Source organism: Hydrotalea sp. GW822-HT8A01, from assembly GCF_058798575.1.
Map to the genome: position 1 here is coordinate 288358 of NZ_CM179506.1, position 57671 is coordinate 346028.

General features: G+C 37.0%; 54 protein-coding genes (2 of these 54 only partly in view). 21 read left to right on the forward strand and 33 right to left on the reverse strand.

The features are described from left to right. Positions 1-787: the final stretch of a nitric-oxide reductase large subunit gene (locus AC3QLY_RS01280; protein WP_492990332.1), read on the forward strand. Its footprint begins 1556 nt before the window's first position; 787 of the gene's 2343 nt are visible here — the last part of the coding sequence; its start codon lies off the left edge, out of view; its stop codon occupies positions 785-787. A gap of 82 nt (positions 788-869) precedes the next feature. Continuing rightward, the gene (locus AC3QLY_RS01285; RefSeq protein WP_218330544.1) at positions 870-1241 is read left to right on the forward strand and encodes a putative zinc-binding protein; all 372 of its coding nucleotides are present in this window, start codon (positions 870-872) and stop codon (positions 1239-1241) included. A 265-nt stretch (positions 1242-1506) separates the two neighbouring features. Here the strand turns inward: AC3QLY_RS01285 and AC3QLY_RS01290 are convergent, their stop codons facing one another. From AC3QLY_RS01290 to AC3QLY_RS01325, 8 genes are all read right to left on the reverse strand, one after another. Further along, positions 1507-1809, reverse strand: a complete 303-nt coding sequence (locus AC3QLY_RS01290) for a hypothetical protein (RefSeq protein WP_218330545.1) — start codon at positions 1807-1809, stop codon at positions 1507-1509. 19 nt (positions 1810-1828) lie between these two features. After that, positions 1829-1993 carry a hypothetical protein gene (locus AC3QLY_RS01295; protein WP_179852371.1) on the reverse strand — a complete coding sequence of 55 codons (165 nt, stop codon included), beginning with the start codon at positions 1991-1993 and terminating at the stop codon, positions 1829-1831. Between the two features lie 272 nt (positions 1994-2265). Next, positions 2266-3843, reverse strand: a complete 1578-nt coding sequence (gene atpA, locus AC3QLY_RS01300) for a F0F1 ATP synthase subunit alpha (RefSeq protein WP_074420360.1) — start codon at positions 3841-3843, stop codon at positions 2266-2268. A gap of 47 nt (positions 3844-3890) precedes the next feature. Continuing rightward, positions 3891-4454, reverse strand: coding sequence for an ATP synthase F1 subunit delta (atpH, locus tag AC3QLY_RS01305; RefSeq protein WP_074420359.1), 564 nt, complete (start codon positions 4452-4454; stop codon positions 3891-3893). A 31-nt stretch (positions 4455-4485) separates the two neighbouring features. Next, positions 4486-4980: a F0F1 ATP synthase subunit B gene (atpF, locus tag AC3QLY_RS01310; protein WP_074420368.1), complete on the reverse strand. Its 495-nt coding sequence runs from the start codon at positions 4978-4980 to the stop codon at positions 4486-4488. A gap of 138 nt (positions 4981-5118) precedes the next feature. Beyond that, a complete protein-coding gene (atpE, locus tag AC3QLY_RS01315; protein WP_068247515.1) occupies positions 5119-5367 on the reverse strand; it encodes an ATP synthase F0 subunit C in 249 nt (82 codons plus the stop codon). Positions 5368-5397: 30 nt separating this feature from the next. Next, positions 5398-6420, reverse strand: a complete 1023-nt coding sequence (gene atpB / locus AC3QLY_RS01320; protein WP_287100801.1) for a F0F1 ATP synthase subunit A — start codon at positions 6418-6420, stop codon at positions 5398-5400. A gap of 163 nt (positions 6421-6583) precedes the next feature. Beyond that, on the reverse strand, positions 6584-8443 hold the full coding sequence (locus tag AC3QLY_RS01325) for an ABC transporter ATP-binding protein (protein ID WP_074420561.1): 1860 nt from the start codon (positions 8441-8443) through the stop codon (positions 6584-6586). Positions 8444-8570: 127 nt separating this feature from the next. Here AC3QLY_RS01325 and AC3QLY_RS01330 point away from each other — a divergent pair, with 127 nt between their 5' ends. The 4 genes from AC3QLY_RS01330 to AC3QLY_RS01345 all read left to right on the forward strand — a co-directional run bounded on the left by AC3QLY_RS01330 (position 8571) and on the right by AC3QLY_RS01345 (position 14616). Then, positions 8571-10844: a RelA/SpoT family protein gene (locus AC3QLY_RS01330; protein WP_218330548.1), complete on the forward strand. Its 2274-nt coding sequence runs from the start codon at positions 8571-8573 to the stop codon at positions 10842-10844. A 686-nt stretch (positions 10845-11530) separates the two neighbouring features. Then, entirely contained in the window at positions 11531-12793 is a 1263-nt protein-coding gene (locus AC3QLY_RS01335) for an adenylosuccinate synthase (RefSeq protein ID WP_074420393.1), read from the forward strand. A 62-nt stretch (positions 12794-12855) separates the two neighbouring features. Beyond that, complete coding sequence (locus AC3QLY_RS01340; RefSeq protein ID WP_074419575.1) at positions 12856-13275, forward strand: hypothetical protein; 420 nt, start codon at positions 12856-12858, stop codon at positions 13273-13275. Between the two features lie 24 nt (positions 13276-13299). Then, a complete protein-coding gene (locus AC3QLY_RS01345; RefSeq protein WP_288072543.1) occupies positions 13300-14616 on the forward strand; it encodes an anthranilate synthase component I family protein in 1317 nt (438 codons plus the stop codon). On the opposite strand, the gene AC3QLY_RS01350 is transcribed toward AC3QLY_RS01345, so the two are convergent. Then, complete coding sequence (locus tag AC3QLY_RS01350) at positions 14576-15349, reverse strand: lytic transglycosylase domain-containing protein (RefSeq protein ID WP_288072544.1); 774 nt, start codon at positions 15347-15349, stop codon at positions 14576-14578. The two genes, AC3QLY_RS01345 and AC3QLY_RS01350, sit on opposite strands and share 41 nt — an antisense overlap. A 44-nt stretch (positions 15350-15393) precedes the next feature. Between AC3QLY_RS01350 and AC3QLY_RS01355 the strand changes: the two genes are divergently transcribed. Then, positions 15394-15690, forward strand: a complete 297-nt coding sequence (locus tag AC3QLY_RS01355; protein ID WP_492990339.1) for a hypothetical protein — start codon at positions 15394-15396, stop codon at positions 15688-15690. On the opposite strand, the gene gatA is transcribed toward AC3QLY_RS01355, so the two are convergent. The 7 genes from gatA to pheT all read right to left on the reverse strand — a co-directional run bounded on the left by gatA (position 15653) and on the right by pheT (position 22622). Next, positions 15653-17104, reverse strand: a complete 1452-nt coding sequence (gene gatA, locus AC3QLY_RS01360) for an Asp-tRNA(Asn)/Glu-tRNA(Gln) amidotransferase subunit GatA (protein ID WP_218330550.1) — start codon at positions 17102-17104, stop codon at positions 15653-15655. The genes AC3QLY_RS01355 and gatA overlap by 38 nt on opposite strands. Before the next feature lie 29 nt (positions 17105-17133). Then, positions 17134-17328 (reverse strand): Sec-independent protein translocase subunit TatA/TatB, encoded by a 195-nt coding sequence (locus AC3QLY_RS01365; RefSeq protein ID WP_068247538.1) that lies wholly within the window; start codon positions 17326-17328, stop codon positions 17134-17136. Positions 17329-17460: 132 nt separating this feature from the next. Then, the gene (gene rplS / locus AC3QLY_RS01370) at positions 17461-17811 is read right to left on the reverse strand and encodes a 50S ribosomal protein L19 (RefSeq protein WP_068247541.1); all 351 of its coding nucleotides are present in this window, start codon (positions 17809-17811) and stop codon (positions 17461-17463) included. Between the two features lie 69 nt (positions 17812-17880). Continuing rightward, positions 17881-19446: a ribonuclease Y gene (rny, locus tag AC3QLY_RS01375; protein ID WP_074419570.1), complete on the reverse strand. Its 1566-nt coding sequence runs from the start codon at positions 19444-19446 to the stop codon at positions 17881-17883. A gap of 122 nt (positions 19447-19568) precedes the next feature. After that, positions 19569-19898: a cell division protein ZapA gene (locus AC3QLY_RS01380; RefSeq protein WP_074419569.1), complete on the reverse strand. Its 330-nt coding sequence runs from the start codon at positions 19896-19898 to the stop codon at positions 19569-19571. A gap of 1 nt (position 19899) precedes the next feature. Beyond that, on the reverse strand, positions 19900-20190 hold the full coding sequence (locus tag AC3QLY_RS01385) for a hypothetical protein (protein WP_074420391.1): 291 nt from the start codon (positions 20188-20190) through the stop codon (positions 19900-19902). 8 nt (positions 20191-20198) lie between these two features. Further along, positions 20199-22622 (reverse strand): phenylalanine--tRNA ligase subunit beta, encoded by a 2424-nt coding sequence (pheT, locus tag AC3QLY_RS01390; RefSeq protein ID WP_492990343.1) that lies wholly within the window; start codon positions 22620-22622, stop codon positions 20199-20201. Positions 22623-23165: 543 nt separating this feature from the next. Here pheT and dnaB point away from each other — a divergent pair. Beyond that, positions 23166-24731 carry a replicative DNA helicase gene (gene dnaB / locus AC3QLY_RS01395; RefSeq protein ID WP_288072557.1) on the forward strand — a complete coding sequence of 522 codons (1566 nt, stop codon included), beginning with the start codon at positions 23166-23168 and terminating at the stop codon, positions 24729-24731. Positions 24732-24818: 87 nt separating this feature from the next. Here the strand turns inward: dnaB and AC3QLY_RS01400 are convergent, their stop codons facing one another. Continuing rightward, the gene (locus tag AC3QLY_RS01400; RefSeq protein ID WP_074421325.1) at positions 24819-25484 is read right to left on the reverse strand and encodes a porin family protein; all 666 of its coding nucleotides are present in this window, start codon (positions 25482-25484) and stop codon (positions 24819-24821) included. A gap of 263 nt (positions 25485-25747) precedes the next feature. On the opposite strand from AC3QLY_RS01400, the gene AC3QLY_RS01405 reads away from it, so the two are divergent. The 3 genes from AC3QLY_RS01405 (at position 25748) to AC3QLY_RS01415 (ending at position 28770) form a co-directional block, all read left to right on the forward strand. After that, entirely contained in the window at positions 25748-26449 is a 702-nt protein-coding gene (locus AC3QLY_RS01405) for an RsmE family RNA methyltransferase (protein ID WP_068247562.1), read from the forward strand. Between the two features lie 8 nt (positions 26450-26457). Then, a complete protein-coding gene (locus AC3QLY_RS01410; RefSeq protein ID WP_218330554.1) occupies positions 26458-28179 on the forward strand; it encodes a L,D-transpeptidase family protein in 1722 nt (573 codons plus the stop codon). A 117-nt stretch (positions 28180-28296) separates the two neighbouring features. Continuing rightward, a complete protein-coding gene (locus AC3QLY_RS01415) occupies positions 28297-28770 on the forward strand; it encodes a ribonuclease H-like YkuK family protein (RefSeq protein WP_218330555.1) in 474 nt (157 codons plus the stop codon). A gap of 88 nt (positions 28771-28858) precedes the next feature. Here the strand turns inward: AC3QLY_RS01415 and yihA are convergent, their stop codons facing one another. The 3 genes from yihA to gpmI form a co-directional block, all read right to left on the reverse strand. Next, the gene (gene yihA, locus AC3QLY_RS01420; protein ID WP_492990347.1) at positions 28859-29500 is read right to left on the reverse strand and encodes a ribosome biogenesis GTP-binding protein YihA/YsxC; all 642 of its coding nucleotides are present in this window, start codon (positions 29498-29500) and stop codon (positions 28859-28861) included. Between the two features lie 76 nt (positions 29501-29576). After that, on the reverse strand, positions 29577-30080 hold the full coding sequence (locus AC3QLY_RS01425) for a heme-binding domain-containing protein (RefSeq protein ID WP_492990349.1): 504 nt from the start codon (positions 30078-30080) through the stop codon (positions 29577-29579). A gap of 158 nt (positions 30081-30238) precedes the next feature. Further along, entirely contained in the window at positions 30239-31759 is a 1521-nt protein-coding gene (gpmI, locus tag AC3QLY_RS01430; RefSeq protein WP_492990351.1) for a 2,3-bisphosphoglycerate-independent phosphoglycerate mutase, read from the reverse strand. A gap of 112 nt (positions 31760-31871) precedes the next feature. Here gpmI and AC3QLY_RS01435 point away from each other — a divergent pair, with 112 nt between their 5' ends. The 3 genes from AC3QLY_RS01435 (at position 31872) to AC3QLY_RS01445 (ending at position 33531) form a co-directional block, all read left to right on the forward strand. Continuing rightward, positions 31872-32252: a DUF4783 domain-containing protein gene (locus tag AC3QLY_RS01435; RefSeq protein WP_492990353.1), complete on the forward strand. Its 381-nt coding sequence runs from the start codon at positions 31872-31874 to the stop codon at positions 32250-32252. A gap of 77 nt (positions 32253-32329) precedes the next feature. Next, positions 32330-33187 (forward strand): carboxylating nicotinate-nucleotide diphosphorylase, encoded by an 858-nt coding sequence (nadC, locus tag AC3QLY_RS01440; protein WP_492990355.1) that lies wholly within the window; start codon positions 32330-32332, stop codon positions 33185-33187. Beyond that, positions 33184-33531: a translation initiation factor gene (locus AC3QLY_RS01445; RefSeq protein ID WP_492990357.1), complete on the forward strand. Its 348-nt coding sequence runs from the start codon at positions 33184-33186 to the stop codon at positions 33529-33531. The genes nadC and AC3QLY_RS01445 overlap by 4 nt, the downstream gene beginning before the upstream one ends. A 236-nt stretch (positions 33532-33767) precedes the next feature. Here AC3QLY_RS01445 and AC3QLY_RS01450 read toward each other — a convergent pair whose 3' ends face one another. Then, the gene (locus AC3QLY_RS01450; protein WP_492990359.1) at positions 33768-35567 is read right to left on the reverse strand and encodes a DNA polymerase III subunit gamma/tau; all 1800 of its coding nucleotides are present in this window, start codon (positions 35565-35567) and stop codon (positions 33768-33770) included. A 161-nt stretch (positions 35568-35728) separates the two neighbouring features. Here AC3QLY_RS01450 and AC3QLY_RS01455 point away from each other — a divergent pair, with 161 nt between their 5' ends. Next, positions 35729-37618 carry a DUF1800 domain-containing protein gene (locus tag AC3QLY_RS01455; RefSeq protein WP_492990361.1) on the forward strand — a complete coding sequence of 630 codons (1890 nt, stop codon included), beginning with the start codon at positions 35729-35731 and terminating at the stop codon, positions 37616-37618. Positions 37619-37628: 10 nt separating this feature from the next. Next, positions 37629-38891, forward strand: a complete 1263-nt coding sequence (locus tag AC3QLY_RS01460) for a DUF1501 domain-containing protein (RefSeq protein WP_492990363.1) — start codon at positions 37629-37631, stop codon at positions 38889-38891. 34 nt (positions 38892-38925) lie between these two features. Here AC3QLY_RS01460 and AC3QLY_RS01465 read toward each other — a convergent pair whose 3' ends face one another. The 4 genes from AC3QLY_RS01465 to AC3QLY_RS01480 form a co-directional block, all read right to left on the reverse strand. After that, entirely contained in the window at positions 38926-40104 is a 1179-nt protein-coding gene (locus AC3QLY_RS01465; RefSeq protein ID WP_492990365.1) for a hypothetical protein, read from the reverse strand. A 68-nt stretch (positions 40105-40172) separates the two neighbouring features. After that, a complete protein-coding gene (locus AC3QLY_RS01470) occupies positions 40173-40532 on the reverse strand; it encodes a CoA-binding protein (RefSeq protein WP_074420557.1) in 360 nt (119 codons plus the stop codon). Between the two features lie 325 nt (positions 40533-40857). Then, positions 40858-41130, reverse strand: coding sequence for a hypothetical protein (locus AC3QLY_RS01475; protein ID WP_492990367.1), 273 nt, complete (start codon positions 41128-41130; stop codon positions 40858-40860). Then, positions 41078-41317: a DUF2071 domain-containing protein gene (locus AC3QLY_RS01480; protein WP_492991276.1), complete on the reverse strand. Its 240-nt coding sequence runs from the start codon at positions 41315-41317 to the stop codon at positions 41078-41080. Before AC3QLY_RS01480 ends, AC3QLY_RS01475 begins: the two co-directional genes overlap by 53 nt. Positions 41318-41742: 425 nt before the next feature. Between AC3QLY_RS01480 and AC3QLY_RS01485 the strand changes: the two genes are divergently transcribed. Together AC3QLY_RS01485 and AC3QLY_RS01490 are read left to right on the forward strand one after the other, a co-directional pair. Beyond that, positions 41743-42183 carry a hypothetical protein gene (locus AC3QLY_RS01485; RefSeq protein ID WP_492990369.1) on the forward strand — a complete coding sequence of 147 codons (441 nt, stop codon included), beginning with the start codon at positions 41743-41745 and terminating at the stop codon, positions 42181-42183. 236 nt (positions 42184-42419) lie between these two features. Beyond that, positions 42420-44834, forward strand: a complete 2415-nt coding sequence (locus tag AC3QLY_RS01490) for a zinc-dependent metalloprotease (protein ID WP_492990371.1) — start codon at positions 42420-42422, stop codon at positions 44832-44834. Between the two features lie 135 nt (positions 44835-44969). Here the strand turns inward: AC3QLY_RS01490 and AC3QLY_RS01495 are convergent, their stop codons facing one another. The 4 genes from AC3QLY_RS01495 to AC3QLY_RS01510 all read right to left on the reverse strand — a co-directional run bounded on the left by AC3QLY_RS01495 (position 44970) and on the right by AC3QLY_RS01510 (position 50469). Continuing rightward, positions 44970-45785 carry a hypothetical protein gene (locus tag AC3QLY_RS01495; RefSeq protein ID WP_492990373.1) on the reverse strand — a complete coding sequence of 272 codons (816 nt, stop codon included), beginning with the start codon at positions 45783-45785 and terminating at the stop codon, positions 44970-44972. Between the two features lie 31 nt (positions 45786-45816). Further along, entirely contained in the window at positions 45817-46992 is a 1176-nt protein-coding gene (locus AC3QLY_RS01500) for a hypothetical protein (protein WP_492990375.1), read from the reverse strand. A 238-nt stretch (positions 46993-47230) separates the two neighbouring features. Next, positions 47231-48871: a pyruvate dehydrogenase complex dihydrolipoamide acetyltransferase gene (locus AC3QLY_RS01505; protein ID WP_492990377.1), complete on the reverse strand. Its 1641-nt coding sequence runs from the start codon at positions 48869-48871 to the stop codon at positions 47231-47233. Positions 48872-49014: 143 nt separating this feature from the next. Continuing rightward, on the reverse strand, positions 49015-50469 hold the full coding sequence (locus AC3QLY_RS01510; protein WP_068245044.1) for an isocitrate/isopropylmalate family dehydrogenase: 1455 nt from the start codon (positions 50467-50469) through the stop codon (positions 49015-49017). Between the two features lie 149 nt (positions 50470-50618). Between AC3QLY_RS01510 and apaG the strand changes: the two genes are divergently transcribed. Beyond that, the gene (apaG, locus tag AC3QLY_RS01515) at positions 50619-51005 is read left to right on the forward strand and encodes a Co2+/Mg2+ efflux protein ApaG (protein WP_074420421.1); all 387 of its coding nucleotides are present in this window, start codon (positions 50619-50621) and stop codon (positions 51003-51005) included. Here apaG and gldB read toward each other — a convergent pair whose 3' ends face one another. Then, positions 51006-52022, reverse strand: a complete 1017-nt coding sequence (gene gldB, locus AC3QLY_RS01520; protein ID WP_179855959.1) for a gliding motility lipoprotein GldB — start codon at positions 52020-52022, stop codon at positions 51006-51008. 178 nt (positions 52023-52200) lie between these two features. Between gldB and AC3QLY_RS01525 the strand changes: the two genes are divergently transcribed. After that, positions 52201-53883 (forward strand): NAD+ synthase, encoded by a 1683-nt coding sequence (locus tag AC3QLY_RS01525; RefSeq protein WP_074420419.1) that lies wholly within the window; start codon positions 52201-52203, stop codon positions 53881-53883. Positions 53884-53888: 5 nt separating this feature from the next. Here the strand turns inward: AC3QLY_RS01525 and AC3QLY_RS01530 are convergent, their stop codons facing one another. After that, positions 53889-54728, reverse strand: coding sequence for a universal stress protein (locus AC3QLY_RS01530; RefSeq protein ID WP_074420418.1), 840 nt, complete (start codon positions 54726-54728; stop codon positions 53889-53891). Positions 54729-54854: 126 nt separating this feature from the next. Then, positions 54855-56048, reverse strand: coding sequence for an acetyl-CoA C-acyltransferase (locus tag AC3QLY_RS01535; protein WP_492990381.1), 1194 nt, complete (start codon positions 56046-56048; stop codon positions 54855-54857). 195 nt (positions 56049-56243) lie between these two features. Here AC3QLY_RS01535 and AC3QLY_RS01540 point away from each other — a divergent pair, with 195 nt between their 5' ends. After that, positions 56244-57299 (forward strand): quinone-dependent dihydroorotate dehydrogenase, encoded by a 1056-nt coding sequence (locus AC3QLY_RS01540; RefSeq protein WP_492990383.1) that lies wholly within the window; start codon positions 56244-56246, stop codon positions 57297-57299. Positions 57300-57312: 13 nt separating this feature from the next. On the opposite strand, the gene AC3QLY_RS01545 is transcribed toward AC3QLY_RS01540, so the two are convergent. Further along, on the reverse strand, positions 57313-57671 hold the final stretch of the coding sequence (locus AC3QLY_RS01545) for a DUF5686 family protein (protein ID WP_074420272.1). 2137 nt of this gene lie beyond the right edge of the window; 359 of the gene's 2496 nt are visible here — the last part of the coding sequence; the start codon falls outside the window, past its right edge; the stop codon is at positions 57313-57315.

Genomic DNA, 57671 nt, shown 5'->3' on the forward strand with positions numbered 1-57671 from the left:
TCGTGTTATCTATTTAGCAACCTTATTATTTCTTGGTTCTGGTTTGCTGGGTATTTCACATAATTTTTACTGGAATGCTAAGCCGGTTTTCACAATGGCTCTTGGCTCAGTGTTTTCAACATTGCAAGTAATACCTTTAGTGCTGCTCACATTAGAAGCATGGCGTTTCAGCAAACTCCCAAAACTGCTGGAAACGAATAATCGGATAAATGGAGATTTGAATAAATGTTTTGGATTTTCTGAAGTGTTCCTGTTTTTGGTAGCTGTTAATTTCTGGAATTTTTTTGGAGCAGGTGTTCTGGGGTTTATTATCAATCTTCCTATTGCCAATTATTATGAGCATGGAACTTATTTAACCGTTAATCATGGCCATGCTGCATTAATGGGTGTTTATGGCAATCTTGCAGTAGCTGCTGTTTTATTTTGTTGCCAGTTATTATTTAAGGCCGATTGGTGGAAACCAAAACTCATTAAAACAGTATTCTGGTCCATTAATATCGGTTTGTTACTAATGGTATTACTTGATTTATTTCCTGCAGGTATTTACCAGTTTAAAACAGCAACAGAACAAGGACTATGGTATGCCCGTAGCAGTGCATTTATAGAAAGCAGCGGTTTTCAAACGCTCACTTGGCTGCGTATTGTTGGTGGTTCCATTTTTACTGTAGGTGGCGTGATACCACTTGTTTGGTTTATAACCAGTAGAAGAAAAGGGTTAAAAAAAGATGAGAATAATGATACAATACAATCAAAAACTGATGAAAATATTGCAACGATATTGGCTTAATATTAAAATAATTAGTATCCGGTAATTGCATTTTTAATCGGACTTATGAAAAATTATCGCTTTAAAAAATATTTTTCGCACTATGAAAACAAGAACTGGTTATAAACCACTGTTGTATTCCTGCTCTGGCTGTTCCAGTGCTGCGCAAATGGCAAATTATATTGCTGTTCAGCTTGACAGGATGAATATTGCAGAAATGTCATGCATTGCCGGAGTTGGAGGTAACGTAAAGAATCTTGTACGTACAGCTACTTCCGGAAGAAAAATTATTGTAATAGATGGTTGCCCACTGGCATGCTCAAAAGCATGTTTGGGTAATCATTCAGTAACGCCTGATGTCCACATCGATTTGTCCTGCATGGGCGTTCCCAAAAAATTGCATGAAGATTTTGATATGAAAGATGCTAACAAAATTTTAAAACAAATTGAAATTCTCATCCATAAACAACAGTAAATTATTCTTGTGAAAAATAAATAAACAGTATCTGTTTTTTGAAATTCACTTAAAAATCAACTGCTTGTGAAAGCTGGAGTAAAATTATGAAAGAAGTAACGCTTAAAAGTAATTAGAGGAAATACTGATGATAATACCTGCCCGTAAATAGCCGAATAACCGCCGGTGCTGAATATATTACCTTGAAATAAAGAAGGTGCAAAACGCCCTCTGCCGGCAATACCCGGTGAGCTGGCATAATAGGGGTTGTTCACCACAAAACCATCTATTTTATTTGCTTGGTTTCATAGCCTTCGCCACCCCGTACAAAAAGGCCTTCCTGTTCGTCTACCTGTTGGGCAACCGGCAATATTTTAATGGCTGCCGTAACATCGGCAGTGACACCGCCCGTAGTGTACATATCCAACGCACTTAATACAGTTGCCACCCGCTTTTTATCGCCGGCAGCAAAACTACCTGCTGTAACAGAAACTGCTTTTAATTCAGAAACTTCTTCTTTCAAAACAAAAACCACAGCAAGAGCATTTTTGGCAATAACAATTTTTTCTTCTTTCAATCCATAACCCATTATTTTGGCTTGAAAAATTTTATCTTCTTTTTTGAAAGTTTGGAACGAAAATTGTCCCAGACTGCCTGTCTGTTACAACACCATCGTAGGTTTGCAATAAAGTAATGCCTACGCCATGAATGGGTTTACCTTTCACATCTTTCACCAAACCCGAAGTTTTTGTTGGGCTGTTGGTTCCTGCCATAGCCAAAAATGCTATGAAAAATGCATAATTTGTTTCATATACTCAATTTAAAAACACAAGCATAAAGTAGTTTATTTTATACACTAAACTATTTTATAAAAAGTTGATTCTATGGTTTAAAATACTCCTTTTGTATGATGGAATGAACAGGGAAGGAAGCAGATGAAATGATATAACTTATTGTGATAGAGCCGGTTGCTTGTTATTGTTTGTAGTAAAAACAAAAACCCCGGTAATAAATCCGGGGTTTTCAAAGTACTAAATATGATTGATTATTTATACTGTGGATACAAACCTGCAGCTAAATCGGTCATTTTCTTTAAACTTTCATCATTTAACTGGCCTTTTTTAAATTCTGCCAGTACATCGGGTAATTTAGTCTCCATTTCAAGCAGAAAATGCGCTTCAAATGCCTTTACTTTACTTACAGCCACATCGCGCAATAAGCCTTGTGTACCCAAATAAATAATAGCTACCTGTTTTTCAACGCTCATGGGGCTATACTGGGGTTGTTTCAATATTTCAACGTTACGGGCACCTTTATCGATTACCGATTTGGTCGCTGCATCTAAATCGCCACCAAATTTAGAGAAGGCCTCTAATTCGCGGTACAATGCCTGGTCTAACTTTAAGGTACCGGCTACTTTTTTCATCGATTTAATTTGGGCATTACCACCTACCCTACTCACTGAAATACCTACGTTAATAGCTGGACGAATACCGGCATTAAACAAGTTACCTTCCAGAAATATTTGGCCATCGGTAATTGAAATAACGTTAGTAGGAATGTAAGCAGATACATCGCCTGCTTGTGTTTCAATAATTGGTAAAGCTGTTAAACTACCCCCACCTTTTACCAAATGTTTGATAGAATCGGGAAGGTCGTTCATGTTTTTTGCCACATCATCGTTGGAAATTACTTTGGCAGCCCTTTCCAATAAACGGCTATGTAAATAGAATACATCACCGGGATATGCTTCACGGCCTGGGGGTCTGCGCAACAATAGCGATACTTCGCGGTAAGCCACTGCCTGTTTTGATAAATCATCATAAATAATTAGAGCTGGTCTTCCGGTATCGCGGAAAAATTCACCAATTGCAGCACCGGCAAATGGTGCATAGAACTGTAATGGAGCCGGATCTGAAGCAGATGCAGCCACAATAGTTGTATAAGCCATGGCGCCATTGTCTTCCAGTGTTTTCATTACACCGGCAACAGTAGAGGCTTTTTGACCAACGGCTACATAAATACAATACACCGGATTGCCGGCTTCATAAAATTCTTTTTGATTGATAATGGTATCAACAGCAATGGCGGTTTTACCGGTTTGGCGGTCACCAATAATCAATTCACGCTGGCCACGACCAATTGGAATCATGGCATCTATGGCTTTAATACCGGTTTGCAAAGGTTCTTTCACAGGTTCACGGAAAATAACGCCTGGGGCTTTACGTTCCAGTGGCATTTCATACAATTCACCTTTAATAGGGCCTTTGCCATCAATAGGTTCTCCAAGTGTATTTAATACACGGCCCACCATTCCATCGCCCACTTTAATAGAGGCAATTTGTCCGGTTCTTTTTACTTTGGCACCTTCTTTAATACCTTCGCTTTCACCCATTAATACCACCCCTACATTATCTTCTTCCAGGTTAAGTGCAATGGCTTTTACGCCATTATCAAACTCTACCAGTTCACCTGAACGCACATTGTTAAGGCCATAAACACGGGCAATACCATCACCCACTTGTAAAACAGTACCCACTTCTTCCAATTCAGCCGATACATTGAAATTACTCAACTGTTGCCTGAGTATGGCTGAAATTTCATCTGGTTTAATGTCTACCATATTGTTGATTTTATGCTATGATTATAATTGTAAAAAATTAATGCAGTTTATCGTATTTGCTGCACATATAAATTTTGCTGAAACTGTTTTTTGATATCTTTCAAATCGCGTAATACACTGGCATCTACCAAATTGTTTTGAAAACTCAATACAAAGCCGCCAATTAAACTTTCATCTACTTTCGTTTCCAACTGTACTTTATCAAATCCACGTGCTGTTTTTACTTTGGTTTCAATGGCATTTTTTAAACTGTCTGAAACGGAAACTGCTGTGGTAAGGGTTACAATATGAATGCCTTTTAATGCATTGTAATGCTCAATAAATGCATTGGCTATTTCGGGTAACACATTTTCTCTGCCTTTTTTCACTAACAGTTCAAGATACAATGCTGTTAATGCACTTACTGATTTTCCGGTAACTGCTTTAATAATGGCATTCTTTTTATCGGAAGTAACAACTGGGCTCTCCAATAGATTTACAAACTCCCTGCTGGCCTTACAAACAGCTTGAAGGTATTGCATATCAGCCATGATTTTTTCAAGCTCATTTCTTTCAATGCTAATATCAATCAGGCTTTTGGCATACCGGTTTGCTAAACGGGGATTATTCATTATCGATAATTATAATTACGTTGAAATAGAATTAATTTAATGGAACAGCATTCACCAATGTTTGAATATATTTTTCCTGTTCTGCTTTACTACTGAGTTCTCTGTGTAATATTTTTTCACTTACTTCAATTACCAAAGCGCCCACCTGATTTTTTACATCAGTTAAAGCAGCATTCTTTTGTTGCAAAATAGCCGTTTGTGCATCGGCAACAATGCGTTCATATTCCTGTTTGGCTTTCTCTTTGGCTTCGGCAATCATTTTATCTGATTGTTCTTTGGCTTCTTTTAAAATCACTGCACGCTCTTCTCTTGCTTTTGCCATTAATGCTTCATTCTCATTTTTTAACGCAGTCATTTCCGCTTTTATTTTTTCTGCAGAAGCAATAGCATCGGCAATACCGGTTTCTCTTTCTTTCAATGTAGAAAGAATGGGCTTCCAGGCATATTTACGCAGCACAATTAAAACAACAATAAAGGCAATAAATGTCCAGAATATTAAACCTAAAGCGGGTGTTAACAATTGCATATATTCAATTTTTATTTTATAACAAAAATTTTTATTTTTCAGAAAGCAATAACCATCTGTATACTGTTTTAAAATCAACTGCATTCGCAGCCCTTTGCTTTGAATGCAGTTGAGATAATGTTTCTTTTACAAGAACAATTACTTGATGAAGATGGCCAATACGGCTGCAATTACGGCAAACAGAGCCACGCCCTCTACAAAGGCAGCGGTTAAAATCATGTTTGCACGAATTTCATTTGCTGCTTCAGGCTGGCGGGCAATACTTTCTACTGCGCCTTTACCAATCTGGCCAATACCAATACCTGCACCAATTGCAGCTAAACCTGCACCAATTGCAGCACCCATGTTGGAAATGCTACCATCTAACAAAACACTCATTAAAGACATATTGTGTTGGTTTTTGTGATTAAAAAAAATTTATATCATTACTGCATCATCATGATGGCTGTGTGTATCTTCAATAGCCTGACCAATAAATACTGCGGTAAGGTTGGTAAAGATAAATGCCTGAATGAATGCAACTAATATTTCAATAAAATAAATGAAAATGGTAAATGCCAGTGAAACAGGTGCAAATCCTAAACCGGCACCAATACTTAGTTTCGAGAAAATAAAAATCATTAAAATTAAGCAGGTAATAATCATGTGCCCGGCTACCATATTGGCAAATAAACGCACAATTAATGCAAACGGCTTGGTAAATACACTTAAAATTTCAACCGGAATTAAAATAAATTTTACAAAAACAGGCACTCCCGGCGGATTAAAGATATGTGCCCAGTAGTGTTTATTAGCACTAAATAATATTACTACAAAACTGATAATGCCCAACGTAAATGTAAATGCAATATTTCCTGTTACGTTAGCCGAACCTGGTATTAACCCAAATAAAGTAGATATTAAAATGAAGAAGAAAATGGTTAACAGCAATGGCATGTATTTTTCGTACTTACTGCCCAAATAGCTTTTACCCACTTCATCTCGAATAAAAGTAATGACCGGCTCTATGGCATTTTGGAAACCTGATGGTGCTTTGGAAGCACCTTCTTTGGTATATTTTTTGGCAACATTAATCAGCACAATCACCAATACCAGCAAGCCCAACAACATTTGCACTACATTTCTGGTAAGAGATAAATCATACACTTTTACAGAAGCATCGGGTTCCCCGGATTCATTTACTGCAACAATGTTTCCTTCTTCTAATTTGTAACCTTTATAAATGGCATGCCCATGTTCAAATTTAGATGACATGAAAACAGACAATCCTCTTTGTGGAGAATACACAATAACTGGTAATGGTAAAGCGATGGGATGCCCATTCCATTCAGCAAAATGGAAATCATGATTGTCCATAATATGCTCCATAATTATCTCACCCGGATTAAAGCCTTCGCCACTTTTTTCATGCACAGTATCTGCTACAATATTTTCAGTCACCTGTGCCTTGCTTATGATGGAGATTGCACAAAAAAACAGGCTAAAAGCCGCAACCAGCAAAGATTTCAGGTATTTCAGGGCCATAAATTTGTTCAAATTTGCGGCAAAGATAGGGGGATGACTCTAAAAAAAGATTGAACCTGAATTTTTGATTAAAAAAAAGTTACAAAGAACCGGCTGAAATGGAATGATGGGCATGGGCATGTTTTTCAAATTGCATTTCATATAAACGTGCATAAAAACCTCCGTTGGCCAATAATTCCTGATGGGTGCCCATTTCTTTAATCACCCCTTTGTCTAATACAATAATTTTATGTGCCTTACGGATGGTAGACAGGCGGTGGGCTATTATAATGGAAGTTCTGCCTGAAATTAAGGTGTCAATGGCTTTTTGAATGAGTTGCTCACTCTCACTGTCTATAGAAGAAGTGGCTTCATCTAAAATTAAAATAGCCGGATTGTACAATAATGCCCGGATAAAGGAGAAAATTTGCCGTTGACCCAGGCTAAGGGTATTGCCCCTTTCCCGGACATCAAAATCATAACCACCGGGTAACCGCAAAATAAAGTCGTGCACATCCATCATTTTTGCTGCAGCAATGACCTGTTCTTTTGTTATTTCCGGATTTCGAAGGGTAATATTATCAATAATGGACCCGGAAAACAAAAACACATCCTGCAATACCACTCCAATATGTTTGCGTAAAGCATCGGTGGTATAGTCTTCAATTTTTACATCATCAATTAAAATAGTTCCTTTTTGAATATGGTACAGCCGGTTCATGAGGCTGGCAATAGAAGTTTTACCACTACCTGTATGGCCAACAATAGCCACAGTTTCGCCTGCATTAATTGAAAAATTGATATCTTTTAAAACATATTGGTCTTCCACATAAGCGAACCAAACATGGTTAAATGCAATTTTACCTTTAATGGCATCAGGTGCAAACTGACCGGCATTATTGGTAACATCGGGATTATCCAGTACTTTAAACACCCGTTCGGCAGCCACCATGCCCATTTGCAATACATTAAATTTATCTGCAATTACACGGAGTGGTCTGAAAATCTGGTTCATAAACAGAATAAAGGCCACAATTTTTCCTGAAAAATTAATGGGAGCACCACCGCCCAGTAAAATAGCCTGATTGGCAACCCACCAAATAATCAGTGCTGTACTTAATGCCAGTACAATTTCTACAATTGGGAAAAATACACTATAAGCAAAAATGGCTTTAATATTGGCATTTCGGTGTTCTCGATTGATATTCTGAAATTTTTCAAACTCTTTATCTTCCACTGCAAAAGCCTGCACCACCTGCATACCCGTAATATGCTCCTGTACAAATGCATTTAGTGCTGCCACCGCATTTCTGACCCTGATAAAACTTTTGTTAACTGCCTCTTTAAAATAATAAGTGGCAATAATTAACACCGGAAATGGAATTAAGGCAATCAGGGTAAGGCGCCAGTCAATCCAAAACATAGTGGCCAGGGTAATAATAATGGTCAACAAATCGGCTACAATTGGAATTAAGCCATCGCTAAAAATATCATTAATACTTTCAATATCGTTAATAGTGCGGGTAGTTAAGGTACCAATGGGTGTTTTATCGAACTGTGAAAGATTGAGGTGCAATATTTTATTGTATACCGTTACTCTTAAATCTTTTACCACGTGCTGGCCTAACCAGGCTGTTAAAAAAGTAAACGTAAACCGAACCAGGGTTTCAATCATTAAAAAAACAAGTTGAAAAATAGTAATGGCAATAATAAACGCTGTAACGGTTTGCAAGGCCGTATTTTCAGTAAACAGATGCACCCATTTCGGAATCGGGGGATGTTTCCCGGTTACTTCATCCACCGTTAACTGAATTAAATAGGGCCTTACCGGCGCAAAAAATGCCATTACAATGGCTAAAACAATACTGCCATAAAACACAGAACGGTAAGGCTTTACAAAATGCAAAACCCTTTGAAGCAGCGAAAAATTAATAAAACTTTTTTTAGAATCAGATGCCATGTTGCGGGCAAAAATAACAATATTCGCTCTGGTAAGCCGAATTATGGCAAAAATTAACGCTGCCGGTTGCTAAAACTGCCACACAAGCAACCCATCAGCAGTAGAATATCTTTAATTTTGTATGGTTATGGAGAATGAGCAAGTTATAGAAACATCAATAACAGAAAATCAATTGCCGGCCTACACTTTAACCGAAGAGCAGGAAAAGAAAGAAATTTTGCACCGTTACAGGGCATTGCTCAAAAGCCTACGCCCAAAATTAAAAAGAGGCGATAAAGAATTAGTAAGGCATGCTTTTGAGATGGCAGCCGAAGCACATAAAACTATGCGCCGCAAAAGCGGAGAACCTTATATTTTACACCCCATTGCTGTAGCAATGATTTGTGTGGAAGAAATTGGCCTGGGGGTAAGAAGTACCATTTGCTCATTGTTACACGATACGGTGGAAGATACCGACATTACCTTAGATGATATTGAAAGGGAATTTGGAAGTGAAATTGCCAGAATAGTAGACGGGCTTACCAAAATAGCCACGGTAATGGATGCCAACACATCGCAACAAGCCGAAAATTTTAAAAAGATTTTATTAACCCTTACCGATGACCCGAGGGTTATTTTAATTAAACTGGCCGATCGCCTGCACAACATGCGCACATTAGATAGCATGAAGCGGGATAAGCAGTTAAAAATCTCATCTGAAACCATTTGGGTTTATGCCCCATTAGCCCACAGAATGGGCCTTTACAATATTAAAACAGAAATGGAAGATCTGGCCATGAAATACATGGAACCGGAAGCCTATAAAGAAATTGCCAGAAAATTATCTGAAACCAAACGCGAACGCACCCGGTACATCAATGAATTTATTAAACCTATTAAAGAAAAACTGCAAAAATTAGGTTTCGATTTTGAAATACAGGGTCGCCCAAAAAGCATTCATTCTATCTGGAATAAAATAAAGAAAAAAGGCGTAAACTTTGAAGAGGTGTATGATTTATTCGCCATTCGTGTAATTTTAAATTCGCCCGCCGATAGAGAAAAAGAAGATTGCTGGAAAGTATATTCCATTATTACCGATGCATATACCCCATCGCCCGAACGATTAAGAGACTGGCTTAGTAACCCAAAAAGCAATGGATATGAGGCACTGCATACTACCGTAATGGGACCGCATGGCAAATGGGTAGAAGTGCAAATACGCACCAAACGTATGAACGAAATTGCCGAGAAAGGATTGGCGGCACACTACAAATACAAAGAAGAAAAAACCGACGAAGACCGTTTTGATAAATGGTTCGGACAAATCAGAGAAGTGCTGTCGCAGGAAGATACCGATGGTGTTGATTTTTTACAGGATTTCAAAACATCTTTCTTAGCTGAAGAAATTTATGTATACACACCTAAAGGCGATGTAAAAATGATGCCCACCGACAGCACGGCGCTCGATTTTGCATTTGCCATACACTCTGCAGTTGGCTCAAAATGTATTGGTGCCAAAGTGAACCACAAATTGGTACCGATTAGCCATAAACTGCACAGCGGCGATCAGGTAGAAATAATTACCAGCAATAAACAAAAACCTTCTGAAGACTGGCTGAACATGGTGGTAACTGCTAAGGCAAAAGCAAAAATTAAAGATGCCCTGAGGGAAGAAAAAAGAAAAATTGCAGATGAAGGAAAATATACCCTGCAACGCAAATTAGAAAATCTGGGTGCAGCCTATAATAGTGTCAATATTGATGAGTTGGTTCATTTTTATAAACTACCCTCATCATTAGATCTTTTATATAAAATTGCCGTAAAACAAATTGATTTAAGAGAGTTAAAAGAATTTCATGTACTGGGAGATAAATTAGAAGCTCCCAAGCCCAAAATTATTTTACCTGCCGAAACACCACATGAAATACCCCCTCAAAAAACCTATAGTAAAAAAGACAGTGAGCTGATTATTTTTGGCGAAAGCAGTGATAAAATTATGTACTCCTTAGCCAAATGCTGCAACCCCATTCCGGGCGATGATGTATTTGGATTTGTGAGCACCGGCAAAGGCTTAATTATACACCGCACCAATTGCCCCAATGCTGCGCAATTGTTGGCCAACTATGGGCACCGCGTAGTAAAAACCAAATGGGCAAAAAACAAAGAAATATCATTCCTTACCGGTTTAAAAATTGTGGGGTTAGACGATGTGGGTGTAATCAATAAAATAACCAATATTATTAGCGGCGATTTAAGGATTAATATTGCAGCACTCACCATTGAATCGGCCGAAGGTTTATTTCAGGGAACAGTAAAAGTGTTTGTGCACGATAAAGAAGAATTGGAAGAATTAGTGAAACGCTTAAAACAATTGCAGGGTATTCAAAGTATTGACCGGTTTGATACAGAAGATGCCAAATAGCTTAGCTACTCATGTTGTAAAAAATGGTTTCATTTCTTGCTGAATTATTCAGGATTAAATGTAATAATTTTCTTTACTGATATACAAATATATTTAAATAAAATACAATACAATAACATATACGGCAAGATGGCTGCTACCGTGCTCAATATTATTACTCAAATTAATTTCTCTTTTATTTAACTTCAGTACCACATATTTTTGAGGCAAGTCTTTTAAAATACAAATTGTTTGTATATTTTTTACAACTCAAATGCAATCTTATTTTCTGCATTATTTATCATAGCAATTTAGGAATTGTATGAATGAACATTGATTTAAATTTTATTGTTTTTACATATATAAATTAATTTATAATACAATATATAAAAACAATAGGAGATTTACATATAAAACCTTAAACAATAATAATCAGCTAAAAAAATTAAAAATTTGCAAATAGATAATACTTGAATTAATTGTATTTAAATGGATGCTATATGTTTTTAATATTTTTACAAAATGAAATCTGAAAACAAACTGATAGAGAAATTGCACGTAAAAAGCAGTAAGACTAATTAACCCTTTTAGGAAATTTGAAAGAAAGCCTTCCATCAGGAGTATTTCCCAAAAAATATTTAATCAACTTCTTTTTCCTATTCATAGCATCCATCACTTACATTTGCGGCATCATAAATCAGTAAAATATGGTTGACGTAATTTTAGGTTTACAATGGGGTGATGAAGGCAAAGGAAAAATTGTAGATTATTTTGCGCCACATTACGATGTGGTAGCCCGTTTTCAGGGCGGCCCAAATGCCGGCCACACTTTGTATGTAAATGGCAAAAAAGTAGTTCTACACCAAATTCCATCGGGTATTTTTCATCAAAATGCAGTGAACATCATTGGCAATGGTGTGGTTTTAGACCCCGTTATACTTAAAAAAGAATGTGATATAGTGGCCTCGTTTGGAATTGATTACAGAAAAAATTTATTTATATCGCAACGCACCAACTTAATCCTTCCTACACATCGTGCCTTAGACAAAGCCAGTGAAATGCAAAAAGGCGATAGCAAAATTGGTTCTACCTTAAAAGGCATTGGCCCTGCATATATGGATAAAACAGGAAGAAATGCCATAAGAGTGGGCGATTTATTTCACAAAAATTTTACCAGCCAATACATTAAACTGCGCCTGAAACATCAAAAACTTTTAGATAATTTTAATTTTAATGAAGACATCTCATCCTGGGAAGAAGAATTTTTTGAAGCCCTTGAATTTTTGAAAACCCTGAATATTGTAAATGGTGAATATTTTATTAATCATCAGATTGCACAAGGTAAAAAAGTACTGGCCGAAGGTGCCCAAGGCAGTATGCTGGATATTGATTTTGGCACTTTCCCATTTGTTACCTCTTCCAGCACCATTTCTGCCGGAGTTTGTACCGGATTGGGTGTAGCACCCCGCCAAATTAATGAAGTGTATGGCGTTACCAAAGCCTATTGCACAAGGGTGGGCAGTGGGCCTTTCCCCACTGAATTACAAGATGAAAATGGTGAACTGTTAAGAAAAATAGGCAACGAATTTGGCGCTACTACCGGCAGGCCACGCCGCTGCGGCTGGATTGATCTGGTTGCCCTGCGCTATGCATGCATGATTAATGGTGTTACAAAAGTGGTAATGACCAAATCAGATGTACTGGATAGTTTTACTGATTTACAAGCCTGTACTGCTTATGAAATAAATGGCAAACAAACAGATGAAGTACCTTTTCAAATGATGCAGGAACAAATTACCCCGCTGTATCGCCATTTTAAAGGTTGGAACACCGATATTACAAAAATGAAGGATGCAGCAGCTTTACCAGAAAATATGTCTACCTACATTGCGTTTATCAATCAGTATATTGGGGCACCGGTTAAATTTGTTTCAAATGGCCCTGAACGTGAACAAATTATAACTCTGTAAAAAAAAAATTTGGTTGGTATAAAATTGATTTGAAATTTTACAGCAATTAATCTTATTAGAATATGGCAGCAAGATCTGATAAGGATAAAAAATCCGAACCCAGTAAAAAATTACCAGATACAGGGAGCAAGAAAACTTCTTCTAAAAAGAAATTTGAAGAAGAGGATGATGATTTAGAAGATGATGAAGATATCATTAAACCTAAAAAATCAGCAGCCTCCACATCAAAGAAAAAAAACATTGATGAGGATGATGACGATTTAGAAGATGATGTAGAAGATGATTGGGATAAACCCGAAGAAGAAGATGATTGGGATCCCGACTTCGATGAATTTGACATTCCCAAATCTGCCGGCAAAAAAGTAGCAGGCGGCAAAAAAAAGGGTAATACAGATGAAGATGACTTTAAAATTGATGAAGATTTTAAAGAATTTGACTTATTTGATGATAAGGATGACTTTGAGGAAGATGACGATTTTTAAGGCGTCTATTCCTAAAAAGATGCTGTGAACAGAATTACAAAATACTATCGGATTAATGATCCGAAACTCATAAAACAACAAATAATACACTGGCTCAATCAGTATGCTGTTTGTTGTTTTTTTGATAATCACCAATACCAGCACGCCCAACATAATTTTGAAATGCTGGCTGCAGCCGGAATTGTTTCAGAAACCGGTAAAAATAGTGTCATTGCTGACATAGATTACTGGTTAGCAGAACGTAACGACTGGATATTTGGACATTTGAATTACAATTTAAAGAACCAACTTTTTAAAGGTTTTAATTCAGACCAAAAAGCCACTATACCTTTTCCTGAATTTTATTTTTTTCAACCTGAAGTGGTTTGTACCATACAGAATGCCACACTAAGTATCCATTCTGCCACCTCAAATCCGGATGATATTTTTAATCAGATACAATCCATGCCGGCATCTTACACAATACCGGTTCAACAAACTGCACATTTCATCCCGGGTATTTCAAAAGAAACCTATTGCAACATTATTGAACAGTTATTACAGCACATACACCGTGGCGATTGTTATGAAATTAATTATTGCCAGGAATGGATAGCTCCCAATGCACAAATAGACCCATTTGCAGCATATCGTGTATTAAGCAAGGTATCGCCTGCACCTTTTGGCGCATTTTATAAGCTACAACATTTATACCTGCTTTGCTCCAGCCCCGAGCGATATTTGTTAAAAAAAGGAAACCTGTTATTTTCATCACCCATTAAAGGCACTATTGCCAGAAATACCAATATTCCTGCAATAGATGAGGCCTTGAAACAAAACCTGCTTCAATCAGCCAAAGAACGAAGCGAGAATGTGATGATTGTTGATTTGGTAAGAAACGATTTCAGCCGTATATGCAAAGCCGGTACAGTTAGTGTTACGGAATTATTTGGCATTTATACCTATCCCCAAGTACATCAAATGATTAGTACCATTACCGGACAATTAAAAAACAACCTTACATTCACCGAAATTTTAAAGGCTACTTTCCCAATGGGTTCCATGACAGGTGCACCTAAAGAAAGGGTGATGCAGTTAACTGAACAATATGAATGTTTTAATAGAGGTTTATATGCCGGCAGTGTGGGCTATTTTACTCCTGAAAAAGATTTTGATTTTAATGTGGTAATAAGAAGTTTGCAATACGATACACAACAGCAACTACTCAGTTATGCCGTAGGCAGTGGTATTACTGCGGGTAGTGTACCCGAACAGGAATATGAAGAATGTTTATTAAAAGCATCTGCTATGGCTGCGTTGTTTAATACGCGACCGGGCTACCCAGTAACAACTGCTGAATAGATTGTTCCAGAATTTGTTGTTTCGTTGCTTCAAACAAATTTTTTTTCTCTTTAGGCAAATACATAATATATTTTTTTCCGGATGCCAGTTGCGCTGCAAATCCCGGATTCAGCTGGTTAAAATAAGCAGGTAATATTTGAAGCTGTTTACAAATTAATGCAGCATTGTACCGCCCACTTATTTCTACAGAACAAAGGGTACTATCGGCACTGGTGATTGCAGTTCGCTGTTCAGCAGGTACATTAAAATATTGCTGCACCTCTTGGGCAGTTAAGGTAGTTACTCCTCCGTTATTTTCAAATATATAATGGGTAGCAATATATTTTTTTACGTGATTACGGGTTTCTTCAGGCAAAAAATATTGTATATCCCAAAAGCTTTTGCTTTTTGCTTTTTCAATAGCCTGCTTTACTCTTCCTACCCCACCATTATAGGCAGCAACTACCAGAAGCCAATCTCCAAATTCGGCATACAACTCTTTTAATAATTTGGCAGCAACTTCAGTACTTTTAATAAAATCAGTTCGTTCATCTACATATTTATTATTTTTCAAGCCAAACCGTTGTGCTTCATAGGGCATTAACTGCCAGGGTCCTACTGCTCCGGCCCATGATACAAGATTGGGTTGTAAATGACTCTCAATTACACTCAGGTATTTCAACGTAATTGGTACTCCGTTAGCACTCAAAATATGGTCATACAAATCAAAATAGGGCTTAGCCCAAAACTTCATCAGCAGTAGTTCTTTGCTTTGCTTTTCACAGTACTCACTGTAAAATGAAACCATTTGATGAGGAAGTGGAATATTCACAAAAGCATGACCAGAAGGTATTTGCAACAGGGTTTGAAAAGTATTCACCGGTGTTACAACAGTATCGAACAAATGAGAAGGATTTGCTGCAAGTGTATTTATCGGATTACACAATATACAAAACAGTAGCAACGGGTAACAATAATGTTGCTTTATTTTCCGGATACACTGATTCATATTGCAGGATACTTAAACCAATGTTGGTGATAAAATTTATAGCAACAATTAATTCAAATGCGAAAGGTAATTACCCAATACCATAAGTTCGGTTTCTTTAAATTGGGGCATCATTACCTGCATACCAAAGGGCAAACCATTGCTGTGTTGAAACAAAGGCAAAGATACGCCGGGAATACCCACTAAATTGGCATATACAGTGTATATATCAGCCAAATACATTTCTACAGGATTGTTTCTCTTTTCACCTATCTTGAAGGCTGTACCCGGTACGGTGGGTGAAATGATAGCCTGATAATGCTCAAAAATATGGTCATTTTGTTCAACTAATAAACGTCTGAGTTGCTGTGCTTTACTAAAATAGGCATCATAATAACCGGCACTTAATACAAAAGTACCCAATAGAATACGACGTTGCACTTCTTTTCCGAAACCCTGGCTGCGTGATTTTTTATATAATGCAGTCAGGTCATCCTGTGCTGCCAAATCTGCCCGATAGCCATATTTTACCCCATCGTAACGTGATAAGTTACTGGAAGCTTCTGCAGTAGTTAAAACATAGTAAGTAGGTACCACATATTTTAGTAAAGGGAAATCAACCGGCTCTATAATGTGACCCTGTAAACGTAGCTTCTCAACATACTGGTGGAACGCCTTTGCTATTTCAGGATCTAAACCCGGATGTTCCAGCGCTTCTTTAAAATAGGCAATTTTAAAAGGTTCCTGTCGACTGCTTATACTGCTTTTTTGCAACAGATCACTGTAGGCCGGAACAGGTTCTGCAGAAACAGTACTATCGTAGGCATCTTCTCCTGCAATTACTTCAAGCACCCTTGCAGTATCTTGCAAATGTTTGGAAAAAATACCAATCTGATCAAAGGATGAAGCATAAGCAATTAACCCATGCCTTGAAATTCGGCCGTAGGTAGGTTTAAACCCAACAATCCCACACCAATCGGCCGGCTGGCGTACAGAGCCTCCGGTATCACTTCCCAGACTTACCATACACATATCTGCCTGAACGGCTACAGCAGAACCACCGGAAGAACCACCGGGTACTTTGGTAATATCTGCAGCATTTTGAACAGGGCCATAAGCTGAATTTTCATTGGTACTGCCCATGGCAAATTCATCGCAATTATTGCGACCTATAATAATGGCACCTGCTTCAATTAATCGTTCAACTGCAGTAGCGGAATATAGTGAGGAAAAATTATTTAGAATGAGTGAGCCTGCAGTAACAGTATGATTGCAGTAACAAATTACATCTTTCAATGCAACCACTACCCCATGTAAATGACTCATTGTTTTGCCTGCCATTCGTTCAGAATCTAAAAAGGAAGCGCGGTCAAGCGCTTCTTTTTCATAAACTTCTATAAATGCGTTAAGGGAAGATTTTTTGCCAATATTGTCCAAATAATGTTGAACAGCCTCCACACAAGTAGTAGTGCCATTCAATAAATCATTGTGGTATTGAGCAATAGTGGTAAATGTAAACAAAACCCGTTACAGATATTGGTGGTTAATAATTACTTTGCAGCAGTTTCAGAGTCTTTTTCTTTCATTCCTTCCTGAAGTTCTCTTTTTACATTGTCTTTTGCATCATTAAACTCACGAATACCTTTTCCCAAACCACGCATAAATTCCGGTATTTTTTTTCCACCGAATAATACCAGGATTGCAATTAAAATAATAATCAGTTCGGGCATTCCTAAATTAGCCATAAAAAATTGATTTAAGAAGGTAAAGTTAGTACAAATTATTGTACCAAACATTAAGTTATCAAATAGAGGGATTAAGACTGCATAAAAAAGCGGAAGTTTAACAACTCCCGCTTAAATATTTGAATAATTTGACTAGAAACGTTTTTCTTTAATACGGGCACTTTTACCGCTACGTTCTCTTAAATAGAACAATTTAGCTCTGCGTACTTTTCCTTTTTTGTTTAAAACAATGGAATCGATATTGGGAGAGAAGAAAGGGAACAATCTTTCCACACCTACCCCATCAGAAATTTTGCGTACAGTAAAAGTTGCAGTAGCACCTGTGCCCTGCATTTTTAACACATCACCACGAAAACTCTGAATACGCTCTTTACCACCTTCTACAATTTTATAGTTAACGGTAATATTATCACCACTTTTAAATTTGGGATATTCTTTTTTGGCAATTAACTGCTCGTGTACGAATTGAACTGCTTCGCTCATAACTTTAATTTTTGCGGACGGCAAAGGTAACAGAAAATTTTAAATTTCAAACCAGAATTTATAAATAATTTATCTGGCTACATTAATGGCCCTTTTTTCGCGGATAACGGTTACTTTTATTTGCCCGGGATACGTCATTTCGGTTTGTATTTTTTGGGCTATTTCAAAGCTTAATTTATCACTATCACCATCAGACACTTTATCGGCCTCTACAATTACCCGTAGCTCTCTTCCGGCTTGTATGGCATAAGCCTTTTCCACACCGGGATATGCCTGAGCCAGATTTTCAAGGTCTTTAATCCGCTGAATGTATTGCTGCATCATTTCGCGGCGTGCGCCCGGGCGTGCGCCACTAATAGCATCACAAGCCTGTACAATAGGAGAAATAACATACAACATTTCCATTTCATCGTGGTGGGCACCAATGGCATTCACTACTGCAGGGTTTTCGCCATATTTCTCGGCTAATTTGGCACCCAGTAATGCGTGGCTTAGTTCGGTTTCTTCGTCGGGCACTTTACCAATATCGTGTAACAACCCTGCCCGTTTTGCCAATTTGGGGTTCAGCCCTAATTCGCTGGCCATAATGGCACATAAATTGGCTGTTTCCCTGCTATGCATCAGCAGGTTTTGGCCATAGGATGAGCGAAAACGCATTTTCCCCACTATCCGAACTAATTCTTTATGCAACCCATGAATGCCTAATTCAATGACTGTCCTTTCACCAATTTCAATAATTTGCTCTTCTAACTGACGACGGGTTTTTTCAACCACTTCTTCAATACGTGCGGGGTGAATACGGCCGTCGGCAATTAGGCGTTGTAAACTTAAGCGGGCAATTTCTCTTCTTAACGGATCGTAAGATGATAATACAATTGCTTCCGGCGTATCATCAACAATTAAATCAACCCCAGTTGCAGCCTCAATAGCCCGGATATTTCTGCCTTCGCGACCAATAATCTGTCCTTTAATTTCGTCTGATTCCAAATTAAATACAGAAACTGTATTTTCAATGGTTTGCTCGGCAGCAGTGCGTTGTATGGATTGAATAACAATTTTGCGAGCTTCTTTATTGGCTTTTAAGCGAGCTTCTTCAATAATTTCCTGCTGCAAACCCAATGCCTGTGTTTGGGCTTCTGATTTCAGGCTTTCAATTAATTGTGCCTTTGCCTCTTCAGCTGATAAGGCAGCAATTTTTTCTAAACGGCGGATGTGTTCCTCCTGGTGTTTTTCCAGTTCGGTACGTTTTTGATTTACCACCTCAATCTGCCTGTTTAAATTGGCTTTAATCACTTCATTTTCTTTCAATTGCTTATCTAAAGCCTGTTCTTTTTGATTGATGGCAATTTCTTTTTGTTTGATACGTGCTTCAGCTTCGCCTAATTTTCGGTTACGCTCCAGCACGTCTTTATCGTATTCTGATTTTAGCTGAACAAATTTTTCTTTGACCTCTAATAATTTTTCTTTTTTAATATTTTCGGCTTTCAGCTCGGCTTCTTTCAAAATAGATTGTGCCTGAAAATTGGCTTCTTCTAATTTGCTTTTGGTATTTTTCGAGAATAATAACTTACCCGCAAGTACACCTGCAATTAAAGCAAGTAAACCAATTATAATGTATATAACTGTTTGGTCCATTTTGTTTGATATTTTTTAAATTAAACGCTGTCATTTTGCTTCCTCTAACTATCAAATGGATAATTTTAGTGAAGTTAATTTGCGAAGATAAATAAATTAAGTGAGTGATGGCGAACCTATAATCACTTCTTTATGAATGATTTTATAGGTTCATGAGCGCTTTGGTTTAAATACCCGTCAATCATGGCTTCTAATTGCTGTAATGATTCCATAATGGTTTGTTCTTCGGCCATGATGGGCAGGGGCATTTGGGTTTGTTCGGTTGCCAGCCACAGTAAAACCATAGCTACATAATCCTGCATATCTTTCCCTGCAAAAGCCTGTTTATATTCTTTTATTTTTTCATTAATAATTTTTACGGTCTTACGCAGCACTGCTTCATCATCGGGATGAATTTTGATTCGGTAATTCCTATCAGCAATAATAATATTTACGGTAATGAGTTGCTCCATTTCAGGCAGATTTTAATACAGCCAGCCAATGCTCAATTTCTTTGAGATAGCTGTTTACTTTGGTGGCTAATTCTTTTTTATCTGCATCATTCCAGGTATCTACTCCTATTTGCAATGCAGCTTTTGACTGTTCTAACTGTTCAATTTTTTGTGTTAATTCCATTTTAGCTGTATTGGCTTCGTGCAATTCCTGTTTTAATTGCTGGTTTTCTTTGGCTAACTTTTGTGCATACAGCCACAAATCCTGCATTTTTTGCTGTATCCGGCTTATTTGTTGGCTTAACTCCTGCATACTGGTGTTTATTTTCTGATAATAGCATTGGCCTCTGTTTCAAATGCCTGCATCAAAGACTGCATCATACTGTCAATCTCTTTATCGGTCAATGTTTTTTCTTCATCTAAAAAAGTAAAATTAATAGCCATTGATTTTTTATCTTTTCCCAATTTTTCATTTTCAAACACATCAAATAAATTCATTTGCTGCAAACGGAGCAACTTCATTTTATTTACAATGCTTTCCAATAATTGATAGGTGGTATTAACAGGAACAATCATAGCCAAATCGCGTTGTACGGCAGGGAATTTTGGTACTTCTTTATAAATAATAGCCGCATTTTTCTTTAATGCCAGTAATGCGCCAAAATCTATATCAATAAAAAGTACGGTTTGTTTTATATCAAATCGTTCGGTGAATGAAGGCGGCACCATTTCAACAATCCCAATTTGTTTTTTACCAACGCAAATTTTCAATTTGGCATGGGTGCCCTCTGTTGCTTTCCACTGTACCTCTGCAATGCCGCACCATTGCATAATAGCCCGTGCAATGCCCTTAGCTTCAAAAAAATCGGCAGGTTTGGTTTGCAGTTTCCAGTTATCCTCTAATAATTTTCCGGTTAAGTATAATGACAGATGTTCTGTTTCCACGTATTTCCCCACTCCTTCTGTAGCATAGATTTTACCAAACTCAAATAAACGAAGCCGGTTGCTTTTTCTGTTGATGTTATAGGATATAATTTCCAGGCCGGTTTCTAACATGCCGGGGCGCATTACATCTAATTCGGCACTCAGGTTATTCATCATTTGCACGGTATGCTGTAATACTTCAGCGGTAAAGTAGCGGCTATTGGTAATAGAATTGGTAACAATTTCATGGTATCCCAGCCCGGCCAAATAGTGAGCAATTTTTTCGCGAAGCTGTTCTTTTAAACCCAAAGTTTCAATAGACGGCGAAATGGTGATGGAAGTGGGAATATCTATATTATCCAACCCATCAATTCGCAACACTTCTTCTACTATATCGGCCGGCAGGCTAATATCTGGCTTATTAAATGGAACGGATATCCATAGTTCATCAATCCCCTCTTTTAACACTTCAAAACCAAGTGCTGTTAATATTCTTTTAACGGTATCTGGATGATAATTTTTACCACTTAACTTTTTTAAATAATGGTATTTAATGGTAATTTCCTTTTTTACTGCGGGTTGCGGATATACATCTACAATATCAGAACTGATGCTGCCTCCGGCTATTTCTTTTATTAACAAAGCAGCTCTTTTTAACACCTGAACAGTATTGGATATATCAATTCCTTTTTCAAAGCGGATGGCTGCATCAGTGCGTAACTGATGAGTGAGTGATGTTTTACGGATGTATGTGGCATTAAAGCAGGCACTCTCTATAAAAATATTAGTAGTTGTTTCCGAAACACCACTGGCGGCACCGCCAAATACACCGGCTATGCACATGGGTTCACCGGCTCCATTGCAAATCATTAAATCAGATGCATGCAATTTCCTCTCCTTTCCATCCAACGTAATAAAAGCGGTATTCTCCGGTAAGGTTTTTACAATAATGGCTTTACCCTGAATGGCCTTTACATCAAATGCATGTAATGGTTGTCCGGTTTCGTGTAATATAAAATTGGTAATATCTACCACATTATTAATAGAACGGATGCCAATTGACTGTAAGCTGTCTTTTAACCACTGGGGCGATGGGCCAACTTTAACACCGCTGATGGTAACACCACTATAGCGTGGACATGCTGATTCATTTTCAATGGTTACAGCAATAGGTAATGATTTTTCATCCGGCTTAAACGAATTATTGAATGGTAGTTTAACTTTTACTTCTTTTTTTTGATGGTGACTTAAATACGCACATACATCTTTTGCAACACCCAAATGGCTCATGGCATCCATGCGGTTGGGGGTTAGTCCAATTTCAAAAACAATATCACTATAAGGCTGAAAGAAATCAGCAACCGGTGCACCTGGAACGGCATCATGTGGCAATACAATAATGCCTGCGTGGCTGGTACCTATACCAATTTCATCTTCGGCACAAATCATACCCTGGCTTTCAACACCACGAATTTTAGCTACTTTCATGGTTATCGGGGTGGCATTTACAGGATAGATGGTAGTACCTACAGGAGCTATCACTACTTTTTGCCCGGCTGCTACATTTTGTGCACCACAAACAATTTGTAAAGGATGCCCGGCACCAATATTTACGGTAGTTAATTTTAATTTATCGGCATTGGGATGCTGCTCGCAGGTTAGTACCTCCCCTGTAATAATACCCTGCAATCCGCCTGGTACTGTTTCAAATTTTGAAAATTTTTCTACTTCAAGCCCTATAGAAGTTAATATTGCAGAAAGTTTTTCCGGTTCAATTGTTTTGGGTAAATACTTACTCAACCAGTTATAACTAATCGTCATATATCCTTAAATTAATTTGCTGTGTAATAAGCGCAAATATACTTGTTGCAGCCGGCAACTTAAACTTTTAAAACCGGTTTTAGCATTCTCGGTAATTAGGTTCAGCATTTTGCAGCTATTAATTTTTTTTACAAAAGCTGACTTACATTTAACAAAGACAAATGTTACCCTGCTTACACAGATATTTTTGTAGCACTACTATGTTTTTGGCAATTACAAAATAAGTAGCAATACACCAATTTTTCGGCTGTTTTTCTTTATACACAAGCCATGTTCATTTCCAGTACGGAAAAATTGTTTTTTGTGCACATACTACAAAAAACTGTGGAATAACCCCGAAATTTGTGTGTATAAGCACAATTATACTGTGAATGAAATGTGGACGAAAAAGGATAAAAATTAAAGTCTGAAAATAGGGCGGGAACGATTTTCAACCATTATATTCGCAACCCTACTTGCCCAGGTAACAATTTCTTAACATAGCTATCCTGTTTCAAGCAGGCGGAAAACAAACTGTTTTACAATTTCAAATGGCCCATTATTATGGAGATTTCTAACATTAACAGAGATAAAAAAAGAAGAAAAACCACTGCCGATTTAAGCACCATGGTATTTGGCAAAATACCCCCACAGGCCAGAGAATTAGAAGAAGCAGTGTTGGGTGCCATTATGCTGGAAAAAAGTGCTTTCGACAGTTTAATAGATACCAATCTTAAACCCGAATGTTTTTATGTAGAAGCACATCAAATCATTTTTACTGCCATGCAAGATATGCAGCAGCGTGGTGTGCCCATCGATATTTTAACGGTGGTGGAAGAATTGAAAAAGAAAGAACAATTAGAAATAGTTGGAGGCCCTTATTTCATTACTAAATTAACCAATGCAGTAGTTAGTACAGCGCATATTGACGCCCATGCCCGTATTATTTTGCAAAAATTTATTCAACGCGAATTAATTAGAATCAGTGGCGAAATTATTGGTGATGCTTATGAAGACAGCACTGATGTATTTGATTTGCTGGATGATAGTGAAACCAAAATGTTTAACATCACCAATAATTACCTCAAAAAGAATTTTGAAGATATTGGTAATGTATTAGCCAAAACCATTAACAGAATTGATGAGTTAAGAACCAGAAAAGAAGATATTTCCGGCGTACCCAGCGGCTTTAACTCATTGGATCGCATTACCTACGGTTGGCAATCAACCGATTTAATTATTCTGGCAGCCAGACCATCTGTAGGTAAAACAGCATTTGCATTAAACCTTGCCCGTAATGCCGCTTTAAACCCCATTAAACCGGTTGGGGTTGGTTTCTTTAGCCTTGAGATGAGTGCTTCACAATTGGTACAACGTATTTTAAGTGCTGAAAGTGAAATACCAATTGAAAAAATTTCCAGAGGTAAATTAGAAGACTACGAATACCAGCAATTGCATACCAAAGGTATTAAACGATTAGAGAAAGCACCATTGTTTATAGATGATACGGCAGCACTCAATATTTTTGAATTTAGAGCCAAAGCAAGACGATTAGTGAACAAACACAATGTAGGTTTAATTATTATTGACTACCTACAGTTAATGAGCGGTACTGGCGATAGAAATGGGAACCGCGAACAGGAAATCAGCACCATTTCACGTAACCTAAAAGCATTGGCCAAAGAGCTGGGCATTCCCATTATTGCCCTTTCACAGTTAAGCCGTGCCGTAGAAACCAGAAAAGAAAGCAAAATGCCACAGCTAAGCGATTTGAGAGAATCGGGTGCCATTGAGCAAGATGCAGATATGGTAATGTTTATTTACAGGCCCGAATATTATGAAATTGGCGCAAACGAAATGGGCGAAAGCACAAAAGGTGAAACGCATATCAGAATTGCCAAACATAGAAATGGTTCATTAGAAACCATTAAATTAAAAGCCCTGTTGGAAATTCAAAAATTTGAAGAAGTGGATGAGTCTGGCTTTCAACGTGGTAACTGGAAACAATTAAAACCCGGTGCTGTTCCTCCACCCGGTAGTGGTAATGATGGCGGTAAATTATATATTCAAAAAGGTAGTAAAATGAACGGGGGCGATTTTGACGAAGGTTTTGAAGAACCACCTTTCTAATCACACAGCTAAAATTGTTGACATAAAAAAAGAGGCACCCCATTTGAAGCGCCTTTTTTGTATTGACTCAACCCAAAAATTTGTCCTTTATTTCCAAGGTACCAGATAAGCCACAGTAAAACCAATTACACTATTGGCAAAGCGGGTGCTTCCTGTTGGGTATATATTGCCAAACCCATTGGTTAAGGTGGCTTTGAACTCAAATTGATGGTATGCCAAACCAACCAACACATCATACCCAAAATCAAGCGGCTTTACATAAGTTGTGCCCGATGTATAATAAGGATTATTAGAGAATTTTACTTTATTATTTACAACAGTAGTATTACCTGAAATCTCTTCATCTGTACCTTTTTCTGTACCTGAAATGCCTACTGCACCATAAAAACCAGCACCAACCAGAGCCTTCAGTGTTTTGTTGAGTGGAATACTATATTGTAAATTCAAGGGAATTTGTATATAATTAAACTTAGAGGTAGTACTGGCACCCGTAGTAGCAAAAACAGTTTTGTCTTTCCTGCCACCTTTCTGAAAGAAGATTAAACCCGAGCTGGCAGAAAAATGTTTATTCAATGTTTGTTCAGCAACAATACCAGCCTGAAATGTAGGGATTCGGGAAAGATTAAAATACTGAATATCACTTCCTTGATCAATGAATCCACTGGTATTATACCCAACTTCTACCCCTAATTTTAATTGGGCAAATGATGCGGTTGTACATAGGCAAAAGATAATTAAAAAGAATTTCCTCATAAATTTTTATTTATTAATAGAGTGCAAAAGAACATCAAAGGCTGCGAAGTTATGCGTAAAAAAATGTTAACAGTTGCCCATATTTTCAAATATTAAAAGCAAGAAGTACAACTTTTTTAAAGAAATTTGATTCGCAAAATTGCGTAACCATAAGTGCCGGCGCCTTATTTCATACCAAAAAAATCATTGATAAATGGTATTGCCTGCATCGTAAATAACATCTATTTTTATCAAAATTTAATTTTTTCTTCAACCTATATAGCATGGATTTGCCTTATTTCTTTGAGCAGGTGCTTCCAAATAAGCATCAAACTATCCGCTTAAGTGCAGAAACACATAAACACAGTGCACAGGTACTTCGCATGAAACCAGGTGATGGCTTATTACTTACCAATGGCAATGGCTTACTTTGTAAAGCCACTATATCAGAAACCGATAAAAAACAAACACTGGTTACCATTACTGAGCAGGTACAACACCCCCAACCTGAAAGAAAAATTTCAATTGGCCTTTCCTTATTAAAAAATGCAGGACGATTTGAATGGTTTTTAGAAAAAGCAACTGAACTGGGTGTTTATGAAATTATTCCCCTGCTCTGCAAACGAACCGAAAAACAACATTTTAGATACGAAAGAATGCAACAAATTACCATTGCGGCTATGTTGCAAAGTAAACAAACTCGGCTGCCGGTTTTACAGCAACCCACTACCGTTTACAGCGTTTTATCACAACAAAAAAATAGTTGCAAACTAATTGCGCATTGCCACGAAGGGCATAAACAAACCATCCAAAAATTTCATTCGGAAAAAGAAATATGTATTTTAATTGGCCCCGAAGGCGATTTTACTGAAGAAGAAGTAGCACAAGCCATACAACAGCAATTTATACCCATTACTTTAGGTACCACCCGGCTAAGAACCGAAACCGCAGGAATAGTGGCCGCAACATTATCTATTTTGAACTAATTGAAATTATGCATAAAATCTACTCCTTATTTTTATTGAACAAACAGAACTTTCTCAAACTATTGAAACCCTACCGCTTGTTCATCATAAAAAAACCTCAACAAATTTCAAATACAAAATTAATCTGCCGGTTAAGCGCTATTGCAATGCTATTCAGCATTTGTTGCTTCAACACCTCCTGCCATTCAGGCAAAACAAAAGAAGTATTACGCGATACTTCAATTACCTACCATACTTCGTACAACAATTTGTTTTTCGACAGCATGCACCTGCAGGCTTTTTTAGATACGAATCCTGACTTACAAAAATTTACAACCCAATACAACGATTTTTATAAACAAAGAAATTTTGAATATGCCTGGTTCGACAGTACCAGCGTGGCAGAGCAGGCTGCTAATTTTATGAACCTGCTAAATAACAGTATTACCCATTTACAAGACAGTAGTCTGTACAATAAAAAACTTGTAACCAGTTATAATGAAATATTACAACACAAAAACAAGGTTTCCAGACAAAATATTTTGAATACAGAATTACTGTTAACCGGACAGTTTTTTGCTTATGCTGCACAAACGTACAAAGGCAGCGATATTGATGCAACCACACTTGGATGGTTTATACCGAGAAAAAAAGTTGACTTAACTGCTTTGTTAGATTCCACCATTAAATATAAAAATGCAGCACCTTATATTCCGCTGAACAATCAATACAACCAATTAGAATCATTTTTGGAAAAATATATCAGCTTACAAAAAAACTATCCTACAGATAGCATTCCCTGCCCTTCTAAATTATTGAAACTTTACCAGGCAAATGAAATTATACCAACAATTAAGTACCGCTTGTTTTTACTCGGCGATTTATCTCATAACGATTCTACCAATTTGTTTGACAGCAGCCTACTGATAGCCGTAAAACATTTTCAAAAAAGAATGGGATTGTTAGAAGATGGCGTAATTGGGAAGAACATGATAGAACAATTAAATGTGCCCATTGCCGAACGCATCAGGCAAATTTTGGTAAACTTAGAACGCATCAGATGGATGCCAGCAGATAGTGACAGTGATTACATTATTGTAAACATTCCCGAATACAAATTGCATGTTTATCATGATGGGAAAACATTGTTTAACATGAATGTTATTGTAGGAAAAACCACCAACAATACCGTTATTTTTAATGGAAAATTGAAATACATTGTTTTTAGCCCTTATTGGAATGTACCACCCAGTATTGTACAAAAAGAAATTTTGCCGGGTATGAAAAAAGATCCCAACTATCTGGCAAAAAACAATATGGAAATAACCGGTACCAGCAATGGATTACCCATTGTTCGGCAAAAACCAGGACCCGGAAACTCATTGGGTTTGGTGAAGTTTTTATTTCCCAACAATTTCGATATTTACTTACACGATACCCCCAACCATGAATTATTTGATGCCACAACACGCACATTTAGTCATGGTTGTATCCGCATCAGTAATCCTAAAAAATTTGCACAATATTTATTAAGTGCAGATACGGCGAGTGTTTATACGAATAAAGTAATTGACAGCCTGATGCATTTAAGCAAGGAAAAATGGGTAAGCTTACCCCAACCGATACCTGTTTATATTGTTTATTTTACTGCCTGGGTAGATGCCGATGGGCAATTAAACTTTAGAAAAGATATTTATGGCCATGATGCCAGAATGAAAGAGAAGCTTTTTATGAAACAGGAAAAAAAATAAAATTTCGGCCTTTTAATTGCTCTTTTTTCCTGACACCCAATGCATAAAATGTGCAGTTAATAATAAATTAATGGTTTTGGAATATAAAAAACCGTAATTTCAAAAAACTTAATTTTTATGCATTGGAGAAAATTCAATGGAGAAAACATCCATCTTCCCATCAAAAAAGCGGTGGAAGAAGCCATTAAAAAAGAAAGAGCAAACGGCACGCGGTTAAAAGTATGCATTGGTACCGACAGCCAGGTAAAAGGAGAAGATACCGAGTTTGCAACTGTAATTGTTTTTTTAAGGGAACACAACGGTGGTTTTATGTACATCCACAATGAAAAAACCAAGCAGAAATTTCACATCAAAGAGCGCATGTTACAGGAAGTAGCCAAAAGTATTGAAGTGGCTTATGAGCTTTGCGATTTGTTTATTGCCTGGGATGTTGAAATGGAAGTACATGCAGACATTAATACCAATCCCGGTTTTAAAAGTAATGATGCTTTAAAAGAAGCAATGGGTTACATTCTCGGAATGGGCTTTGCATTTAAAGCCAAACCCGAAGCCTTTGCCAGTAGTTGTTGTGCCGACAAAGTGGTGAATTAATATTCATCCTTTACTACAAATTTGTTTTCAGCAACTATAAAAGTTGTTGTGGCAAATGCACCGCTTTACTTTACAAAAATTACCTATTCTATCTAATCATCTCATTCTCTGCAGCTCTTAAATTATTTTGTTCAATAAAAAGTAGTACTTCTTCTCTGCCGGTTTTCTTCTCGGCACTGGTTATAAAAACCTGTGGCAAAAATTGCCAGGTTGACTTTAAAGTATCTATAAACAATTGCACGTTTCTGGAAACTACACCCGGTTTTTCTTTATCGGCCTTTGTAAAAATAAGGCTAAAAGGCACTTCCCATTTGTCTAACTGATTCACAAATTCAAGATCATTTTTTTGTGGTGCATGCCTGCTATCTATCAACACCATTACCTGCAATAAATTAGGCCGTTTTCGCAAATAATTTTCAATCATCTGCTCCCATCGCCTTCTATCGGTTTGTGAGCGTTTTGCATAACCATACCCCGGCAAATCAACCACATACCATTGCTGCCTTTGCTTTTGTCTGGTACTGCTTTCCACTAAAAAATGGTTAATCAGTTGTGTTTTGCCGGGTGTTGCCGATGTTTTGGCTAGGCTTTTTTGTCCGGTAAGCATATTGATTAGGGAAGATTTACCTACATTACTTCGGCCAATAAATGCATATTCCGGTTTATCGGCCGGTGGACACTTATCGAATGAAGGAGAAGAAATAAGATATTTTGCTGTATGAATAATCATGCTGCAAAATACAATAAAAAAAGGCCAACAGTTATAAAACTGTAAGTCCAATTTATGAAGATATGAAATGGTTGTATTATTTTTTACGTTTGGGCATTACCAAACTATCCGCAGGGTAGTGTGCTTTAATAGAATCGCGAACCGCATCAAACCAATTATACAGGGTTTCTTTTTCAGCATCCGTTAAAATTGCATCACGATGAATGAGCGTATATGATTCTAAGGGCATTTCTCCTTCTTTAATTTGTTCTTTACAATCTTCCAATCGTTTATATTGTTTAGCCACTTGCATTGAAGTAAAATCACTAAAATTTAAATGCCGTTTTCCGGATTTTACATGGTCATCTAAAAACCAGGCTACCGGTTGAATATTGTTATACCAAGGGTAACGGGTATTATTGGAATGACAATCATAACAAGCCTTTGAAAGAATTGCTTCTACATTTTGTGAAACTGGATAATGCAATTTAATATCAGCAGTCAGTATTTCCACTGACTGGTTTTTAGCCGGGCGAATAAATTGAATAATGATAAATATGCCTAACAAAACCAGGATAAATCGAAGTATAATTTTTTTCATGTGTCGTATTTTTATAGATAAGGTTTAAAATCATTGAATCATCCCGACCATTTTATCATTCAACTCATCTTCCTTCAAGCAATTTTATAAAACAATGCTGCACGCTAAAATCAAAAGGTGCAGCATTATCATTGCTTTGCTAAAAATAAGTATTCCCTTTAATCAATCAAAATATTGCCTGTCATTTCTTTGGGAATAGGTAATTGCATCATTTTTAAAATGGTTGGAGCAATATCACCCAACTTACCGGGATGCAAATTTCCATGCCAGTTATTATCTATTACAAACAGTGGAACCAGATTTAAAGAATGTTGTGTATTCGGCGTTCCATCCTCATTAATCATGTTATCGGCATTACCATGATCGGCGGTAAGAAAAATAATATAATCTTGTTTTAATGCAGCTTCTACTACCCTTTTTACGCAGGCATCTACTGTTTCTACTGCTTTAATTACGGCAGAGAGTACCCCGGTATGTCCCACCATATCTGCATTGGCATAATTCAAACAAATAAAATCGGTATCACCTTTTTCTATTTCAGGAATGAGTTTATCTGTTAATTCAACTGCACTCATTTCAGGTTTTAAATCGTAAGTGGCCACTTTGGGCGAGGGTACCATAATACGTGATTCGCCCTCAAAGGGAACTTCCCTTCCCCCACTGAAAAAGAAAGTAACATGCGGATATTTTTCAGTTTCAGCAATTCTGATTTGTTTCTTTCCGGCAGCAGCCAATACTTCGCCCAAAGTATTGTTCAGATTATCATTTTCAAAAATAATATGTACATTATGAAAGGTTTTGTCATACTCCGTCATGGTAGTATAATCAATTTTCAAAGCATGCATGTTAAAGTCTGGATGATCGTTTTGGGTCAATACATCGGTAATTTCGCGGCATCGATCCGTTCTAAAATTAAAACAGATGGCCACATCACCATCCTGAATAGTTGCCACCGGTTTATCATTTTCAAAAATTACTGTGGGTTTAATAAATTCATCAGTAATATCATCAGCATAAGATTGTTCGATGGCTTGAACTGCACTGTTAGCCGTATTGCCTCTACCCATTACCATGGCACTGTAAGCTAATTGAATACGCTCCCAACGTTTATCTCTATCCATGGCATAATACCTTCCGCTAACGGTAGCAATTTTACCTACGCTGGTTTTTAAAAATTGTTGCAGGTCTTGCATAAAGCCTAAACCGCTTTTCGGGTCACAGTCGCGCCCATCAGTAAATGCATGAATATATACTTCTTTTAATCCGTTTTCTTTACAAACATTGCATATTGCTTTTAAATGACTGATGTGGCTATGCACACCGCCATCGCTTACCAAACCCAGCAAATGCAAAGGTTTTTGTATATTTTTGGCTTTTAAAATAGCTGCCTGCAGGTGTGCATTTTTGGCAAATGATCCATCGCGAATGGCTACATTTATACGCTGTAATTCCTGATAAACAATACGGCCGGCTCCTAAATTAAGATGCCCTACTTCACTATTGCCCATTTGTCCATCGGGCAACCCTACTGCTTCACCACAGGTTATTAAAGTTGTATGCGGATATTGGTTGTACAAGGAGGTTACAAATGGCACATTGGCCTGTTGAATGGCATCGGCATGTTTATTCTTTCCGAGCCCCCATCCATCCATAATAATTAGTATTGCTTTCTTGCTCATAGCCACAAAGGTACTCAATTTGTTATTTCACCTTCCTACCCCTAACTTTAACTTTCGGAAAACATTTTATTTGGCATGTTTTTAGTGTAGGCTATATTATAAATTCAGTGTTATGAAAAAACTTTTATTGTTAATGGGTTTAGGAGTTGTTATGGCTTCTTTTACCTACCAGAGTGATGTATCGGAAATTGTGAATGCCCTGAAGAGCGCCAATGCAGAAAGTGTATCCGGTTATTTTGACAGTTATATAGATTTAACCTTACCCGGTAAAGAAGAAGTAAAAAACATAGGGAAAAATCAGGCAGGGATTGCATTAAGAACATTTTTTAATGATGTCGGCATTCAAGGTTTTGAACTTACTTCACAACGGGAAGCCGGCACCACTATGTACATGGCCGGAAAACTAAATGGGAAAAACAGGGGATATAATATTACATTGTTATTAAGAAACAAAGATGGGCATCACCAAATTATATCCGTCCGAATAAATTAAAGCTTTTCTAAAACCATTCATATAAAGCTCTCTTAATTTTCGAGGGCTTTTTTTATGAAACATATTATATTGCCAACATGATAAATTTTGAAGAAAGATTAAACCATTTAATAATAGAAGCATTAAAAGAAGATATTGGTGATGGAGATCATACAACACTTTCGTGTATTGCAAAAGATGCTAAGGGTAAAGCCGTTTTAAAAATTAAGGAAGCAGGTATTTTAGCCGGGGTGGCAGTGGCACAAAAAATTTTTCATTTTGTTGAACCTGAATCCGAATTTGAAATTTTTAAAGAAGATGGCACCTCTATGCTACCCGGTGATAGAGCATTTGAAGTAAACGCATCAGTACGCACTATTTTATCATGTGAAAGATTAGTTTTGAATTGTATGCAACGGATGAGTGGAATTGCTACACTTACACATGCATTTGCAGAAAAAATAAAGCACTATCATACGCAATTATTAGATACAAGAAAAACCACACCTAATTTCAGATTATTGGAAAAAGAAGCAGTGCGTATTGGTGGCGGTACCAACCACCGGTTTGGTTTATTTGATATGCTGATGTTGAAAGACAATCATATTGATTATGCCGGAGGAATTGAAAATGCCATTAACCGCTCTTGGCAATATGTACAACAACATCCGCATTTAAAAATTGAGATAGAAGCTCGAAATGTAAACGATGTAGCCACAATTTGTAAAGTAGGGAAAGGTAAAATTTTTAGAATATTATTAGATAATTTTACCCCTATTCAAATTGCTGAAGCATTACACATCATTCAACAGCAATTTGAAACTGAAGCCAGTGGTGGTATTCATTTAGAGAATATAGAAAGTTATGCGGCTACAGGAGTGGATTATATTAGTGTTGGCGGATTAATTCACCAGGCTAAAAGTGTGGATTTAAGTTTAAAAGCAATGTTGTTATGAACAAAAAAAACAAAACAGATATAAGAGGTTTTGTATACAGTACAGATCCGCAGTTTGAATTTGTACACAACAATGAAACGAAAGCAACACTGCCGCCGGAAAAACAAAAACTAACCATACATTTAGATACCAGGCACCGGGGCGGTAAAACTGTTACCATCATAAAAGGTTTTATTGGAACAGAGGATGATTGTACTTTATTAGGCAAACAACTGAAACAATATTGTGGCACAGGTGGCAGTGTAAAAGATGCAGAAATCATTATTCAGGGCGACCAGCGCGATAAAATATTGCAATGGTTGCATAAATACAGCTATCAACTTTCTAAAAAAGCAGGCGGATGATAATGAATGCAACAGGTGATATATACTATTTTTATGAAATTCTTTTGCAGCAGCATTCTTTGCATTGTTTGATGGCATTGCTGTTTTGTATAAAGCCGTACATCATAAAAACGATGAGGGTATATGCAAGGCAAAATTTATTATGTTATTAGCTGTTATTGCTATGGTTTGCATAACAGTAGTTTCGTTTTTAACCACTGGTAATATTCCAGTGAATTAATTTAACGTTCATTGTATTATAAATGCAAGTCCAACCTTAAACGCTCTTTCAACTCTTTTAATAAGGGATATTTTTCAGCCATTTTCTCAAAGCGTTGCTTACTGTTCAACGAGAGTTGATCAGGTACTTCATCAGGAATCGTGTTTTCTACCAAAATATGAAAACGAATGCCTCTGTTATGGAATGCCTGCTGAATAAAATCGGTTAGCTGCATTTTTTCCTGTTCAATAAATTTTTGTTGCGTTAAAGCCTGAACGGTTACAGAAAAGCACACCTCATCTATCACTTCTAATTTTGCCATTTTTAAGGTTCCAACGGTAGCAGGTTTTCCGCCATCTTGTTGCAGCTTTTCACAAAAATCATTCCAGCAGGCTTTTAATTTTTCTATCTGCAAATCTTCTGCTTCCTGCACCTGCAATACTTCAACATCTTCTTTTACTTTAGCCCTTAAAATATCTAAGAGATTTTTTTTATTATCTGTTTGTAGTGTTTGCTTGAGAATCTTTTTTTCAGCAGTAGTTTTAGGCTCCTGAACAACCGATTGCGGTAACCGCGTGGCAACAGTTGTAGCAGGACGCTCTTGCTCAATCATTAATTTTGCAGCGGATGCATTTGTTGATTTTGGAGGATGGTATTGCGGAATGGTTTTTTGCTGCAATGCAAAAGGCCTATCCGTTATTTTTTTTTTTACAACCGAACCTTGTTCAGCAAATAGTTGTATGGCTTGTTGCAAAAAGCTGAGTTTAATGAGGCACAACTCCACATGCAGCCTTTTATTACGGGCCATTTTAAACTGTATTTCTGCTTCATTCAAAATATTTAAGGCACTAATTAAATAAGAAGCATCTACTGCATTGGCTGTAGCAGCATACTGTTCCTGCCTTCCTTCCAACACATCTAATAATACTGCAGCACGGGCATCTTTACACAGCAATAAGTTTCTCATGAAAGAAGCAAAGCCATTCAGCACCAAATCGCCCTCAAAACCTTTTTGGTTAATTTCTTCATACAACAGCATGGCGCCGGCCATATCCTGTTTGTATAAGGCATCTAAGAGTTTAAAATAGTAATCATCATCTAAAATATTAAGATGTTCTACCGTGTTTTGATAAGTTAACACCCCATTGGTAAAACTTACAATTTTGTCCAGAATACTCAAAGCATCCCGCATACATCCTTCACTTTTTTGAGCAATGAGTTGAAGAGCAGTTTTCTCGGCAGATATATTTTCTTTTTCAATAATTTCTTCTAAATGTTCCACAGTATCCATAATGGTGATTCGTTTAAAATCGAATATCTGGCAACGGGAAAGAATGGTGGGTAAAATTTTATGTTTTTCGGTTGTAGCCAGAATAAAAATGGCATAAGAAGGTGGCTCTTCCAGCGTTTTTAAAAAAGCATTGAAAGCACTGGTACTTAACATATGTACCTCATCTACAATATATACTTTGTATTTGCCTGCCTGCGGTGCAAAACGAACCTGATCAACCAGATTCCTGATATCTTCCACCGAATTATTACTGGCCGCATCTAATTCATGAATGTTCATTGAATTACCTGCGTCAAAAGAAACACAACTGGTACAGGTATTACAAGCCTCTCCTTCAGGGGTTGGATTGGTACAGTTAATGGTTTTGGCCATAATACGTGCACAAGTGGTTTTACCTACTCCTCTTGGGCCACAAAACAAAAAAGAATGCGCTATCTGATTGTTTTTAATTGCATTTTTTAAAGTGGTAGTAATATGTTTTTGGCCCACAACCATATTAAAATTTTGTGGGCGATACTTACGTGCCGAAACAATAAAATTTTCCATACAAATTGCAAGATAACAAATGCAATTTCAATCGGGGCAAGAGAAAAAAGTTATGTGCAAAAATTAACCCTTCTTACACCCGATTTCACCGAAAAACACAATAAAATAATTATTTTTTTAAACCGGCAGCATTAAAATCCATCTGAAGGAACAAACAACAGATGATGCGGCATAAAAAATTAGGTTTTTTATTCATAGTTACAGTAATATTGGTTGGCATTTCCGGTTTTATATATGCAGGCCATCCACACCCGCCTAAAAAATTTCCCTACCTGCAAATGGGTTTTACGAAAGAACAGGCTGCTGCCTATTTGCTGAACAGATTTACATTTGGTCCAACGCCGGGCCAAGTTGATGCGGTTGTAAAAGAAGGCATTGAAAACTGGTTTTACAGACAATTGGAGGGAAATGAAAATGATGCTGCCTTAGCAAACCGATTGCAGGCTTTACATCTTGATGCTGTCAATCTTTCATTAGAAGAAATGGCAAACACCTACCCCAATAATGGTGAAGTAGTGGCATTGGCAAGAAAGATGGGAGTGATTGAAAACGGGAACACTTCCTTCAGTAAACAAGCTTACCGCGAAAAACTAAAAGCTTTTATGCAGCAACAGGGCTATAAACCCATTGCTGAGTTAGAAAGGCAATTAATTATACAAAAAATTATCAGAGCCGCATATAGCAATAACCAGTTGCAGGAAATATTAACTGATTTTTGGTTCAATCATTTTAACGTATCGCTCACCAAACCCAATTGTGCTCCTTATGTTTTGGCTTATGAACGCGATGCCATACGACCACATATACTTGATAATTTTGATGCCTTATTGCTGGCTACAGCGCAGCATCCGGCCATGTTAACCTATTTAGACAATGCTCGTAGCGTTAGCAACAATAATCAGATGGAGGAAAAACGGTTTGAATACATGGCCAAAACACCAAACAATTTCAATACAGTATTGAAGAACCGTGCTTCGCAGGGATTAAATGAAAACTATGCAAGAGAAGTAATGGAATTGCATACCATGGGTGTGGATGGTGGTTATACGCAACAAGATGTAACAACTTTAGCCAAAATACTGACAGGATGGGGATTGTATCCTATGTTTAAAAATGGACCAGCCTATCAGCTCATGGAAAAGTCTTCACCGGAACAATTGGAAAAACGCGGCTTTGTTATACAGAATGGTTTTTTGTTCCGGCCAAATAAACACGATGATACACCCAAAACTTTTTTAGGAAAAAACTTCCCGGCTAATGGAGGTTATCAGGAAGGCATTACTGCTTTGGAAATGCTGGCACACCAACCCACTACTGCAAAATTTATAACAACAGCACTGGCAAAACATTTTGTAAGCGATACACCTTCTACAGCTTTAATCCAAAAAATGGCGCAGACTTTTTTAAAAACCAATGGCAATATAAAAAGCGTTTTAATTACTATGGTAAATAGTCCTGAATTTTGGAACCCAAACAATCAAAGAGCCAAAATCAAATCGCCTTTTGAACTAGCCATTAGTACCATTAGAGCTACGAATGCACAAGTAAACATGCCTTATCAAATTTTTTACTGGTGCAATAAAATGGGACAAAAATTTTATTATTATCAGGCCCCTACCGGATTTCCGGACAGAGCCGACTATTGGATTAACACCGGATCATTATTAAGCAGAATGAATTTTGGATTAGCTTTCGCATCACAAAAAATTTCCGGCATTACAGTAAACCTGGCTGCATTAAACAACAACCACGAACCTGAAAGTGTTGATGATGCTTTACAAACCTTTAGTGCCATATTGTTACCGGCCAGGGATAATACACAAAATATCCAACGAATTGCTGCTTTAATTCATGATGCAAACCTGAACAACAAAGTAGAACAGGCAGCTCAACAACAACCCAACAACAATAATGAACATGTTAAAGAAATGGAGTCTTACCATTTATTACAAACAATAACTGTACAAGAAATTAAAACAACCAATAATGCACCCTCCTTAAATCAGGTAGTAGGTATTATTATAGGATCACCAGAATTTCAAAGAAAATAAAAAAATATTTATGGATAGAAGAATATTTATGCGCAATGGGGCATTGGCCTTATTTGTAGCAGGTATTGGCGGTGTTCCCAACTTTATTGCCAAAGCCGCCACAGCTGGCAACAAATTCATCAAACCCTTTCAAAAAAGAAAAACACTGGTGTGCATTTTTCAGCGGGGGGCAATGGATGGATTAATGGCTGTTAGCCCTTATGCAGATCCTAATTTAAAAATGATGCGGCCAACATTATATATGAGTCCGGCTAAAACCGAAGGCAGTATGATAGACTTAGATGGTTATTTTGCCTTACACCCATCCTTACAAGCCTTTGTGCCTTTATTCCAAAATAAACAATTAGCCATTGCACATGGCGTAGGCAGCCCAAATCCCACCCGCAGTCATTTTGATGCACAGGATTTTATGGAAAGTGGTACACCTTTTAACAAAGGAACAGAGAGCGGCTGGTTAAACAGAGCCATTGGTTTAATGGGAAAACCTGCTAGCCCGTTTAGTGCCGTAAGTATAACGAGTGCCTTACCCAGAAGTTTTTATGGCAGTAATGAAGCATTGGCTATTAGTAATTTAAACGATTTTGCCATTCAAATGCAGGGCAAACCATTAGCCGGTAAATTGGCTGCACATTCATTTGAAGCATTGTACGATAATACAAATTCGGAATTGTTACAGAAAACCGGAAAAGAAAGTTTTGAAGCCATGAAGATGTTAAATGTAAATAACCTGAAACAATATTCGCCCAAAACCGGTATTGTTTATCCTAACTCAGCATTAGGGAATGCTTTAAAACAAATAGCTGTTTTGATAAAAATGGATGCAGGATTAGAAGTGGCTTTTGCTGAAAGCGGTGGTTGGGATACCCATGTAAATCAGGGAACTGAAAATGGAATTTTAGGCCGAAATCTGAAAGATTTTAGTGATAGCATTGCAGCCTTTTGGGAAGATATTGCCGCCTATCAGGAGGAAGTAACCCTTATGACCATGACTGAATTTGGCCGAACAGTACATCAGAATGGTACCGGCGGAACCGATCATGGCAGAGCAAGTTGCCTTTTTGTTTTGGGGAATGATGTGCAGGGCGGAAAAGTTTACCACCAAATTAAAAGTTTGGCCAAAGAAGATTTGGAAGACCAACGTGATTTACCCGTATCAACCGACTTTAGAAGTGTATTTAGTGCAGTAGCCAATACACACTTAAACATTCATCAAAACAATATTTTATTTCCTGAATGGGATGGTAACGGTATACCCATTATGCGTTACAGTTAATGCACATCTAAAAAAGTATAAGCAATGCAACGGCTTATTGTTTATATTCCATAGGCGGATGCCTTTCAAATGGATACTGATTGGTATCAAAAATATAGCGATACGTAATCAGGCGGCGACTTTGTACAGCGCCTAAGCTTTTGTAGATATTAATCATTTTAGGATTCCAGTCGCCTGCCCACCCCATTTCGTAACTTTCATACCAGCCTTTTCCCTGCACCAGCAAAGCACTTTCATAAATTAAAAAACTATCAATGCCCAATGCCTGGTATTTGGGTATAACACCAAACGCCAGTCCGGTTAATTTTTTACAGGTACCGCGTTTTTTCATCCACAATAATTGCAGTTTTTGCCACCATCCAAATTTTCCTTTAAAAAATTTAAAATACTGGTTCACATCCGGAATATTAATAAACATGGCAATGGGCTCATTATTGTAATATGCAAACCATACCATCCGTGGATCCATAATAGGCTTCATACTTTGAAACAATTTTAATACCTGATCCTTGGTAATTTCTTTTGCTTCGCCGTGTTGTGCCCAGGCCTGATTGTACACTTCGGTAAAATCTGCAGCATATTTCTCCAATTCATTCAAATTTGCATGGCTGGCCTCGTATCCTTTTTTTGCTTTAAACTTTGCATGTCTTTCAGCAAATCTTGCCGGAAGCGGATCATCCACATTCATGGCATAATAATACTGATTATAATAATTTTGAAAACCATAATCCTCAAATAATTTTTGATAATAAGCCGGATTAAAACTTAAACCATACACCGGTTCTTTATCAAATCCTTCCACCAGTAAACCCCACCATTTGTTTCTGTCGCCAAAATTAATGGGGCCATCCATCGCCATCATCCCTTGTTGTTGTAGCCAGTTCTTAGCGGTGTCAAATAAAAAATTTGCAGCTTTCTGATTATCAATACAATCAAAAAAACCAATTCCACCAGTAGCAAAATCGGTTCCTTTGTTTACATATTTGGTATTGGTAAATGCAGCAATTCTGCCTATGGCTGTACCATCATCATCCAGTAAAATCCAACGTTGAATGGTACCATATTTAAACAATTTATTTTTCTGCTGATTAAATACTGCCTCTACTTCATGATTGAGGGGCTGTATATAATTCGGATTACCGGCATTCATGGCCACATTCACTTCTAAAAACGCTTTTATGTCTGCTCCTTTTTGTACTTGCTTTATTTGCATAAGAATTACCTGTTTCTATCACAAACGAATATAGTTCATTACAAAGCTGTTTAAAAAATAAAACCAATTTAATATTGATTTGTAGATAGCAACACCAATGTACAAGCCTCTAAACATTGAATGTTTTTTTCTTTTGCCATTTGGCATAATTCCGGATTTTCTGCACCTGGATTAAAAATAATGCGTTTGGGATGTAGAGAAAAAATATAATCGTATAAAACTGTTTGAATAGCCGGATTAACATAAAGCGTTACCGTATCTACATTGCTTTCTGCAGGATGTGTTGTAATAATGGGCACCGCACCAATATGCCCCGGCTTATTACCAATGGCTATTACCGGGTGACCATGCTGTGTAAGCCGATCAACTGCCAGATAACTATACCTTGCCGGATTTTCAGAAGCACCTATTACCACCGTTTTTTTCATACCCTATAAAATTAATGAACTGCAAAGTTACAGTAAGGTTGCCATCTAAGCCATAATACAGTATATCTGATAAACAATACGCAGCAATTACCAGAACTAATTCTCAATGAAAGCATATTAAAATCGTAGTAACTGCCGGTTATAATTTTTACCGAAGAACCTTCGGCCAGAAATACAGATTGCGATGCTAGCGATAAAACCGGTGTAAAAGCTGCTCCGCACAATGCCGCTGCATTGCAATAAATGTTAAAAATTTAGCAGGATGGTGCCTTACCTGATAAGCAGATGTAACCTAGGTGGCTCGTTTGGCATACACATAACAGTTTTATATAATAAAAATTGATTTAAAATTCGGAAAAGACCAATAGGGCGTCGCTTCAACATTTACATGTATTCCATTCCATTCATTTGCAAGTTTCCATTTATAGCGAATCAGTATGTTTTTATCATTAATTTGTATGGTGTGTCGCATTAGGAGGTAATAGTAATGTTTGCTGTACATTAATCGGGCAACACAAGTAATCATTCTTTTAGGAACAATTTCATTAATGAATACTACTCTGCTCTTCCAGGTTATTCCCTTTTTTAAAACGAACATAAAAACGCAGGTTAAATTCTTCGAATTGCCGATAAAAAGAGATGGATATACCTTTTAAAGCAGTATTTGTTAAATAAAAGCCCACTAAACTTACATAGGTATTTCCTTCAAAATAATCCAATTTAGTACCGGGCGGTACATGCGGTATTAAAATTTCAGGTGAAACAATATAGTTACAAAAAATCAGGTACTTCTATTCTGTACTTAAAAAATGCTTTCACTTTCAATCATAATTACTATAACAGAATGCAACACCTGAGGTTGAATACTGCAGAAAAAAAGATGAACACACCTTGAATCCTGTTTCATTTTAAAGAAAAAGAATAAAATATTTTATTGATGTCCGACAAAAATTGCAAAATAATGGTTCAAACCCTTTACAGAAGCATATTTCAGCCGATTTGAAAAGATGGGGTACTCCCTCCAATTTTGAAACAACCATTTTTTAGCCTGTAATTCTTTACAGCAAAGGATTACAGCTATTTTTAAGTTAAATTTTGCCGGACAATAATAAAAATATTTATCTCTTTTTATAGAAAGAATGCAATTTTATAAAAGATATTATTTAACTTTCGTATCAAATTATTTCACCATTACACAAACACACCTATTATGGCAAAAGCAAGCAAAAAAAAGATAGCGCCCAAAAAAGCAGTTGCTAAAAAGGCAACCCCCAAAAAGGCACTAAAAAAAGCTGCTCCTAAAAAAGTAGTTGCTAAAAAAGCAGCACCTAAAAAGTCAGTAAAAAAAGCTGCACTTAAAAAGGTTGTTAAGAAAGCTACTCCCAAAAAAGCGGTGAAGAAAGCCGCTCCTAAAAAAGCAGTTGCTAAAAAAGCAGCACCTAAAAAGTCAGTAAAAAAAGCTGCTTTTAAAAAGGTTGTTAAGAAAGCTACTCCCAAAAAAGCGATGAAGAAAGCCGCTCCTAAAAAGTCAGTAAAAAAAGCTACTGCTCCTGTTGCAGCACCTACAGTAGTTCAGGAAATGGCAATGCCAATGGTAGAAGTAAGCCATACAGAAGCGAGCGAAAATAACACGCACAGTGCCGGCGCTTAATTCTAAACATTGCAATTCAAAAATCAGTAAGCCTTCTCCTTAAATGGTAGACGGCTTTTTTATTGTAACATAAACCTGAAAATAAGTACCGTTGGGGTTTCATAGATTATAATATTAAAAATTAACATACATTAACCAAACAAATATTCTCATATCAATGATATAGCCATCCATCAATCGATTTACTTTTCAATGAGCTTATTCAATATCTTTAATTCACAAAGAAAGCAACTGCCATGAATAAAATAATTAGCATATTTCTGTTATGCTGTTGTATACAACAGGCCTCTGCACAAAACAATGGTACCATCGGGGCCAAAACAGCGCACATGAAAGCCTATAATGGGTTCTTCCCTTTTTGGTGGGATGATGCAACCGGAAAAATATGGATGCTGGTTGATAAATCTGAAACACAATTTTTATATGTAAACAGTTTACCTGCAGGCATTGGTTCCAATGATTTGGGCTTTGACCGAGGGCTGATTGGCAATTCAAGAATTGTATCTTTCACCAAAGCAGGAAAAAAATTATTACTCATACAATCCAATGAGGCTTACAGGGCAACAAGTAATGATAAAAATGAGCAACGAGCTGTTGCAGAATCGTTTGCACAATCTGTCTTAGGCAGTTTTGATATTGCAGCACAGGATGGCAATCAATATTTAATTGATGTAACCCCATTCTTATTACGCGATGCACAAGGTGTTGCTGCTAAAATAAAAGAAATGAAGCAGGGCACTTATCAGTTTAATGAAAGCCGATCGGCCATTTACTTACCCAACACAAAAAATTTTCCGCTGAATACTGAATTAGAAGCTACCATTACATTTACCGGTGGTGATGATGCAGGAAAAATGATTACCTCAGTTACACCATCGAAAGAGGCTATTACCGTTAGAATGCACCATTCATTTGTACAATTACCCGATCATGGTTATACACCAAGGCGCTACGATATTCGCAGCGGCTATTTTGGAACGAGTTATTACGATTTTAGTAGTCCCTTTTCTGAACAAATTCAACAAATGTTTATTAACAGGCACCGGCTCATCAAAAAATATCCCAATCAGGCAATCAGCGAACCGGTAAACCCCATTATTTATTATGTAGATAATGGAACACCGGAACCCATCCGTTCCGCATTAATTGAGGGTGCTTCTTGGTGGAATGAAGCCTTTGAAGCCGCTGGTTTTAAAAACGCATTCCAAGTAAAAGTATTACCCGATTCGGCTGATCCGATGGATATTCGTTACAATGTCATTAATTGGGTACATCGCTCTACTCGAGGCTGGAGCTATGGCGCTTCTATTACAGACCCCAGAACCGGAGAAATTATAAAAGGACAGGTAACCTTAGGTTCTTTGCGTGTTCGGCAGGATTATTTAATTTATACTGCATTGCTTTCACCTTTTTCAACCACACAACCCGTTTCCTCTGTTATGCAAGCCACAGCCCTGCAGCGTTTACGGCAATTGGCCGCACATGAAGTAGGGCATACTTTGGGCTTACAACACAATTACGCTTCCAGCTACAACAACCGCGCTTCTGTAATGGATTATCCGCATCCCGATGTTTTTGTAAACAATAACAATGAAATTGATTTTTCAACCGCGTATACCAATGGCATTGGTGAATGGGATAAAAGGGCCATTACTTATGGATATGCCCAATTTAAACCCGGAACAAACGAACCTTGGGCATTAGATAGTATTTTAAAGAAGAATACAAAAGATGGTATTTTATTTATTGCCGACATGGATGCCCGTGCTACCGGAGGAATGCACCCTTATGCACATTTATGGGATAATGGAAAAGATGCGGTTGATGAATTGAATACATTGTTGAAAGTTAGAGCAAAAGCACTTGACAACTTTTCACAGCAAGCCATAACCGTTGGAACACCTTTGGCTAAATTAGAAGATGTATTGGTGCCCTTGTACAATTTTCATCGTTATCAGTTAGAAGCCGTTTGTAAATTAATTGGCGGAATGAATTACAGTTATTCAGTTAGAGGTGATGCGTTACAACAAAAACCGGATATATTACCAATGGAAGTGCAACAAAAAGCATTGAATGGCGCATTGCAATGCTTATCGCCCAATGTATTAACGCTATCTAATCAAATTATTCAATTAATACCCCCGCGTCCGCCCATGTATTACAATGTGGGTGAGTTATTTGAGAAAAGAACTGCGCCGGCGTTTGATGCATTATCGGCTGCAGAAGCCCTGGTAAATTTTGAGATGGGTTTTTTATTCAACCCCGAACGTGCCAATAGATTGGTAGAAAACAAAGCTATTGCGCATACGCTGGGTTGGGATGATGTATTGGATGCCATTATAGAAAAAACTTGGAAGGAACCCTTATCAAAAGATTTGGCTCTACAGATACAACTGCAAACACAACAACAGGTAATTAGCTGGCTACTGAATTTGTATCAGGATAAAAAAGCCAATTATGCGGTAAAAGCCATTTGTTACAAAAGGTTAACCGATTTAAAAAAATGGGCTGCCAGGCAAATTGTAGCGAGGCCAAGCTTAGCAGCACACTACAGCTATGCAGTTGAACGAATAGAACATCCTGAAAAAATGCAACTGCCACAACCCATTGAACCGCCACCAGGTGCCCCTATTGGTTGTAGTTGGGAGTAAGATTATTAAAAAAAGTGAAAAAATGCTATACTTTGTAATCATAGATATTTAATAAGTAATCAATACCATTTAATAAGTAATCAATACAAAACATATGATAAAGTAAAACACAATTATGCAAACAAAGCTTTTTTATCAATTGAATTTTAAAAATGATTGTACCTGCAAAAATGAGCTTACAAAAAGAGAAATGTTTGCTTGTTTTAAAAATCTTATAAAAGTATTATAAATATTTTCATCTGGCATAGGGTCCATTTTACGAAGTTCAATAAAAATTCTCCTTTTAGGTATAGTAAACCCGGTTTCAACATCTACCATTTTATTGAAGATAATTTCTATTTTGAAAAGCTTCATTTTCATTAGGTTATCCATATAGTTAGAAAAACTATATGGAATATTTCTCATAAATGAATCATAATATAAATAAAATGAATCAAAAGAATTTTTCCCTTTGTAATTATCAAAATGCACATATTTTTCCAGCAAAATGTTATTTCCATAGTGTATCGTAGCATATAAGTATGAACTATCCTTTGCCAGTGAATCTTTAAAATTATTTATCTGTCCGTAATGTGCATTTACTCTTAAAAACGAGTCAACCGGATAATAAACTCCATGAGAAGTATCATAAATAGAAGAAAAATAATACCCCAAAGAATCAAAATTCCTGAATAAAAAATAACGTTCAGAATTAAATATTTTTGCATTATTTTGGAAATTATATACTGGTTTAAGTTTATACAAAGTATAATTTTCTAATTTAAAAACTGAAATAGTATCATTAAAGTTTATATATTTAATTGAATTGAGACTATCTTTATTGGTTACATATATATCATAATAATCTATTATTTGAAAACCTGTAATCTTCCTATTTACCGAAGAATGAAAGCAATCAATTTTTGTATTTAAACTAAGTAACATTATAATTAATGTATATAATTTATTCATCTTTTAAAAATAAAACAACTCAAAAATTTATTTATGGTTTTGCAGGCCAACCAATGATTGTGGAATTATAATTAACACTTTGATCCAGTAAATTAGGAAGAGTACAATTACAAATTGGATGATAAGTAACATTAAAATCAAGTGACATACCCGCATATAAAACATTAGGGGTACCTGCTACAAACGAGGGGGTGCCAACTCCCTGATTAAATGATACCGCTCCACCAATTGGATTGCCGACCATTGTAATATTTTGATGTGTTAACGACTCCCAATTCCAAACATTACTTTGCTTATCTACTAATTTCACAATACCTGATTCTGAAGAAATTAGTTGAAAAGTGGGATTTGTAAGTATCACCCATTGCATAATTTTAGATTTCCGAAAGTCATCAACATCTCCAACCTGTGTAGAAACTGTATAGGAAGCTGTCGTAGAGTTTGAAACCAAATCAGTAAAAATCATAGCGCAATTTTCTGCACAATTAATATCATCAAGATAACCTGAACTGCCATCCATATTTATAATATCACCCAAATTTATGGTAAACTGGTAACTGCATTGGGGCATAACCCCAACTACTACGCTACCATCTGAATTAGAATATGCCCATGTATAATCCCAGCAAATATATGATATTATTAATCCGTTATTGGCAATATTATTTGTTGAAAGCTGCATTGATTTTTCAAGATCACTTAACAATTGTATATTTTTATTGGATGCACTAAATAAGCCCAAAAGTGTAGATGCAGAAAAAATAGTAGCTCCCTTGTTTCCATATTTCTGAACAAAAGGCTGTGTATTATTTTTACTTACGATTTTGAATAAAATCTTATTATTACTGTATTTGTAAAAAAATATCAATGCATTAGTATTATTTTCCTCATTTATAACTGGAGTCACTAATGTATTAAATCCGTTTTGATTTTTTATGACAATTGAAATATCCCAAATGGGTATACCATATTTTTTAATTATACTGGATATATTATGTACTTTTTCATAGCTGTTAAATGAAAATATAACCAGATCTAATAAATTAACATCAGTTAATTTTCCATTTATTTTTTTAAATATTTGATTCGAAATATCTATTTTTTTAAAAATATTATATTGGTTAATCTGATTTGCTATATGCAAATCTTCCTTTTTACAAGACACAAAAACAAAAAAAGCGCATAAAATAATTTTAATGTTTTTCATAAAAATATTTTTAATTGATTATTAATTTAAATCAAAAATAATTTTATATTTTAATAAATTTAAAATTTATTTTATTATTTTTTAATGATAAAATACGGTTTTTTTTGATAAATTTTTGATAAAACTATTAATTTACAGTCATTTACACATTTGTTAATATTATTAATTATTTTTTTAAAAAAAAGTCCTGTTCATTCGCAAGGAATCAACAGGACTTTTTCAATTAGCATCCGTTAAGTTAAATCAACATTCTAAGCGGTTCTTCCAATAAACTTTTTAGTGTTTGTAAAAAGGCAGCACCGGTTGCTCCATCTACAACCCGGTGGTCGCAACTAAGGGTAACCTTCATTACATTGCCGGGTACAATTTGTCCGTTTTTCACAACAGGTTCCTGCGATATTCCACCAACGGCTAAAATACAAGCATCCGGCGGATTGATAATGGCTGTAAACTGGTCAATACCAAACATGCCTAAATTAGAAATGGTGAAAGTACTTCCTTCCCAATCGGCCGGTTGTAATTTTTTATCTTTTGCTTTTTGTGCGTATTCTTTTACCTGAACCGCAATCTGGCTTAAACTCAAACTATCTGCAAAACGCACTACGGGTACTAATAAACCTTCATCTACGGCTACTGCAACACCAATATTGATATGCTGGTTATACCGAATAAAATCGCCCATCCAACTACTATTTACTTTAGGGTGCTGTTTTAAAGCTATAGCCGTAGCTTTCAGTACCAAATCATTAAAACTGATTTTAACTTTGGCATTTTCATTCAATTTGGTTCTGGCGGCAACAGCAGCATCCATATTAATAGCCATAGTTAAATAAAAATGCGGCGCTGTAAATAAACTTTCGCTCAGGCGACGTGCAATAGTTTTGCGCATTTGCGAAACAGGAACATCTTCGTACCTAACCTGGCCTGCCGGTAATGCCTGTACAGTTGGCGCAGAAGCTGCAGTTGCAGAGGCGACTGTAGTAGCCGGCACATAATTATCGATATCAGCTTTTATAATTCTGCCATTGTCGCCGCTACCTTTTACATATCGTAAATCTATACCTTTTTCTTCTGCCAATTTCTTGGCTAATGGAGAAACAAAAATTCTTCCTTCATTAACGATAACAGGCGCAGGAGCAGCAGCTGGTGTAGCAGGTGCAGACGGTGAAGCAGGCGCAGCGGGTGTTGGTACAGTAGCTGCAGGAGTGCCTTGTTGATTGGTATGTTTTACGGCAGCTACAATGTCATTAATATCTAATCCATCTTTGCCAATAATACAAAGCAAATCATTCACTTGAATTTTTTCGCCGGCTTTAGCCCCTTGATAAAGTAAAATGCCATCTTTATAACTTTCTAACTCCATGGTAGCTTTATCGGTTTCAATATCCGCTAATACTTCCCCTTTTTTAACGGTATCACCAATATTTTTATGCCAGGCTGCAATAACCCCTTCGGTCATGGTATCACTTAATCGCGGCATTAATACCACTTCTTCCATCTTGCTAATATCCATTGCCGGTGCTGGTGCATTGGCTGCAGGTTGATTAGGCGGAGTTGCCGGTGCAGCTTTTGCTGGTTTTACCGCAGGCTGTGCCCCGGAATTGGGTGCATGCTGTGCCAGTAAACCACTAATATCTTCGCCGGGCTGTCCTAAAATAGCCAATAAATCATTTACTTGTAATTTACCGCCTACTGGGGCGCCGGTGTGCAATAAAACCCCATTTTGATAGCTATCCAGCTCCATAGTGGCTTTATCGGTTTCAATTTCGGCTAATAATTCGCCCTTTTTAACAGTGTCTCCCACTTTTTTGTGCCAGGCAGCAATTACCCCTTCGGTCATGGTATCGCTTAAGCGTGGCATTAATATCGCTTCTGCCATAGTTCAATTGCTCTTTAAAATGAGCCGTGAAATTAAGTTAAAAATGAGAACAGAAAAGGTAAACCTTTAAAAAATGACTGTTTCTTCATTTAAATTCAATTGAACGGGTCACTTATTGTTATTTTAATTGGTTATGTATTTACTTATTGCCCCTGTGCCAATGAGTAGGCTTTTTTGTTACCCAACATTAACAGCAATTCTGATGAGCATATTTTAAAATTGCCACTCATACTTACATATAATCCCAGCACATCCATTTGGTTTAAAGGCATATCATCAATACTCTCAAAGCGAACATTGTATTGGTTCACTAAATTAGTATACACCGATCCGGTAGGCCAAACCTGTGTACCACGATTGCTGATATTCACTAATTTAAATTTTACACCTGCATGGCGCATACATTTATTGGCAATAGCAATAGGTTGTTCATTGCTTTCAATAAAAAAATCAACCCCAACAATATGCTCTTTTTCTGTTTCAATAGATTCGAGCATGGGGTTTTTATCTAATTTAAAATGGGTTTGTGTAGTAGGCATGTTAGGTAATGCCGGCTTAGCGCCCAATTCGGGTATTTTCCCAAAATTTTGAATAATGGCCTCTGCAAATGCAGTGGTAGAAAGGGCCGGTATGCTTTTATCGCCAAAATCGCCGGTATGAATACCTTGTTCTAAGGTATATAATAAGGCATTTTCAATGAGTGCTGCTGTTTGCATTAATCCCAAATGGTGCAGCATACCAATACCGCTTAACAACAAAGCAGTCGGATTGGCTAAATTTTTACCGGCAATATCCGGAGCTGTTCCATGAACTGCTTCAAAAATGCAAATATGATCACCAATATTGGCAGAGGGTGCAAAGCCTAAGCCGCCAATCAGTCCGGCACATAAATCACTTACAATATCGCCCTGTAAATTGGTTAATACCACCACATCAAATAAATCGGGCCGTGTTACCAGTTTCATACACAAATCATCTACAATTACGTCATCGGCTTTTAATTCCGGGTAATCTTTGGCCACTTCATAAAATACCTGCAAAAACAAACCATCTGTAATTTTCATGATATTGGCTTTATGGCTGCAGGTAATTCTTTTCGCACCTTTTTTCTTGGCCATTTCAAAGGCATATTTTATTAACTGCAAACTGCCGGGGCGAGTAATAAAACGGCGGCTAAGCGCTACATCGTGTGTAAGCATGTGTTCAATACCACCATAGGTATCTTCAATATTTTCTCTTACCACTGTAATATCGATAGGAATACCTGCTTTGCTAAAAACGGTATCTACCCCATGCAAAGTTTGAAAAGTTCTTTTATTGGCATAGGTATTCCAGGTTTTACGGGCAGTAACATTTACACTTTTTACCCCCTTTCCTTTTGGTGTTTCCATAGGGCCCTTAAACAAAATACCCAATGCTTCTATGGTTTGTTGCGCATCGGGTGTCATTCCATTACTGAATCCTTTATCAAAAACCCATTTTCCCATTTCTACAAATTCGTATTGCAGCGGCACTTTCGCTGCGGAAAAAATAGTTAAAACAGCCTCCATAATTTCCGGGCCTATTCCATCACCTTTTGCCACTGCTATTTTATTCATACTTTAAATTTTAGATTGCAAAAGTAAGCTTTCATAGAATTGTTTCTGTAGTAAACAGGCCGGAATAGTGTATTACTGCTTTAAAATTGAATGAACAAATACTATTAACACTGATTTTCTTATCTTTATGCTTACAGATTACACAGCATATGGTTTCAAAAATTTCTGCAGGCATTCAAATTAGCGTGGAAACATTTTATCAGCCGGATTACAGCAATCCTTTAACCCATGAATTCATGTTTGCCTATCGTATTACCATCGAAAACCTCAATGATTTTACCGTTCAGTTGCTCAACAGGCATTGGTTTATTTTTGACAGTAATGGTGAAAACAGGGAGGTAGATGGTGAAGGCGTGGTTGGGGTACAACCTGTTATTCTTCCCGGTGAAAGTTACCAGTATGTAAGTGGTTGTAATTTTAAAACAGAAGTGGGAAAAATGAGCGGTTATTATACCATGGAAAATCAAAATACAAAAACCCATTTTACTGTAAATATTCCCCCATTTGAAATGATTGTGCCCGCCAAACTGAATTAATCAGGGTTGGTATTTTGCTTCGTCAAAAATTTGCTTTGAAGGGGTTTCTAATAATTGTTCCGGACTGGTTCCCGGATGTTTTTTCATCCATTGTTTTACAATTTGCCAGCCGGTAAACAGGCCTATATTTCCGGGAGCTGCAGGGCCCAATTCAGGAGTTCCGGGGCCATCATTCACGTAAGGGGCAATTTGGGTAGGTTCTGTTTCATACAGCAGATTATTTTGTATGAAGAAACTCCATATATTTTTTTCGTGGGCATAACAGCCGGAAAGCTGGGTTTGCGTGTAACCGGTTTTAATACTATCGGCTACATTTGGTAAACAGGCATCTAAAACATACATGCGCTTTCCACTTTCTATGATTTGTTCTATCAAGGGCATTCCTGCTTTTTTTTCCGGGTAATAATCACTTAAAATATTACGCATACAATTTACAGTAATGTATTCTGGTTCAAACCTTCTTGTTTCATAATCGGGATATACTTCCCTAATGTATTGTGTATGATATGCCGGAAACTGATGCCCCAGATATGCCTGCAAGCCAATGGCCAATCCGGATGAAGTTAAGGCACTGCCTATCCCTTCAATGGGACCAATATAAGTAATAATGCTGTGTGGCAAATTGTATTTGGGAAAATAATAATGAAAATATCGAAAAGCAGTGGCAATTTGTTCCGTATACTTTTTAACATTTGAAAATTGCTGTTGAACGGCACTATCAATCGGCGCATAGGTTCTTCTGAAGAGCAGTACATCTTTCAATACGCTATCTGGTTGTGGATACGCTGCTAAAATATTATACAAATAATCTTTAATAAAAACAGGATATTTTTTTTGTAGATTGTCTAATCCATGCGAAACATGCATGGTATCCATTGCAAAAAAATCCCGGTCAAAACGTTGCAAAGTCAAAGGCATGGATATATTAGAAACATCAGGTAATTTTTTTTTGGGAGAGCAGGCTGCCAAAAAAATCACTACTGCTATCCAACCTGTTCTAAGCATCAATCTGACCATTTCTAAATAATTTACTGCAAAATAAATACAATGTGTTGAGTATTGCCATTTGTTTTGTTAAGATTGGGCTGATAGCTTTGGTCTAAAATATAGAACTTTGCATTTTTAAACGACAATAATTGATATACTATTCCTGTTTCATTTAGGTCTATTTGTAAGCACACTTAAAAAAAATTACATGAAGATTTTTTTAGCACAACAAAATTATCATATCGGCAATTTTGATTTCAATACACAAAAAATTATTGCGGCCATAGAAACAGCAAAGCAGGCCGGTGGCGATTTAATTGTATTTAGTGAAATGAGTATTTGCGGATACCCTGCAAGAGATTTTGTTGAGTTCAACGATTTTATTGCCAAATGTTATGCTGCTATTAACGTTATTAAAGCGCATACCCAAAATATTGGGGTATTGGTAGGTGCACCTGCAAACAATAATAGCGGAAAAGGAAAGGAACTTTTTAATGCAGCATTTTTTTTATACAATGGCGAAGTGATTGCAGAATTACATAAAACCCTTTTACCTACTTATGATGTGTTTGATGAATACCGCTATTTTGAACCTGCTTTTGATTGGCATGTAGTACCATTTAAAGGAAAGAAAATTGCCGTAACCATTTGTGAAGATATTTGGAACTTAGGCAACAACCCATTGTACAGAACCTGCCCAATGGATGAATTGATGAAAGATGCACCGGATATGATGGTGAATTTAAGCGCTTCACCATTTGATTATACTCATGTTGAAGATAGAAAAGCTGTGATTAAAGCCAATGTATTGAAATACAAATTACCCATGATTTATTGCAATGCAATTGGCAGTCAGACAGAAATTGTATTTGATGGCTCCTCATTGGTTTTTGATAAAGATGCAAACCTGTGCAAAGCATTACCCTTGTTTAAAGAGGCAATAGAATCAGTGCATTTGGATGAAGATGGCTATTTTAAAGAACCGGTAATTGAAGCAGCAGCTTATGTACCCGATGCATTATTGGACCCTGCAACTTTACAGGAATCATTGAATATCGATCAAATTTATGATGCACTTGTTATAGGGATTCGGGATTATTTTTCGAAAATGGGCTTTACCAAAGCTATTATTGGCTCATCCGGCGGAATAGACTCGGCAGTTACTTTGGCCATTGCCTGCGCTGCTTTAGGTGCCGAAAATGTGCGTGCTGTATTAATGCCATCACCCTATTCTACATCACATTCTGTGGATGATGCAGTTGCACTCAGTAAAAATCTCGGTAACCCTTACGATATTATTTCCATTAACCATATTTACGAATCATTTTTAAACACCTTAGCTCCTCAATTTAACGGTATGCCATTTTCGTTGGCTGAAGAAAATATGCAAAGCAGAATAAGAGGTAATTTATTAATGGCATTAGCAAATAAATTTGGCTACATTTTATTAAACACATCTAATAAAAGCGAGTTGGCTACCGGTTATGGTACTTTGTATGGCGATATGGCCGGTGGCCTCGGTGTTTTAGGCGACTGCTATAAATTACAGGTATATGAGCTGGCCCGTTTCATTAATAAAAATAAAATGATTATTCCTGAAAACATCATTCAGAAAGCCCCCAGTGCCGAGCTGAGACCAAACCAAAAAGACAGTGACAGCCTTCCTGACTATACCATTTTAGACAAAATTTTATACCAATATATTGAGCAACGGATGGGGCCTGCCGAAATAAAAGCAATGGGCTATGATGCCGACTTAGTCAACAGAATTTTAAAACTTGTAAATACAAACGAATACAAACGCAACCAGTTTTGCCCCATCATACGTGTTTCGCCCAAGGCTTTTGGCGTAGGCAGAAGGGTACCCATTGTAGGAAAGTATTTAAGTTAATTTTTTTAGTCATGAACCACCATTAATGGTACAATGCTATGAAATGCCATCATTTTGGTATGGCTTCTTTTAAACAGTGTATCAAACAAGCCATGCCTTTTGGGAATTGAAATGATTAAATCAATTTTATTTTCTTTCACAAAATTATTGGCTGTTTCCATAAAATCATTGCCATCTACAAAATGATATTGCGGATTGTATTGATGTAACAAATTATGCAGCATTAAACTTTCATGAGGTGTTTCAGGTGTAAAATGACTATTATCTTTATCAATATTCAACACATGCAATGCTGCTTTGGTAGCATCCAATACCTTGATAATAGGCTGAATAGGCGTAGTTTCAACAACTTTTTGAAAATCACAAAGAAATAATACTTTTTCAATTGGCTTTACTGGCGCCTCCTTTGGAACAATGATTACCGGTACAGTAACATTTTTGGCTACCTGTATAGTATTGCTTCCAAAAAGATTTTCTTCAATGGCATCACCGCCGGTAATACCCATCATTACAACATCAATGGGCATACGTTCGCATACACTCTGAATACCCGGCGTTAACAGATTAAATTCTGAAAGTGTTTCTACAACAATATTTTCAGGCTGATAAGCCAATAAAATGAATTTAAAATTCTCCAAACCTGTTTCACTTCCCTTCTTCAAATTATCAATCCCAACAGCATCAACCGCAGGAACCAGCGGGTCGGCACCTATTGTAACAATGGTTTGATAGGTATTGTATAAAATTACTTTTTCTGCCTTTATTTGCCGGGCAATTTCCATGGCATAAATGGCGGCATGTTTGGCAGTTTCAGAAAAGTCGGTGGGTATTAATATTGTTTTCATGTGTTTACTTTTATAACATGAAGGTAATTTTTAGAAGCCTGTTAAAAAATGATGAAAATCATTTCACAAAAAAATAATATCCTTCCCTTTCACGCTTATCCCATTATACACAGTTCCCAATCAAACCTACATTCGTTCAATAATGCCTGCAATGCCCTGGCCACCGCCTACACAGGCCGTTACCATTCCGTATTTTTTATTCAGTCTTTTTAAATCATTCAAAATTTGGATGGTTAGTTTAGCACCGGTGCATCCCAATGGGTGCCCCAACGCAATAGCACCCCCATTAATATTTACTTTAGCCGAATCCATTCCCAACGCTCGAATTACTGCAACAGACTGGGCTGCGAAGGCTTCATTCAGTTCAATTAAATCTACATCTGCTAAATTCAGTCCCGCCTGTTTTAAAACTTTGGGTACTGCGGCCACAGGACCAATACCCATAATACGCGGATGTACGCCGGCACTGGCACAATTCACCAATCGGCCAATGGGCTGTAAGCCCAGTTCAATCATCATCTTCTCACTCATTACAACTACAAAAGCAGCACCATCGCTGGTTTGCGATGAATTACCTGCAGTAACGGTACCATTCAGTGCAAAAGCAGGTTTTAATTTAGCCAACCCTTCAACAGTAGTATCGGCACGCAACCCTTCATCGGTATCTACTACATAAGAACGGTTCGCTTTTTTCCCCTTTTCATTTACATAAGTTTCCTGCACAGTAATGGGTAATATTCCAGATTTAAAATACCCATTTTCTATAGCTGTTTTTGCTTTTTGGTGCGAATGGTATGCAAACACATCCTGATCTTCTCTTGAAACATTAAATTCTTTTGAAACTGCTTCGGCAGTTAAACCCATGCTCAGGTAATAATCGGGTTCATCTTTTGCAATATTATAGGATGGAACCGTTTTCCAGCCGGTTGTAGGCACCAAACTCATACTTTCCGTACCGCCGGCAATAATACAGTCGGCCATGCCGGTTCTAATTTTTGCCGTTGCCATGGCTATACTTTCTAAACCGCTGGCACAATAACGATTAATGGTAATACCTGCCACTTCAACACCCAATGCTTTAGCTGCAATAATTCTACCAAATTGCAAGCCTTGTTCTGCTTCCGGCACAGCATTACCTACAATTACATCATCTATCCGTTTATAATCTAACTGCGGAAGGGTAGCCATCAATCCTTTTATCACTTCCACCGCCAAATCATCGGGACGGTAAAAACGAAAGCCACCTCTTTTACTCTTGGTAACTGCGGTCCTAAAACCTGCAACGATGTATGCTTCCTGCATAAAAATAATTTTACTCATCAAATGTAATAAAAAGTTGTTTATGCAACTATATATTCATTGAATTTTACCATCTCGGTTTTCAACAAATGAAACCAATAATTAGTTAATCATGCAGGGAAAAATGTTGTGCTTCAACTGTGCGTATACCGTAATATGCTATCAACAAACAAGGATTCTGTTCCTTATTCTTTGCACTGCTTTATCTTCGCAGCCATGTATGCATTGATTAGAAAATTATTGTTTCAAATGAACCCTGAAAGGGTACATTATTTTGCGATGAATAGTTTACAAAAGGCTTGTAATATTCCTACTTTGCAACATTTTATTGCACAACAACTTTCCATAAAAGATGCGGCTTTGGAAAAAGAAGTTTTTGGGCTTCATTTTAAAAATCCTGTTGGACTGGGTGCGGGGTTCGATAAAAATGCAGTTTATTTAAAACCACTCAGCAGTTTAGGGTTTGGATTTGTTGAAATAGGCACTGTTACACCGAAAGCACAACCGGGCAATGAGCCACCACGTTTATTCAGACTACCGGCTGACAAAGCTTTGATTAACAGGATGGGATTTAATAATGATGGCGTAATTGCCATACAAAAAAGATTAGCAGATTGGAAAAACAGTGCACACACACCTGAAACAGCATCGTTAATTATTGGAGGAAATATTGGCAAGAATAAACATACCGAAAATGAAGATGCGTGGAAAGATTATACCATTTGCTTTGAAACCTTATTTGATGTTTCTGATTATTTTGTGGTGAATGTTAGCTCGCCTAACACACCGGGGTTAAGGGCTTTACAGGAAAAAGATGCTTTGAAAAAAATTCTCGCTTCCTTACAGAATATCAATTTTGGGAAGTCACAACCCAAACCTCTTTTACTTAAAATTGCGCCAGATTTAACTACAGAACAATTAGACGATATTATTGCATTAACAGAAGAAGTAAAGCTTTCCGGCCTGGTTATCAGTAATACTACCATTAGCAGAAAAGGGATGAACCACACAGCAGCATCTGTTATTGAAAAAATTGGTGCGGGTGGATTAAGTGGCGCACCGCTTCGCGAAAAAAGCAATCAAGTGTTGGCTTATGTTGCTACACAAACCCAACACCGTTTACCCATTATAGGAAGCGGAGGAATTTTTACGGGTGCCGATGCCCAGGATAAATTTGCAGCAGGTGCTCAATTAGTACAGGTTTGGACCGGTTTTGTGTATGAAGGACCGGGTATTGCACGCAATATTTGCGAGTCTTTACTAAGCCGTTGATTGCTGTTGCTCATTAAAAAGTAATTCGGAAACTGCCAAACACACCAAATTTATTTATATTTTCATTAACTGCCGGAGTTGGCGATAAGCGCCAAATAAAATCAACACGAAACAGCTTAAATATATTATCAATACCTGTTCCAATTTCTGTATACACATGCCCGTCTAACGATTTAAAGGGGGCATTGCCTACATAGTTCAATTGCTGATTGTCAGGGCTTAAATTGCCTACTACAGCTTTAAATGTCCATAACTGCCGCAACTTCAGTTTACGGGTTAATGAGGTTAATCTAAACAAACCATTACCTACATTGTGTTCAATATTAATACCTGCATATTGATCGCTTACATATTCAAAACGATTCATTAAGC

Excerpts from the sequence above, each read along its gene's own strand:
- AC3QLY_RS01530 (WP_074420418.1), bottom strand. The coding sequence starts at position 54,728 with ATGAAAACAATATTAATACCCACCGACTTTTCTGAAACTGCCAAACAT.
- AC3QLY_RS01435 (WP_492990353.1), top strand. The coding sequence starts at position 31,872 with ATGAAAAAACTTTTATTGTTAATGGGTTTAGGAGTTGTTATGGCTTCT.
- pheT (WP_492990343.1), bottom strand. The coding sequence starts at position 22,622 with ATGACGATTAGTTATAACTGGTTGAGTAAGTATTTACCCAAAACAATT.
- nadC (WP_492990355.1), top strand. The coding sequence starts at position 32,330 with ATGATAAATTTTGAAGAAAGATTAAACCATTTAATAATAGAAGCATTA.
- AC3QLY_RS01415 (WP_218330555.1), top strand. The coding sequence starts at position 28,297 with ATGCATTGGAGAAAATTCAATGGAGAAAACATCCATCTTCCCATCAAA.
- dnaB (WP_288072557.1), top strand. The coding sequence starts at position 23,166 with ATGGAGATTTCTAACATTAACAGAGATAAAAAAAGAAGAAAAACCACT.
- AC3QLY_RS01445 (WP_492990357.1), top strand. The coding sequence starts at position 33,184 with ATGAACAAAAAAAACAAAACAGATATAAGAGGTTTTGTATACAGTACA.
- AC3QLY_RS01525 (WP_074420419.1), top strand. The coding sequence starts at position 52,201 with ATGAAGATTTTTTTAGCACAACAAAATTATCATATCGGCAATTTTGAT.
- apaG (WP_074420421.1), top strand. The coding sequence starts at position 50,619 with ATGGTTTCAAAAATTTCTGCAGGCATTCAAATTAGCGTGGAAACATTT.
- AC3QLY_RS01490 (WP_492990371.1), top strand. The coding sequence starts at position 42,420 with ATGAATAAAATAATTAGCATATTTCTGTTATGCTGTTGTATACAACAG.
- atpA (WP_074420360.1), bottom strand. The coding sequence starts at position 3,843 with ATGGTAGACATTAAACCAGATGAAATTTCAGCCATACTCAGGCAACAG.
- AC3QLY_RS01285 (WP_218330544.1), top strand. The coding sequence starts at position 870 with ATGAAAACAAGAACTGGTTATAAACCACTGTTGTATTCCTGCTCTGGC.
- AC3QLY_RS01405 (WP_068247562.1), top strand. The coding sequence starts at position 25,748 with ATGGATTTGCCTTATTTCTTTGAGCAGGTGCTTCCAAATAAGCATCAA.
- AC3QLY_RS01325 (WP_074420561.1), bottom strand. The coding sequence starts at position 8,443 with ATGGCATCTGATTCTAAAAAAAGTTTTATTAATTTTTCGCTGCTTCAA.
- AC3QLY_RS01410 (WP_218330554.1), top strand. The coding sequence starts at position 26,458 with ATGCATAAAATCTACTCCTTATTTTTATTGAACAAACAGAACTTTCTC.
- AC3QLY_RS01365 (WP_068247538.1), bottom strand. The coding sequence starts at position 17,328 with ATGGCTAATTTAGGAATGCCCGAACTGATTATTATTTTAATTGCAATC.
- AC3QLY_RS01540 (WP_492990383.1), top strand. The coding sequence starts at position 56,244 with ATGTATGCATTGATTAGAAAATTATTGTTTCAAATGAACCCTGAAAGG.
- AC3QLY_RS01355 (WP_492990339.1), top strand. The coding sequence starts at position 15,394 with ATGAAACCATTTGATGAGGAAGTGGAATATTCACAAAAGCATGACCAG.
- AC3QLY_RS01470 (WP_074420557.1), bottom strand. The coding sequence starts at position 40,532 with ATGAAAAAAACGGTGGTAATAGGTGCTTCTGAAAATCCGGCAAGGTAT.
- AC3QLY_RS01465 (WP_492990365.1), bottom strand. The coding sequence starts at position 40,104 with ATGCAAATAAAGCAAGTACAAAAAGGAGCAGACATAAAAGCGTTTTTA.
- AC3QLY_RS01290 (WP_218330545.1), bottom strand. The coding sequence starts at position 1,809 with ATGGGTTATGGATTGAAAGAAGAAAAAATTGTTATTGCCAAAAATGCT.
- AC3QLY_RS01400 (WP_074421325.1), bottom strand. The coding sequence starts at position 25,484 with ATGAGGAAATTCTTTTTAATTATCTTTTGCCTATGTACAACCGCATCA.
- AC3QLY_RS01380 (WP_074419569.1), bottom strand. The coding sequence starts at position 19,898 with ATGGAGCAACTCATTACCGTAAATATTATTATTGCTGATAGGAATTAC.
- AC3QLY_RS01505 (WP_492990377.1), bottom strand. The coding sequence starts at position 48,871 with ATGGCAGAAGCGATATTAATGCCACGCTTAAGCGATACCATGACCGAA.
- AC3QLY_RS01330 (WP_218330548.1), top strand. The coding sequence starts at position 8,571 with ATGGAGAATGAGCAAGTTATAGAAACATCAATAACAGAAAATCAATTG.
- AC3QLY_RS01425 (WP_492990349.1), bottom strand. The coding sequence starts at position 30,080 with ATGAAAAAAATTATACTTCGATTTATCCTGGTTTTGTTAGGCATATTT.
- AC3QLY_RS01510 (WP_068245044.1), bottom strand. The coding sequence starts at position 50,469 with ATGAATAAAATAGCAGTGGCAAAAGGTGATGGAATAGGCCCGGAAATT.
- AC3QLY_RS01450 (WP_492990359.1), bottom strand. The coding sequence starts at position 35,567 with ATGGAAAATTTTATTGTTTCGGCACGTAAGTATCGCCCACAAAATTTT.
- atpE (WP_068247515.1), bottom strand. The coding sequence starts at position 5,367 with ATGTCTTTAATGAGTGTTTTGTTAGATGGTAGCATTTCCAACATGGGT.
- AC3QLY_RS01455 (WP_492990361.1), top strand. The coding sequence starts at position 35,729 with ATGATGCGGCATAAAAAATTAGGTTTTTTATTCATAGTTACAGTAATA.
- AC3QLY_RS01500 (WP_492990375.1), bottom strand. The coding sequence starts at position 46,992 with ATGAAAAACATTAAAATTATTTTATGCGCTTTTTTTGTTTTTGTGTCT.
- AC3QLY_RS01460 (WP_492990363.1), top strand. The coding sequence starts at position 37,629 with ATGGATAGAAGAATATTTATGCGCAATGGGGCATTGGCCTTATTTGTA.
- AC3QLY_RS01295 (WP_179852371.1), bottom strand. The coding sequence starts at position 1,993 with ATGGCAGGAACCAACAGCCCAACAAAAACTTCGGGTTTGGTGAAAGAT.
- gldB (WP_179855959.1), bottom strand. The coding sequence starts at position 52,022 with ATGGTCAGATTGATGCTTAGAACAGGTTGGATAGCAGTAGTGATTTTT.
- atpH (WP_074420359.1), bottom strand. The coding sequence starts at position 4,454 with ATGAATAATCCCCGTTTAGCAAACCGGTATGCCAAAAGCCTGATTGAT.
- AC3QLY_RS01350 (WP_288072544.1), bottom strand. The coding sequence starts at position 15,349 with ATGAAGTTTTGGGCTAAGCCCTATTTTGATTTGTATGACCATATTTTG.
- AC3QLY_RS01335 (WP_074420393.1), top strand. The coding sequence starts at position 11,531 with ATGGTTGACGTAATTTTAGGTTTACAATGGGGTGATGAAGGCAAAGGA.
- AC3QLY_RS01495 (WP_492990373.1), bottom strand. The coding sequence starts at position 45,785 with ATGAATAAATTATATACATTAATTATAATGTTACTTAGTTTAAATACA.
- rny (WP_074419570.1), bottom strand. The coding sequence starts at position 19,446 with ATGGACCAAACAGTTATATACATTATAATTGGTTTACTTGCTTTAATT.
- yihA (WP_492990347.1), bottom strand. The coding sequence starts at position 29,500 with ATGATTATTCATACAGCAAAATATCTTATTTCTTCTCCTTCATTCGAT.
- rplS (WP_068247541.1), bottom strand. The coding sequence starts at position 17,811 with ATGAGCGAAGCAGTTCAATTCGTACACGAGCAGTTAATTGCCAAAAAA.
- AC3QLY_RS01340 (WP_074419575.1), top strand. The coding sequence starts at position 12,856 with ATGGCAGCAAGATCTGATAAGGATAAAAAATCCGAACCCAGTAAAAAA.
- AC3QLY_RS01485 (WP_492990369.1), top strand. The coding sequence starts at position 41,743 with ATGGCAAAAGCAAGCAAAAAAAAGATAGCGCCCAAAAAAGCAGTTGCT.
- gpmI (WP_492990351.1), bottom strand. The coding sequence starts at position 31,759 with ATGAGCAAGAAAGCAATACTAATTATTATGGATGGATGGGGGCTCGGA.
- AC3QLY_RS01535 (WP_492990381.1), bottom strand. The coding sequence starts at position 56,048 with ATGAGTAAAATTATTTTTATGCAGGAAGCATACATCGTTGCAGGTTTT.
- atpF (WP_074420368.1), bottom strand. The coding sequence starts at position 4,980 with ATGCAATTGTTAACACCCGCTTTAGGTTTAATATTCTGGACATTTATT.
- AC3QLY_RS01385 (WP_074420391.1), bottom strand. The coding sequence starts at position 20,190 with ATGCAGGAGTTAAGCCAACAAATAAGCCGGATACAGCAAAAAATGCAG.
- AC3QLY_RS01475 (WP_492990367.1), bottom strand. The coding sequence starts at position 41,130 with ATGTTCGTTTTAAAAAAGGGAATAACCTGGAAGAGCAGAGTAGTATTC.